The organism is Bradyrhizobium sp. UFLA06-24 (assembly GCF_054967145.1).
In genome coordinates, this window is record NZ_JADFUE010000030.1 from 1 (window position 1) to 57,443 (window position 57,443).

The following is a 57,443-nucleotide window of genomic DNA, read 5'->3' on the forward strand; positions in this document are numbered from 1 at the left end:
CATCAACGGACCGGATCCCCCCCGTTACCGTAAGGGGAACAAAGATGTCGCGCGCTGCGCGGGCGACGATATCATGCAGGTTATTTCGGCCGTAGAGGCTTGCCACCACATCGACATAAAGCAGTTCATCCGCGCCCTGCTCGTAGTAGCGCCGAGCGAACACCTGAGGATCGCCGACCACGCGCAGGCCCTCCAAATGCACGCCCTTGATCAGATTGGGTCCCTTGATGTCGAGGCGCGGAATCAGCCTGATGCGCTTCATGCCGTTTCAGCCGCCGTGCTTTCCTGTTCGAGCCAGACCGGCTGCTTGAGCTCCCATCCATTACTGACTTTGCGCCAGAGATGATCCGACCGCCAGGAGTCTAGGATTTCATGAAATTCCTCACTGCTAATCCCACTATAGTCGAGAAAGTCGTGAAAGTGTTTCTGCGGGAACTCGCCGTCGTAGCGCTTGACAAGTGCAACACCCTCCTCCCGAGTGATCTTGCCGTCGCGAATTTCATGAGCGGCGTCCGATGTTGTGCGGCCAATGCCGAACTTGACGTAGGCAAGATAGTAGTGAAAGCCGTCAATGCGATCATCCAGGCTCGCATACTTCGAATAGGTTCCCTCCGAGCGCTCGGTGTTCGGCTCGAAGCCGGTGTGCTCGCGGCAATAGTAGAAGTTCTCTTGCGGATCCCAGAACTTGTAGTACCCGAAGAAATGTATTTCGGTGTGGTTATTCATGATCGACTCATAGTCGGGCGACATGAACGGCTTAAGATCAGCTGCGGTGACACCGTGCGTGGTCCAGAACTCAGGCGGTAGGCCCGAGAAATAATGTTTGTCGTGATCGGCGATTTCTCGCGTCGGTCGAAAGGCGTTCTTCATATCGCCACCGTACTCGACCTCACCGTTCTCGCCGTACATAATCAGCGGAATCCGATGCTTGACGGCGATCTGAAGAGGGAAGTTGGTCTGCCCGTAGATGAACGGCTGGAACGGATCCCCAAGGTGCCGGAACGCGAGCCGCGTCAGCTTTCGTGTTGTCTGCCCATTCGGCGTGCCTAATATGTTATCGAAACCAGCGCGGATGAAGGCGTCGAGATTTCTCCGTCCGATCTCCGTTGGCAGCAACGGGGCCCAGGTCACGGTGAGCGGGTTCATGCCATACTTGTATTTGAGCTGGTGGGCAACAAAACTTCCGTCCTTTCCGCCGCTGCAGGGAACGATGACGTCGAACTCACCGTCGCTGCGACGAAACCGATTGCAAAGATCGATAAGCTCGCGCTCGCGCTCCGCCCAATCGATCTTTTCGCGCTTGAACCTAGCAAAGTTGCAGGCCGAGCAGACCCCATGTTCGTCGAAACTGATGCGCGGCCGCTGGTTTGAAACGGTGCAAAGCTTGCAAAACCGCACCTTGGGCGACAGATTGTACTTGGTTAGGACATCTTGCTTTTGCATCTTGATCTACCTCGATCCGGCATCACGGGACGTTGCGAGCATTTTCCGCGATCCGTAGCACCCGTTCGAAATCTTCGGCGGTATCGATATCGAGCGAGCGATCGGCTGGCATTGGATATCCAACAGTTGCGGATGAAAGGAACGTCTGACTCTTAAGAAACCAGCTGCAATCGGCGACATAGACAGCTCCATTCAAGGACCATGCCGTCGGCAGGTCTTGTCGCCGCAACGGCATGTCGCCAGGCGGCTCGGCGAACCGCGCGAGCCGGCCGCTGTCATCCAGGCGAAATATCCAATACGGATGAATCTCCGCTTCGCAGATCGTTACGCAAGCGGGCGCGCGGCTTGATACCAGCCGCTCGATGGCCCCATCAATATCGGCTACGGTGCGGAGCGGCGACGTTGGCTGCAGCAGGACCACAATATCGTACCCCGGCAGACGATTTAGCGCATCCACAACCACGTCGATTGAGCTCGCTTCATCGCTCGCCAGCTCATCGTCCCGACGAAACGGCACCTCGCAGCCGGCGCTCGCCGCGATTCGCATGATCGCGGGGTCGTCAGATGACAATACCAATCGATCGATATAGCGCGATTGTCGCGCGGCATCGATGCTCCATTGCAGCAGCGGACGTCCACCCACAGTGAGAATATTCTTGCCAGGCAGCCCCTTCGAACCGCCCCTCGCGGGGATCAGGCCAAGCACTCTCCGGTGCTCGATCATCTGAATATCTCCGCAAAATCGAGATTGGCACGTTCGTAATCGGCCATCCGTCCGATATCGAGCCAGTACCCGTCGATATGGTGGCAGCGCGTCCGCAGATTGCGCTGCATAACAAGCTCGAACAGCGCAGGCATGTCGACCGGCTGCTCCTTGGGAATGAGTTTCAGCACCTCGGGCGACAGCACATAAATGCCAGCACTTACGACGAAGCGCTGGATCGGCTTCTCGTCGATCGCTTCGATGCCGCCCTCGCCTTCTCTCACAACACCGAATGGAACTTGCATCTCATAGTTCCGAACGGCCATCGTGGCATGCGCCTTCGCCTCTACATGGCGATCGAGCATGTTGCCGTAATCTTCCTTCGTCAGCAGATCGGCGTTGGTGACGATCATGGGCAACGTTGGAGTATCAGCGAGCAGGCTGAGGGCCCCAGCCGTTCCCATGGGCTTCCGCTCGCGAAGATAGCTGATCTCGACATCGAAAGCCGAACCGTCACCGAAATGCTGCTCGATCTGCTCGGCCTTGTAATTTACCGCGAGATGAATCTTGCTGAAGCCTTGCATCGCAAGACTCATGACGATTGTCTCGAGTAGCGGCCGTGATCCGACCCTCAGCATGGGTTTCGGCGTATCCTGCGTCAGTTCCGCGAGCCGCACTCCGCGCCCGCCGGCCATGATGACGACTGGATTGTCGCGGAGCGGCGTTGCCAGCAGATCGTCAACGGTTTCAAGGCCGACGACCGTGCCTGCAGCGTCAACTACCGGCATCTGATACAGACCGAGCTTGCGCATCCGGGCAAGGATCACGTCCTGCCGCTCGCCGACATCGGCTGTCTTAGGGCCGACATGCATGGCGGAGGTTACGGGTTCAGTGAGCGTTAGGCCTCGTAGCAACCCGCGGCGAATGTCGCCGTCGCTCAACGAACCCAGCAGGCGTCGAGTCTCATCGACCACTAGCACCATCCTGGTCCCAGCTTTATCGATCATCTCAAGAGCATCGTGCAATGGCGCGCTCGGAGCAATCAATACGCGTTCCCAGCTCTTCATGATCGACTTTCCACGCGGCGTGCCGGCGCACCGAGCAAGGTCCCATTGCCTTCGAAATGCCGGACCACTACAGCACCCGCCCCAACCAGCGTATTCGGACCAAGTCGAACGCCTTGCTTAACGACAGCTCCGGCTCCGATATGGCTTCCCGAACCAATCTCGACCTCGCCGCACACAACCGCGCCTGGTGCGATATGAGCAAAGCAGCCGATGTCGCAGTGATGCTCTATCACCGCGCGGGTGTTGACGATCACGCCGGCGTGGACGACGGCGCCGATCTGGATGACGCTGCCAGCAAGTAGTTGCGCGCCGCCCGAGATTGTGGCTCCTCGCGATACGATCGCCGATGGGTGGCGCACAGTCGCAAAGCGCCAACCGAGTTGCTCGATTCTCATTTGCACCTGTCGTCGCTGTTCGTTGCTGCCGACACCGCCTACTCCGTTCGCTACAACGACGCTCCCCGGGGAGTGGTTTGCGAGCACCTGCTCGTCGGCGCCCAAGATACCGAGACCGAGAGAGCTGTCGACGCACCGTCGCGAATCGCGGTCGGTGAAGCCAAGCACCTGGATACCCGATTCTAGCAACGCATCTGCGATCACTGAACCATGCCCGCCAGCTCCAATGATGATGACGGGTTGGTTCATGGCTCGATCTGTTCGTCGGGATCGTAGTCACGGGTGGCGCGACGTCCGATCAGGTTCCATGCCTCCATTGGCGAGAGGCCGTCGCCCGGTCGCTTCGCCGAAATCATCTCCGCCGCAAAGACCTCGCCTTGGGCGATCCGGCGGGCCGCGACCAAGCTTCGGCGAGCGACCGATCTGTTGCGCAGCTCAGCCGCGACCGGCCCTTTGATTGCACTGCCGAGAGCACGCTCGATATTACGGATGCCGGAGACCATTCGCTTGAGGTCGGCGGGCTCAAGCGAAGCCGCGTGATCCGGGCCCGGCAACGTACGATCCAGAGTGAAGTGCTTTTCGATTACTTTTGCTCCGCGCGCAACCGCCGCGAGCGAAACCTCTATGCCCATGGTGTGATCGGAATATCCGACCGGCAACCCAAAGGCGCAGGCCATCGTATCCATCGCACGCAAGTTCACAATATCGGGCTCGGCTGGATATTCCGTAACGCAATGCAAAAGAGTTACGTTACTGCGAAGCGCGTCTCGGCCCGCTGCGCTTAGATAGGCCAATTGGAAATCAGCCCTGCGGGTCGGGGGCCGATGCATGGTGAGTCCGAACGCTACAACTCCCAGAGCCTCTTCGATTTCGCCGAGGGTCGCCATTCCAGTTGACATGATCAGCTTGCGACGCAATCGCGCTGCACTCAGCAGCAGATCCGCACTTGTGAGATCGCCGGACGGGATCTTAATAGCCGGCACGTTGAACCCTTCGAGCATGAGGAGGCTCTCCACATCGAATGCGGTCGACATGAATGCGATTCCCTTTTGCCGGCAGCGCTCCACTATTCGCCGGTGATCATCGGCCGACAATTCGAGCTCGCGCAGCATTTCGAGCTGAGAATTCGATTCGCCCGTGTTGGTGCGTTGATAGTCTGCCTTGGCCGCCCTTGCGGTCGCGAGCTTGTCGGCTCTGAAGGTCTGGAACTTGACGGCATCTGCTCCGGCATCAGCTGCCACATCGACAAGCTGCAACGCACGATCGATCGCTCCATTGTGATTGACGCCAGCCTCCGCAATGATCCAGACAGATTCACTCAACGGACGGCCCCGTCATGTTAAAGGACTTTCGCAGCAGTTTGGCACGACCCGGCAGCGAGCGCAGCGCATCTAGAATGCGACTTGACGAGTGACCGTCCCCATAGGGATTGAGTGTGTCGCGGCAGTCGAGCGTGATTGCACGATTGATCGTTTGTCGAATCGCCTCCGGCTCCCCGGCACAATGGAGGACCGATGAGGCCGCGAGTCGGCCCTTCTGGCGATCCCCAATATCGACGGTTGCGATGCCAAGCGAAGGAGCTTCGTAAAGACCGCTCGACGAGTTGCCGACGACTGCCGTCGCATGTGCCATCAGGCTGAGATACGGCAATTGCCCTAGCGAGGTAAAGACCTTTGCCCGATAGCCATTGGCGGCGGCCCATGCATCCAACGCCAATGCCATCGCCCGTCCTCCCGCGTCGGCGTTCGGTCTGGTGAACCACAGCCGGATCGAAGGGTCGAGATCGTCCAGCGCCGCCAGCAAGGCGCGGAATTCGGCCGCTCCTTGGTCATCATGCAGCGTGACGGGATGAAAGGTGATTAGCAGATTTCGCTCACCAAGTTGCGCCTCGAGTACACCTTCGAGCGCCTCCCTATCGAGCAACGGTCGCCGCCGCAGATGGTCGAGCCCGGGGCTGCCGACATTGAAGATCCGTTCGGGAGCCTCACCGAGCTGACGCACACGACGGGCCGCGAGCTCGTTCGTGACAAAATGAACGTGGGCCATCTTGGTGATGGCGTGGCGCATCGACTCGTCGATCGCTCCCTCCGTCGTGTCCCCGCCGGCTATGTGCGCGATTGGAATGCCGAGGAAAAGGCAAGCCTGAGCGGCGGCCAAGATCTCGAAACGATCTCCGAGCATGACCACGATGTCCGGTTTGAGGAGTTCCAAGGCATCCGACATTCCGATCACCCCAAGGCCGACCGATTTCGCGATTGCCATGGGCGTGTCGCCGGACAGCAGCATGTCGACGCGCCGAGCGATCTCAAAGCCGTCTTTTTCGATCTCCCGCACCGTGTTTCCGAACTCCGGAGCCAGGTGCATGCCGGTTACAACAAGTTGCAAGTCGAAATCAGCGTCGGCACGAATGTCGCTCAGCAGCCAGAACAGCAGACCGTATTCGGCCCGGCTGCCCGTTATTACGCCAATGCGTCGGCTTATGCTCACGCGCCAAGCTTTGCGCTGGAGGGAAGATTGATCAGGCGCGCCTCCATCGCCTCGGCCAACGCGAGATCCATCCGCGGACAGGCTCGGAACATCGGTAACTTGTGCATGAGCGTCCAGAGCGGCCGGGAGCCGTAACCGCTCTCGTTAAGGGCGCCGAGCACATCATCGCGGCAGGGGCTGATTCGCTTGTCGAGCACGATCGCATTGAGCCAATAATTGCTTGACGTACCGGGTGGCTCTCGCAGGAACCGGACGCCCTCCACATCGGCGAACGCCTTTTCATAACACGCGGCGAGATTCCTTTTTTGCTGCAACATCGTGGGCAGCCGCTCGAACTGCGCACATCCTAGAGCCGCGTTGATGTTAGGCATCCGGTAGTTGTAGCCGATCTCATCATGTTCAAAATTCCATCGATGGGCAACGCGCGCCGTCGTAGTCAGGTGCTTGGCTCGCTTGCCAAGCACTGGATCGTTGGTAAGGATCGCCCCGCCGCCGCCTGTCGTCACGATCTTATTGCCATTGAAACTAAGCGCGGCTATCCGACCGAAGTTCCCGGTGTGGCGGCCGTCATAATAGGACCCAAGCGATTCAGCGGCATCCTCGATCAGCACAAGATTCCAACGCCGCGCGAGCTCGGTCAACCCCTCGATGTCCGCTGGATGGCCAAACACATGCATAACGACCAGCGCGCGAATCGGAGCACCGGTCAGCCGGTTCATACATACTCCGTCCCTCACATGCGCGATCACTCGCAAATGGGCTTCCAGCTTTTCCGCATCCACACCGAGCGAGACCTCCTCGCTGTCCACGAAATGCGGCGCGGCTTGCGCATAGGCGATCGCATTGGCGGTGGCGACAAAGGTCAAAGTCGGCACCAGCACTTCATCGCCAGCGACAACGCCCGCCAGCAGCAGGCAAATGTGCAGCGCGGATGTTCCGTTGGACGTCGCAATTGCATGACCACAGCCGGTGAAATCGGAAATTTGACCCTCAAAGCGATCGACATACGAACCTACGGACGAAACCCAACCCGTGTCGATACAGTCCTTGACGTAATTCCATTCCTGGCCGGCAAAGTCGGGCTCATGTAGTGCAATCGGCGCTTTGGCCTCGCCGAGCAGTCCGCGCACACTGGCGACGATGGTCGATTTCAGGTCATGGCTGGCTGCTAAGGGCTCACGGATCATCGCGTCGGCCATCGCTTTCTTACGTCAAATGTTGTAGATGCCGGTGCGGTAGTGACGCAGGTTTTTGGGATCGCAGAACCAGGGGATGGTCTCCGCAAGGCCACGCCGAAAGCCGTCATGGCCCGCATATTCCGGAATCCACCCCGTAACTTCGCGCGCGAGGCTATTGTCCGCCCACAGGCGTTCCACTTCGCTGTCGATCGGCCGCAGCCGCTGTTCGTCCAGCGTAAATTCGACGTCCCGCCCCATCTGCTCCGCGATGAGCTTGGCCGTATCGCCGATCGAAATTTCGAAGTTGCTTCCGATGTTGATGACCTCGCCGAGCGCGCGATCGCATTCGGCGACCGCGACAAAGCCGCGGACCGTATCCTGCACGTAATTAAAGTCGCGCGTTGGTTTGAGCGCCCCGAGCTTGATCTGCCGAGCGCCCGAAGCAATTTGGGTAACTATGGTTGGGATCACCGCGCGCGCCGACTGCCGTGGTCCATAGGTGTTGAAGGGGCGTATGATTGTAACCGGCGTTCCGAATGAGAGAAAGAAGCTGAGCGCCAAATGATCCGCACCGATTTTGGTCGCCGAATACGGCGACTGCCCCTGCAGTGGATGCTGCTCGGTGATAGGGACAAAACGAGCCGTGCCATAAACCTCGCTGGTGGAAGTGTGGACAACGCGTTCCACGCCGAGGTCGCGCGCAGCCTGCATCACGTTCAGGGTACCCTTCACGTTTGTGTCCACATACGCATCCGGCGAGTGATACGAATACGGGATCGCGATCAGCGCAGCGAGATGCAGAACAACATCGCAGCCGCGCATCGCAGTACGCACGCCGTTGGGATCGCGAATATCGCCCGCGAACACATCGATCTGCTCTTGGATCCCTCGGTCTAAATCGTCGATCCAGCCGCGTGAGTTGAAGCTGTTGTAGAGGACTAGCGCTCGAACCTCGGCACCAAGTGACACAAGTCGCTCCGTCAGGTGCGAGCCGATGAAGCCGTCTGCACCCGTGACAAGAACCTTCTTGCCTTCCAATTTCACCAGAACACCTTACAGTTTTATTTGGATTGTCGGACGATGAAAGTGCGCCTGCAGAGAACGATCAAGGTCGCGACCCCTGCCATTTTGGCAAGCTACCGCACTTCGGGTGAAACGGAGGCAATCCGCTATCACACGTTAGTTCATTCAGAGCGAAACCAAAGCGGAGATCAAACCGCTTCGATCACGCCGATATTCATTATCACCCGAACCTTGCGGCCGAGCAGATCGAGCAAAACAGCGACGCGCTCTCGGTCGCTCATGCCCTCGAATACACCGAGATGTTCGGAGAAAGCACCGCCGGCAACACGAATCTTGTCCCCGGGCTGAAAACTGGGACGATCCAGCTGGATTAAGCCACGATCATCCTGGCGAGCGCGCAAGCTTCCGATGACATCGCTCGCAAGCGGCACGGGCCGATCGCCCTGACGGATAAGCTCGACGACGCCGAGCGTGGAACGGATCACTCTCCATTGCTGGGCCATCAGGTCGAGGGCCACGAACAGATAGCGCGGGAAGAGCGGCGCAGCAACCAAATCAACCTTTCCGGCATGACTGCGGCGCTTGAGATATTGCGGTAGATAAACCTCGAAGCCCTGACGATTCAGATTCGCCACTGCCCGTCGCTCCGAATTCGGCTGCGTTTGAACGACAAACCATTGCTGTTTGGGCGCCGTCATCGCCGCTCGCTATTCTTCATTACGCCAAGAAGGCGCGGAACTAGTGTGCGCTGCTCACCATGGCGTGACCGAGCACGATCCCAGCTGCCATAGCTGTCATCGAGGTCCGTAATCGCCACCGCATCAAAACTCTTTGTCACCTCGTCGAAGGAGGCCACGACCGGAACTCCGAGGAAGCTTTCAGATTCCCTCTTCGCGTCAATTAGCGCCACGATCTCGATCTGGCACTCAATTGCGCAGATGACCGCTATTTCCGCCAAGTCCGAGCGCCCAACCAGAACCACTGAATTGAAACCGGCTGCCCGGCCGGCCTCGAACATCACGATACAGTCGGCCTTCGCCTCCCGAAAGAAACTGAATGAGGAAGCGAGATAGCTAACTGTCAGGCGAGACTTTTCAGCGAAGCCCTTAGGAGTGAGGTAGTAAGCGTAGCGCCTCGCAGGAACGTTCTGGACTTTGACCAGCCCCTTGCTGATACAACGTCTGAGGTAGGCGTTGACGAGACCTAATGCGACGCCAAGCTCTGCCGCTAATCGACGCTGGGATCGACCGCCATCCCGTTCAACAGATTTCAGGAGCTCAAGGATAATCCCGCTATCCACCTCCCGATCGTGCAGAGTCCCCGGCACCGTTGTCCTACCCACGATTCATATCCGCTCAATACCGCGTTCACGCCATGAACGTCAACCGATTTTTGTTCACGAGATGAACGCTAATAAAGTTCCGAGACAATCACAAACGCCGCCTGCCTCAATAGTGTGGTTCCAACAATTCGCAGGGCTTTGACCAGGTGCTACAAGGCATCGTTCGCTGACTTTAACGAGGCAAAATGGCAGACACTCATGCCAATATCGCGTATCGGCCTGAAATCGATGGACTTCGCGCGCTTGCGGTCTTTTCGGTCATTTTCTTCCACGCGCACTTGAAGTTCTACGGATTTGAACCCTTCGTCGGCGGCTATCTTGGAGTCGACATTTTTTTTGTAATCTCCGGCTACCTCATCGGCGGAATTATTTTCGACGGACTTGGCAGCCATTCGTTTTCGCTCGCGCGCTTCTATGAACGACGCGCGAGACGCATTCTCCCAGCGTTGCTCCTCGTAATCATGGCGAGCATCACGATCGGCCTGCTTGTGATGACTCCCGAGCCGCTGACCGACTTCGGCCGCAGCATCATTGCAGTGATCTTCTTTGTCGCAAATGATTATTTCTATTTCCGTGAGGACTACTTCGCCGAATCCAGCGACACCACACCCCTGCTGCATACATGGTCGCTCTCGGTCGAAGAACAATTCTATCTGCTGTTTCCCCTGATCGCGATGGCAATTTGGAAACGAGCGCCCCGCTTTCTCACGCCACTTCTGATCTTTGCGATCGCAATCTCATTCTGTTCGGCGATCTACAACAATCGTTCCGATCCTTCAGCAGCCTTTTATTTCTTCCATAATAGGGCATGGGAACTGCTGACGGGATGCCTTCTCGCGCGGTTGGAACGCCGCGATAATGCAATCTATATCGAATCGGCGGCCGCTCTGTTGCCTGCGGTTGGAATAGCTCTTGTCGCCATTGCGGTTTGTCTCGTTAAAGTACACGAGACCTCGGTTGGCTGGAACACAGCGCTAGCTGTTTGCGGCTCCGCTTTGATTATCCGGTTCGGCCGCGGCTGTGACCCCGTGTCCCGCTTCCTAGCAACGCGGCCGATGGTCGGCATGGGCCTAATTTCTTATTCCCTATATCTGTGGCACCAACCAGTATTCTCCTTCGCCCGGCTTTATCTCGTTAATGCACCCGACACGCCTACCATGCTTGGCCTCGTCTCGTCGTGCATCCTGCTCTCTTATCTGAGCTGGCGATTCGTGGAATTGCCCTTCCGTCATCGACAGACCATCAGCTTATCGATGCTCGTTCGTTGTCTTTCTTCTGCCTCCGCAGTACTGCTCATTTTCGTTGGATTTAACGAATTCACCGGCGGAATTCCACGACGCTTTCCGGCCGACCAACTCACGCTGCTTGCGCTAAAACCAGAGCGTGCGACGGCTGTGATCGACGGTAGAAACTGCCGGCGGCAGAGCATCGAAGATGCATGCATCATCGGACGGGCTGACAGCGAACCGACTTTTGCCGTGCTAGGCGATAGCCATGCAGAGACCTTGACAGGCCCTCTGAGCGACGCGATGAAGGACCTGTCACTTGCGGCTTTCGTTTATACTTATCCCGGTTGCCCCTTCATCGCAGGCGTCGAGCTTTCTGAAAGCAAAACCCCATGCGCTGCGTTTGAGGAAAGCGTCTTTATGGCGCTGCGCAGCCATCATATCATGAATGTTATAATCAACGATCGTAGCAATGCTTACATTGCTGGCACAACCTTCGACAATGGAGAAGGCGGAGTAGAACCCGGACCGCTAGCAGCAATCCGACCGGTAGGCTTCAAAGGAACCGACGCCGAACGTGCGACCGCTTCAGCGACTGCGTTGCGCACGACCTTGGTGCGTCTCTTAGAAATGGGCGTTACGGTATACTACGTGCTGCCTGTACCCGAGGTCGGGTGGCACGTGCCGCGCACCTTAGTCAAATTAATTTCCCAAAATCGGCTACCCTTAACGACAAGTTTGCCGAAGTATTGGGAACGAAATCGGCGCGTTCAGCAAATCGTGCAAGGCTTGGAGGGTACTCCACGATTTGTACCTATCTATCCAGATAAGGTCTTCTGCAGCCGCGAAACCGGCCGATGCTATACTCACAGCAAAGACGCCGTTTTCTACACTGATACCGATCATCTTAGTCGCGAGGGTGCAGAGAAACTGGTCTCTGTTATCGTTTCAGAAATCAAACGCCGCCTTAGTGAATCGCCAGCCTTGAGCAAAGACTAGTCTCATGCAGAGATTGGGTTAGATGTAATCTTATCGCTCCGCCGGCGCAGACGTGACGAAAGTGTAACCCTTTCGCGCGGGCGACAGCGAGCCCCGGCTCTCAAGCAGCCGTAAGAGTCGGGTTTCGCATACGGCGAGGCATCTCCGTGTGGTGGCTGGCGATCCAAAACTCTGTTCTCGCTTTGGATCGGGATCATCGCCTGCGCAGAACCTCAATAACCCGCTGCCGCGCCGTTCGCGTTGCGCAGGAGGCGAAGACGCAACTTGCGACGTTCTGATCGATGCCGGCGCCGGTACGACCTCCAGAGCGGGCACGGTATCTCCCCCTCAGACAGTACTAGCGCGGCTTACTCAAGATAAGAGCTTGGTAGGAAGACAACTAGCGTGCTGTAGTTGCGCTACCCGATCATAGTAGATGAAAGTCGCTAAGATGATGCATCAGCTGACTAGCGAAGTCTTGTGGGGAGGTGTGAGCAGCATCAAGAAACACCGTAGGCGCCGGAGGTGAGACACTGAAGTGAACCGGCGCACTCCAAAAGCTTCCATCGTTCGCAACTGCCCAGATATCATGCGAGGAGTTGACAGACCCAATCGTTACCTGCGCAAACTGCGCGGGCGTCAGATTCACGGGCGACGGGGCCGACAACGGAGTGCCGCTGAGTAGCAGCGCATTCGAGCCGTCGCTGGACACGTCCTGAATGCGCCATGTCGCGGCCGGCAAATTGGCCGGATCACTGTAGGCGAAGTGGGTTGAAAGTGGCACAGGAGACCAGTTCGACGTCTCCTGCAAATTCGAAGCCACCAGCACCGGAGGACCGACGGCTGCGGGTGCAAAGGGAGAAACAGTGAAATGGACAGGCGAGCTCCAATAAGTCCCGTCATTCGCGACCGCCCAAATGTCGTGCGAGGAACTAACTGAGCTAATGGTAATCTGATTGAACTGAGCGGGCGTCAGATTCACAGGCGACGAGGCCGACAAGGGAGAGCCGTTCAGTAGCAGCGCATTCGAGCCGTCGCTGGACACGTCCTGAATGCGCCATGTCGCCGCCGGCAAATTGGCCGGATCACTGTAGGCGAAGTGGGTTGAAAGTGGCACAGGAGACCAGTTCGAGGTCTCCTGCAAATTCGAAGCCACCAGCACCGGAGGACCGACGGCTGCGGGTGCAAAGGGGGAAACAGTGAAATGGACAGGCGAGCTCCAATAAGTCCCGTCATTCGCGACCGCCCAAATGTCGTGCGAGGAAGTAACTGAGCTAATGGTAATCTGATTGAACTGAGCGGGCGTCAGATTCACAGGCGACGAGGCCGACAAGGGAGAGCCGTTCAGTAGCAGCGCATTCGAGCCGTCGCTGGACACGTCCTGGATCCGCCATGTCTCGACCGGCAAATTGGCGGGATCACTGTAGGCGAAGTGGGTTGAAAGTGGCACAGGAGACCAGTTCAAGGTCTCCTGCAAATTCGAAGCCACGACCACCGGAGGGCCGACGGCTGCGGATGCAAAGGGATAAACAGTGAAATGGACGGGCGAGCTCCAATAAGTCCCATCACTAGCAACCGCCCAGATGTCGTGCGAGGAACTAACTGAGCTAATGGTAATCTGATTGAACTGAGCGGGCGTCAGATTCACCGGCGACGAGGCCGACAACGGAGTGCCGTTGAGTAGCAGCGCATTTGAGCCGTCGCTGGATACGTCCTGGATACGCCATGTCGCGGCCGGCAAATTGGCGGGATCGCGGTACGCGAAGTGAGTTGAAAGTGGCACAGGAGACCAATTCGATGTTTCCTGTAAGTTCGAAGCCACTACCACGGGAGGGCCCGAAGCAGGCGCACTCAAGTGGAACCCCAATGCATTCAGCTGAGCTTTGTCTACGGAAGAAAGAGCCTGGGACGTGCCGCTCGTATAGTATTCGTTGAAGGGATCGGTGGGCCCTTGCACACCACTGTTGAGGAAGTCGCTTGGATCGGAACTCTGGCCGTAGTCGGCGAGCTTGGTATTGCCCCCGTCTAGCGAGAAGTAAGCGGCGGGCGCGGTCTGGGCGCCTGAAAATAGGCGTACGCCCGGGCTCGTGAAACGGTAGAAATCGAAGACGTCCGGGGCCGATCCGTAGGGCACGCGACCTAGTGCATGCGTGAGCTCGTGGAGCGCGACACCAACCAGCAGGTTTGAATTGATGTCAGTCGAAAAATTTGCGCTGGCATCGTCCGTCGTGGTGTCGTTGGCCCCGATGGCACCCCAGAGCTTAAGCTGAGCGTTCCAGACCGCAACGTTCGTCTGTCCCTGAATAGTCGAACCGATGGGCAGGCTATTAAACGTGGCGTCCCCGGCGCTGGCGTTGTTGATCAGTTCCGAGCGGACCCAAGAATAGTTCTCGTAGGACCCGGAATCTGGGCCGGCCGCAGCCCCGCCCCCGGTTCCGCTATAGTCGATCTTAATGTTAACGGTGATCTTGTCTGTGATGTTGGCGGCAAGGATAGCGATCGCTTGTTGCAGACCGTTCTTGAAGCTGGTCGGCGCAGCCTGCGCCGCGGCGTCGAGGACTAGATTGATCGTGATGCCGCCTGAGCTGACGGACATTACCGAGCCGAACGTCGAGCCGCCGGTCGAGGTCCCTCCCGAAGCCGCCGATATGTAACTCCCTTGGATGTTGTTACCTGCGACCGTGTAGAATGGGTCGTCGGAGAGCAGGTCTTCCTGGGTAGATCTCGATCTCATCGTCTTGGTCTCAACTTCAGGCTCGCCATACCGGCTCTGCATAATCACCCATCGGGCCCAGCGATTCGCCCCCGGCCAGGACTAGCTCAGACTATTGTGCGCCGTCATGTTAATTTGTCGTTTCAGGCAAGGCTTAAAGAAGGCCTGCCCCGGGAACCCTCGGCTTAGATATCCCGCTCCGTTGGAAGGTTTCGGAGGGAAACCAGCCAACCTCCCGGCATGCCGATTGCAACAGCCAGTCGCTGCGTCCACTGCCCCGACACAGGGAAGTCGATCAGCCCGTGGACCAAGGCAAGTACGGGAATTGCAGGATTCGAATACTGCGATGACAATTCCGCTCACCCGGCTCTCGTATTTGCTGGCTCAATTGGAGCGAATGGCGAGGACTGCGCATAAGTGCCGGCACCGAGCACCACGCCCGCTGCGCGAAAGTCTCCATTTCACTGCTCGCTCAATCCTCGAACAAGACTGTCCCGCGGGGCGGCAGAAACTGTTGCGCAGAAGGTGGTGAACCCGCTCGCCCTTCGCGCCGAGCAAAGATGATTCCCGCTCGGCGGGCGCTCCGCAGCCCGTCCGCTCACGACAGACTTGCCGCAGGTCCATCCGTCACTATGGTAGGCCCGCAATCTGTTCCCGGAGCCAGCCAAGATGCCCTTTCCGCATGCCTCGGAAGCCCTGTCGCGCTTCACCGTGCTCGATCTGACCCGCGTCCGCTCCGGGCCCACCTGCGTGCGGCAGCTCGCGGATTGGGGGGCGACCGTGATCAAGGTCGACGCGCTGACCGAGGATTCTGGCGGCGAGCAGCCAGGCGGCCCGCGGCGGGGGTCCGACTTCCAGAATTTGCACCGCAACAAGCGGGCCATGACACTGAACTTGAAGGACGAGCGCGGGCTCGCCGTGTTCAAGCGCCTCGCCGCCAAGGCCGACGTCGTCGTCGAGAATTTCCGCCCCGAAGTGAAGAAGAAGCTCGGCATCGATTACGAGAGCCTCGCCGCGATCAACCCGCGCATCGTCTATGGCAGCATTTCCGGCTTCGGCCAGGACGGCCCTTATCACAAGCGACCGGGTTTCGATCAGATCGCGCAAGGAATGGGCGGGCTGATGTCGATCACCGGCGCGCCGGGTCAAGGTCCGATGCGGGTCGGGATCCCCGTCGCCGACCTCACCGCCGGCCTGTTCTGTGCCATGGGCATCCTCACCGCGCTGCTCGAGCGCGAGGTCTCCGGCAAGGGCCAGTGGGTGCAGACCTCGCTGCTGCAGGCTCAGATCTTCATGCTCGACTTCCAGGCCGCGCGCTGGCTGATGGAAAAGGAAGTCGCCAAGCAGGCCGGCAACAACCACCCGACCAGCATCCCGACCGGCGTGTTCAAGACCTCGGACGGTTATATCAACATCGCAACGACGGGCGGACGGATCTGGGAGCGCTGCGCGCACGCCGTCGGCGCCCCCGAACTCGTCACCAATCCTGACTACGCGACGGCGCCGGCGCGCTCCAGGAACCGCGACGCGCTCAACGCCGAGATTGAGAAGCGTACGGTGACGAAATCGACCGAAACCTGGGTCCGCGAGCTCAACGAGGCCGGCGTGCCCTGCGGGCCGATCTATGCCATCGACCAGATGTTCGAGGACGCGCAGGTCAAGCATCTGGGTATCGCGCAGAACGTGCCCAACGACGAGGGCCGGCACATCCGCCTGGTCGGCCAGCCCGTGACGCTGTCGCGCACGCCGAGCAGGATGGTGGCGCGCCCGCCCGAATTCGGCGAGCAGACCGACGAGGTGCTGAAGGAGTTCGGCTTCAGTGCCGACGAGATCGCAACGCTCCGGGATGCCAAGGTGGTGTGAGTGCCGCGCTTGATGTCGCCTACGATAGCCCGGCGCGAACCGGGTCTCGCCTCCTGTTGGACGCGTTGCCTTGATTTCAGTATTGCGTACCCACGGGGCCTACCTAACGCGGCGTCGTTCTCGTCCGCTGCGTCCAGCCGAGGCGCCCCAGCACCCCGTCGATGACAGGCCAGAACAGCAGCACGATCGCCAACGTCGTGATCGAACCGACCAGGCCATTCGACCAGAACACCTTGAGGTCGCCACTGGCGCCGATCATCGACAGGCGAAAGGCGTCCTCGGCGCGGTTGCCGAGCACGAGCGCAAGGGTGAACGGCGCCAGCGGGATGCCAATTTTCTTGAAGACGTAGCCGACGACACCGAAGCCTAGCATCAGCCAGATGTCGAACATCGCGTTCTGGATGGCATAGGCGCCGATCGCGCAGGACACCACGATCATCGGCGCCACCGCCGCGAACGGCACGCGGAGGATCGAGGCGAAGATCGGCACCGTCGTCAGCACCAGCACGAGGCCGACGACGTTGCCGAGATACATCGAGGCGATCAGCCCCCAGACGAAGTCCTTGTGCTCGACGAATAGCAGCGGGCCGGGATTGAGCCCCCACACCATCAACCCGCCGAGCAGGATCGCCGCGGTGCCGGAGCCGGGAATGCCGAGCGCCAGCATCGGCAGCAGCGCCGAGGTGCCGGAGGCATGCGCCGCCGTCTCAGGCGCGAACACGCCTTCGATCCGGCCCTTGCCGAAGCTCTCCGAATCCTTGGCAAAGCGCTTGGCGAGATTGTAGCCCATGAAGGACGCCGCGATCGCCCCGCCGGGGGTGATGCCGAGCCAGCAGCCGATGAAGGAGGAGCGCAGCAGCGTCACCCAGTATCTCGGCAGGTCCTTCCACACGCTCAGCACCACGCGCAGCGAGATGCTGGCGGCGTGGCCGCGTAGCGCCAGCCGCTCCTCCATCGTCAGCAGGATCTCGCTGATGCCGAACAGCCCAATCACCGCAACCAGGAAGTTGATCCCGCGCAGGAGCTCGGCGGAGCCGAAGGTCATGCGCAGCTGGCCCGACACCGTGTCCATGCCGATGCCGGCAAGCAGCAGGCCGAGCGACATCGAGACGACCGTCTTGTGCTTGGCTTCGCGTCCCAATCCGACGAAGGAGCAGAAGGTGAGCAGGTACACCGCAAAGAACTCGGGCGGCCCGAACCTCAAGGCGAAGGACGAGATCATCGGAGCAAGGAAAGTGATGAGCAGCACCGCGACCAGCGAGCCAATGAAGGATGACGTGAACGCCGCCGTCAGCGCCTCCGCCGCCCGGCCCTGTTGCGCCATCGGGTAGCCGTCGAAAGTGGTTGCGACCGACCAGGCTTCACCGGGGATGTTGAACAAGATCGAGGTGATGGCGCCGCCAAACAGCGCGCCCCAATAAATGCAGGACAGCATCACGATGGCGGAGGTGGGATCCATCGTGAAAGTGAGTGGCAACAGGATCGCCACGCCATTGGGCCCGCCGAGCCCGGGCAGAACGCCGACGAAGATGCCGAGCACCAGCCCGACCATCATCAGCACCAGCGTCTTCCACGTCAGCAGGACGCCGAAGCCGTGCAGCAGGAGACCGAAAGCTTCCATCGCGGCCCCACCTAGTACCCGAAGGCCGCTTCGAGCGGTCCCTTCGGCATGATGACGTCGAAGGCGATGTCGAAGGTGACGAACATGACCCCCGTGAACACCAGCGCGGTGAGCAGCGACTTCCACAGCTCGATCTTGCCGATCGCCCGCATGAAGCCCGCGATCAGCAGGAAGCTCGCGACGTACAGGCCGAGGAACTGCGTCACCAGGCAGAACAGCAGCGTCGGCAGGAATACCGCCATTACCCGGCGCGCCTGCGCCAGTGTCACGAAGGTCTCGCTTGCCCCGCGACGTGCGAGGAGAGCTGCGATCAGACCGTAGAGGCTGGCGCCGCCCAGGACGAGCGAGAGATAGAACGGGAAATAACCGGGCTCCGGCCCAGTCGAATCCCAGGAGGCGCCGGTGCGCCAATTGTCGAACCCGAGGATTGCGGCGAGCGCGAGCAGCAGCAGGCAGGCGATGACTTCGACCGTGCTGGTGCTTGCGACGGCGGGGGAGTCGTCTTCGGGCGCGGTCGGATCGTCGACGACGATTTCAAGATCGGTTTGGGACATTGGGTTTCAACAAACGCTTTGGCCAATTCCCCTCTCCCCGCTTACGAGGAGAGGGTTAGGTTGAGAGGGAGGCTCCACGAGGGCGGCGAGAACTGGACTCGCCGAGAGTCCCCCTCACCCGGATTGCTGCGCAATCCGGCCTCTCCCCGCAAGCGGGGCGAGGTGAAAGCAAGCAGCTACTTCGCGACGAAGCCGGCTTCCGTCATCAGCGACTTGTTGACAGCGTCGTCTTCCTCGAGAAATTGCACCATGTCCTTGCCGGTGAGGAAGATCGGCTTCAACGCCTGCTTTTCCATATAGTCCTTGTATTCGGCGGTCTGCGTCACCTTGTGGAACAGCTCGACATAGAACGCCTGCTGTTCCGGCGTGACCTTGCCGGGAAGGAACATCGCCCGCAGCATCAGATACTGGACGTCGACGCCCTCCTCCTTGCAGGTCGGGATGTCGGCCCAGGACTGGGTGTCCGTCACCTTGGTGGTGTAGGAGATGCGCTCCTTGTCGAACACACAGAGCGGACGCACCTGGCCGGCGCGCCACACTTCGAGGTTCTCGGACGGATTGTTGACGTTGGATTCGGTGTGGTTGCCGACGAGCTGGGTCGCGGCCTCCCCGCCGGACTTATAGGGCAGATAGGAGAATTTCGCGCCGGTCTTCTGCTCGAGGAACACGGTCAGCACGTGGTCTTCTCGCTTGGAGCCGGTACCGCCCATCTTGAACGGCGAGCTTGCGGCCTTTGCAGCCGCGATGAATTCCTTCACCGTCTTCGGGCCGGCGCTATTGTCCCACAGCACGAACTGGTCGAGCGCGATCACCGAGACCGGCGTCAGTTCGCGCCAGTTGAACGGGATCTTGGCCGACAGCGGCAGCATGTAGATCAGCGAATAGGCGATCAGCACCTTGTTCGGATCGCCCTCGCTGGACTTCATGTACATCAACGCTTCCGCACCCGAGGCGCCGCCCTTGAGCGAGACCACCATCGGCTGCTTCATCAGATTGTTCTTCTGGATCGCGGCCTGCATCATCCGCGCCATCTGGTCGGAGGCGCCGCCGGCGCCCGCCGCCACGACGATCTCGACCGGTTTGGTGGGTTCCCAGCCGGCAAAGGCGGGCGCGCTCAACAACAAGGCCGTCGCAGCTCCGACGGCTTTCAACGGAATTCGCACGAATTTCGCCCCCTGGTTTTTATTGGCTTTGTGATGCCGGGAATTTTATCGCTGCATTGTGCGGACTAAAGCTGGCGAGTTCAAGCCGGCGAACATTCCGCCGCATATGACTTTCGGCTGACGGAGCGCGCGCTAACGGCCCTTCCAGTTCGGCGAGCGCTTGTTGAGAAAGGCATCCATGCCCTCGCGGAAATCCTCGCTCATATAGGCCTTGAGGATCAGGTCCTCGCCCTCTTCGCGCGACAGCGTGCGGCGGATACGGCGCACCGCCTCCTTGGTCGCCTCCAGCGTCAGCGGCGCGTGGCTGGCGACGAGCTTTGCGGTCTCGTCCGCGCGGCTTTGCAGCGTCTCGACATCGGGCACGATCTCGGTGAGCAGGCCGAGCGCAAGCGCTTCCGGCGCCTCGACCAAGCGCGCCCTGAAGATCAGGTCCTTGGTGCGGGCAGGACCGACCAGCGAGACGACACGACTGATGTTCGACATCGATAGGCAATTGCCGAGCGTGCGCGCGATCGGGAAACCCATGCGCGTCATCTCGGTGCCGATGCGAAGATCGCAGCAGGCGGCGATGCCGGCGCCGCCGCCGGTGCAGGCCCCCGCAATCGCGGCGATGACAGGCACGCGGCACTGCTCGAGCGTGCCAAGCACGCGGTCGATCCGCGCCTCGTAGTCGAGCGCGTCCTGCGCGGTCTTGAAAGCACGGAATTGAGAGATGTCGGTGCCGGAGGCAAACGCTTTGTCGCCGGCGCCCGTCAGGATCAGCGCCTTGATCGAGCGGTCGACGTTGATCTCCTGGCAGATCTCCGCCATGCGGTCATACATGGCGAAGGTCATGGCGTTGCGCGCCTGCGGGCGGTTGAAGGTGATCCGCGCGATGCCGTCCGTGACGGAGTAGAGCAGGTCTTCGTTGGCAGTCGGTGCGTTCATCGCGCGCTCACTTCTTCTTGCAGTTTTGATAGTTCAGGCCACCTGCGTCATCGGCACCGCGTCGCGTCCCTTCAGAACGTCCATGGCTGCCAGCACGCCGCCGCTCCGGTGCGGAATCTTAGCAAGATCCAGGCCCATCTCGACGCCTGCGAGCGTGCCCATCAGCATTAGGTCGTTGAAATGGCCGATATGACCGATGCGAAACACCTTGCCCTTGACCTTGTTGAGGCCGGTGCCGAGCGACATGTCGAAGTTTTCGAGGACCACCTTGCGGAAGGCGTCGGCATCAAAGCCATCAGGCACGCGCACGCCAGTCAGCGCCGGCGAATGCGCGGCAGGATCAAGGCACTGCGTCTCCAGGCCCCAGACCTTGGCCGCCGCTCGCGTCGCCGCGCTGTGGCGCTTGTGGCGGGACCAGACGTTCTCCAGCCCTTCCTCCTCCAGCATCTTCACGGCCTCGCGCAGCCCGTAGAGCAGATTGGTTGCGGGCGTGTAGGGGAAGGTGCCGAGCTTGTTGAAGGAAATGACCTCCTGCCAGTCCCAATAGGAACGCATGCCGGGATTGGTCTTGGCAACGGCGAGCGCCTTCTCGGAGACGGCGTTGAAGCCGAGGCCCGGCGGCAGCATCAGGCCCTTCTGCGAGCCCGCGACCGAGACGTCGATGCCCCAGGCATCGTGCTCATATTCCATTGAGCCGAGGCCGGAGATGGTGTCGACCATCAACAGCGCCGGATGCTTGACGCGATCGAGGATCTTGCGCACCTCCAGGGGCGGCGTGACGCAACCTGTCGAGGTCTCGTTGTGCACGACGCAGACCGCCTTGATCGCGTGCTGCTTGTCGGCGCTAAGGCGCTTTTCGATCTCGGCGAGGTCGGCGCCGTGGCGCCAATCGCTCGGGATAAAGTCGACGTCGAGCTTGAACTTGTCGGCGATGCCGCGCCACAGCACGGCGAATTGCCCGGTCTCGCACATCAGGACCTTGTCGCCGGGCGAGAACACATTGACCATCGCCGCTTCCCAGGCGCCGGTGCCGGACGAGGGGAAGATGATCACGGGCTGCTTGGTACGGAACACCCGCTGCATCGAGGCCAGGACCGCGAAACCGAGCTCGGCGAACTCCGGACCGCGATGGTCCAGCGTCGGCATGTCCATCGCCCGCAGCACGCGGTCGGGGACGTTGGTCGGTCCTGGAATCTGTAGGAAATGCCTTCCAGTATGCACGGTCATGGGCGTCCTTCCCGGTCTTGAAGTCTGTCTTGAAGTCGATCTTGGCTTTGCGTCTGGCGGCCCGATCCACGGGTCGGCGAGCCGCTCGCATATCACTATTCGCCGGGCTTGTCCCTCGCCCCTGCGAGGTCGTCAATGCACAACAAGCAGGGCTCGTCTTGCCAAGGGCGGCGACCGTAGGCAAGACGGGCTGGCAAACAGGCGAGAGCGGATCATGGCGGCGGAAGTGGCCGGAAAATCACTGGAATCGGCCCCAAAGGACGGTCTGGAGGCGCGTCTGGCCCGTGAAATCACGGGCGACGTCCTGTTCGACGGCTTCAGCCGCGGCCGCTACGCCACCGACGCCTCGTTCTACCAGATCGTGCCATCGGGCGTGGTCGTGCCCAGGACCATGGACGAAGCCCTGCGTGCGCTGGCGATCGCCCGTGAGGAGGGCGTCAAGGTCACCCCGCGCGGCGGCGGCACCTCGCAATGCGGCCAGACCGTCAATGACGGCCTGGTGATCGACCTCTCGAAGCACCTCAACAAGGTCCTGGCCCTCGATGTCGCCGGCCGCACTTGCGTGGTCGAGCCCGGCATCGTGCTCGACGACCTCAACCGCCAGCTCAAAAAGCACGGCCTGTGGTTTCCGGTCGACGTCTCCACGGCGTCCCGCGCCACCATCGGCGGCATGGCCGGCAACAATTCCTGCGGGGGCCGCAGCCTGCGCTACGGCACCATGCGCGACAACACGCTGTCGATGGAGGCTTCGCTGGCGGATGGCACGCTCTGCCGCTTTGGTGAAGTGTCGCGCGATCTCTCCGACCTCGACGCCGGCGCGGCCATGCGCGCGCTGTTCCGCGACATGCTCAATCTCGGGATGCGCGAAGCCGACGAGATCACGGCGCGCTTCCCGAAAGTACAGCGCCGCGTCGGCGGCTACAATCTCGATGCGCTCACCCCGCGCAACGCGCGCAACAACATGGCGCATCTGCTGGTCGGCTCCGAAGGCACCCTCGCCTTCACCACCACGGTCGAGCTGAAGCTCTGGCCGGTGATCCGCAACAAGGCGCTCGGCGTTTGCCATTTCGGCAGTTTCTACGCGGCGATGGATGCGGCGCAGCATCTGGTGAAGCTCAAGCCGATCGCGGTCGAGCTGGTCGACCGCACCATGATCGCGCTCGGCCGCGAGATCGCGATGTTCAAGCCAACTATCTCGGCCGCGATCAAGGGCGACCCTGACGCTGTGCTGGTGGTCGAATTCGCCGAGGAGGACCAGGCCGATAATCTCGTACGCCTCAAGCAGCTCGGCGGACTGATGGGCGATCTCGGCTTCGGCTGGACCAACGAAACGCGCAAATGGGGCGGCGTGGTTGAGATCACCGAGCCCGCCTTGCAGAGCGGCATCGCCGATTTCCGCGCCGCCGGCCTCAATGTCATGATGTCGATGAAGCAGGAGGGCAAGCCGGTCTCCTTCGTCGAGGACTGCGCGGTGCCGCTGCCACATCTCGCCGACTACACGGCGCGCCTGAACGAGGTGTTCGCGAAACACGGCACCAGCGGCACGATGTACGCGCACGCCTCCGAAGGCTGTCTGCATGTGCGCCCCGTGCTGAACCTCAAGCTGGAGAAGGACGTCAAGGCGATGCGCGCCATCGCGGAAGAGGCCTTTGCCCTGGTGCGCGAATACAAGGGCTCTCATTCCGGCGAGCATGGCGACGGCCTGGTGCGCTCCGAATTCCACGAGACCATGTTCGGAGAGCGCCTCGTCGCCGACTTCCGTGAGGTGAAGCATCGCTTTGATCCTGAGGGCGTGCTCAATCCCGGCAAGATCGTCGACCCGCCCAAAATGGACGACCGCTCGCTGTTCCGCTTCAAGCCGGACTATCGCGTTGGCGAGCTGAAGACGAAACTCGACTGGTCGGCCTATCCCGGCGCCGGCGGCGGTTTTCAGGGCGCCGTCGAGATGTGCAACAACAACGGCGCCTGCCGCAAGCTCGAGGGCGGCGTGATGTGCCCGTCCTACCGCGCCACGCGCAATGAGAAGGACGTCACGCGTGGCCGCGCCAACACGCTGCGGCTTGCGATCTCAGGCCAGCTCGGCCCCGATGCGCTGTCTTCCGACGAAATGATGGAGACCCTCAAACTCTGCGTCTCCTGCAAGGCTTGCCGTCACGAGTGCCCGACCGGCGTCGACATGGCCAAGATGAAGATCGAAGTGCTCGCTGCGCGTGCTGCCACCCGCGGCCTGAGCTTGCGCGATCGGCTGGTCGGCTATCTCCCGCGTTACGCCGGCTTCGCCTCGCGCTTCGCCGCAATCGCGAATTTGCGTAACCACAGCCCCCTGCTACGAAAGCTGTTCGAGCGCTTTGCCGGCATCAGCGCGCGCCGGGCGCTGCCGGCCTTCCGCACCGACGTTTTCGTGCCGTCGGCTGAAGCGGTCGGGCCGATCACGGGCCGCGAGGTCGTGCTCTTCGCCGACACCTTCAATCGCATCTATGAGCGCGAGAATCTCGATGCCGCCCTGCGTGTGCTCACAGCCGGCGGCTATCGCGTGCATTTGCCCAAGCCCGCCAGCGGCAGCCGTCCGCTCTGCTGCGGTCGCACCTTCCTCTCTGCCGGCCTCGTCGAGGAAGCCCGGGCCGAGCTCGATCGGCTCGTCGCCACTTTCGCGCCCTTTGCCGCGCGCGGCGTGCCCATCGTCGGTCTCGAGCCGAGCTGTCTTCTCACGCTTCGCGACGAGCTCGCTTCCCTGCGCAAGGACAGCGAGGCAAAGGCCGTCGGTGCGCATGCCCTCACCTTCGAGGAATTCCTGGTGCGCGAGGCCGAGGCCGGCCGGCTGCAACTGCCCCTCGGCACCGTCGCCGACAAGGTCATGGTGCACGGCCATTGCCATCAAAAATCCTTCGGCGTCTTCAAGCCGGTCGAACAGGTGCTGCGGCTCGTCCCGGGCCTCAAAGTCGAAACCATCGAGTCGAGTTGCTGCGGCATGGCTGGCGCGTTCGGCTACGGCGCTGAGACCTATGACGCCTCGATCGAGATGGCCGAGCTCTCGCTGTTGCCCGCGGTCCGGCGCGCCGACCAGAATACGTTGATCGTCGCGGACGGCACCTCCTGCCGCCACCAGATCCACGACGGCGCAGCGCGCGAGGCGCTGCACGTCGCGCGCGTGCTGGCGATGAGCCTTGATCGCGCTGAAACCATTTCCACGTCTCCAGCTACAAAGGAACCTAGCCATGGCTGAACTCTCTCTCGCCGTCGCCCGAACAATCCTCGACGCCGCCTTCGCCAAATCCGCCGAGCTGAAGCTGAAGCCCCTGGTCGTGACCATCCTGGATGCGCGCGGGGTGCTCAAGATCGCCGCCGCCCAGGACGGCACCAGCCTGATGCGCGCCGAGATCGCGCATGGCAAAGCCTATGGCGCCCTCGCAATGGGCATGGGTTCACGTGCGCTGTACCAGCGCGCGCAGGAGCAGGCCTATTTCATCGACGCGGTGAACACCATCGCCAAGGGCGCGCTGGTGCCGGTCCCCGGCGGCGTACTGATCATGGACGGTACGACGCTGCTCGGAGCTGTCGGCGTCTCCGGCGACACCTCGGACAATGATGAGGCGTGCGCGGTGGCGGGTATTCAGGCAGCAGGACTGAAGGCCAACGCGGGGTAACAGCGCCACTCTACTAGGGTACTGCGCGCTCTGAATATCGTCGGGTGTTCGAGTCTCAGGAGTGCTACCGCCTTTACACCAAACCCGCGATATACCTCATCCAATCCTTCCCATAGCGACTGGTGAGTCCGTGAGGCGATGCAGATCTACCCGCGAAGGCGGAAAAGAGCACCGGCTGCAGATCAGGAAAAGCGGCCTCCGTCAGGGGTCTTGATCTTGCGACGGAAGGAGCGGCAATCGCTTTTGGCGTTGAAGAACGACCGCGGAAGACACCACATGAGCCCACCGCAGCTGAGTTGAAGCGCAAGGAAGACAATCTTCGGCGAGCTTAATACCGGGAAGGGCAAGCCGGGTAAGGGGGAGCCTTTGGTGCTCGCGAAAAACGTCGTCTCGAGTTTGTCGATACAATCCATCAACAGCTTCTCGAACGCACCCGGTTGAGCAGGTTCTCGCTCACCTGGACAGCTTCGCTGGACCAGAGGCAACCGCCTGGAACATCTCACGGGATGGATCCGCAGACGGATCCGGCAGATCGATGCACTCACCAGCGCGCATTTTTTTGACCTGCCGGCGAGATCAGAAAGACTGGAATTTGCCAAAGAATCTGCCAACTGCGAGGAGCAGTCGGCCTGGTATGGCTACTAACCCATGCTAGGCTTCAGTTCTGGTCGATCTTCCCGCGCCCTCGCCTCCCGATCGGCCGGCTCTGCTGAATAGCCCTTTTGTCTAAAACGGAAACAGCAGGATCGACATCTGAATTCAGGTGGCGGGTCTGAAATTGCCTGCGATCCGGTTGCGGAGGACCCCAATGTGTTCCACTTCGAGTTCTATCACATCACCCTCATTGAGGTACCGGTCGATCTCCATGCCCGTTCCGCCTCCGACTGTGCCGGAGCCGAAGAATTCACCCGGATGCAGCCATTCGTCCCGGGAGACATGGTGGATCATGTCCTCGAAGCTGTGCATCATGCCTGCGGACGTGGTTGAACACCACACTTCACCATTGATCCGCGAGACCATTTTCAGATTGTAGGGGTCGGCAATTTCGTCCGCAGTCACGATCCATGGTCCAATCGAATTGCCACCATTGAAATCCTTCGACTTGCCCGGGCCCGTCATCCCGCCGGCTTCCCGGACCTGCATGTCCCGAGCAGAAAAATCGTTGAAGATCGAATAACCGAAGATGTAACGGCGAGCGTCCTCACGCGGAATGTTCTGGCCTTTCGCTCCTAGAAAAATTCCGAATTCCAGCTCGTAGTCGAGGTAGTTGCACCCTTGTGGCCTGTGCACGAGCGCGCCGGGACCCACCACGCTGAACCTGTTGCCCTTATAGTAATTCGGCTGCGTCAGAAAGACTTCCGGAACCTCCGAGCAGTCTGCGGAAGGCGGCGGCAGTTTTCCCTGCAATCTTTCGGCAAGTGACCGCAAAGCGGCTGGGGCGGCGAGAACATGCCCGCGGAAAGAAACGAAGTCGCGAATACTCCGAGGTCTCGGCACCGGAGAGAGCAATTCGATCGAGGATATCTCCAGATCCAGCGCTGGATCGCCTGTTACGGACTCCTGCAACTGGCGCGCATGATCCAGCCCGCGAGCACCCGAATCGATCAGCGCCTGCATGTTCGAGAATTGCCCCGTCTGTAGGCCGACCCGCCTTGCTGCCTTCGCAAGATCGAGGATCCTGCGATCGGCGGAATGCACAAGCCCGACGCGCGGCTCTCCGCGCAGGTCGCAGAACGTCGCGAGCTTCATTTCAACTCCTTCGGCAATGAGACGGACTATCGCCCGCCTTTTCGGTCGGAAACCCGACCGCGGATCGAGAGCGCCGGACACCTGCGATCCAGGACGGTCTCACGTCTGTCCATCAATCAATGTCGCGAGGACCTCGCGAAGCGAAACATCCCCTTTCACCGATTCGCTCTCCTTTCCCTCGAATTCAATCCAGCCTTCATTAAAGCCGTCCAGCATCCGCATGCGCGGCAGCGGGTGTTTCATGCCTTGCGACCTGAACAGGTCCTCCCAGGCGTCGCGAGCCACCTCCTCGATCCGGACGGGACGACCAAGAAGTTCGCTAAAGGTCCTGGCGACTTCGTTTGGCGAAATTCGCCTGCCATACTCAAGCTCCACAATACGTCGCCCCGACCAGTCTTCCTGGATCAGCCTGGCAGCAACGCGCCCCACGTCAGCAGTGGCTATCATGGGAATGGACCTATCGGCAGGTTGCAGAAAGCTAGCAATTGAGCCGTTGCGGGCGTCAGCGACGTCCCAAGCGAAATTTTCCATGAACCAGCCCGGCCTCAGGAACGCAACCGGCATTGGCAGCTCTCCGAGCGCCTGCTCCATCAGGGTACGCTGAGTAAGCAGGTTCTCCGGTTTTGCCTGTGCTCCGATTGTCGAAAGGCAGACGACCCTGGCTGGCGCGGCTGCAACGAGAGCGGCCTTCACCGCATCGATAACAATCCTCGCCTCAGGAAATCCAGGTGCCGGATCAAACTCGGACGGCGGGAGGATGAACACGCCTTTTGCCCCCGCGAATGCGGCGGTGAGCTCCGATGCATCTTCCATGGTTGCAATGGCCACCTCACATCCCCTTTCACGCCAGGGCGAGCCCTTGCTTGCGTCGCGAATAACGGCCCGCACCTTGCATCCGTCAGCAAGCAGCGCCCTTGCCATTGCACCGCCGACTTTCCCGGTCACTCCTGTGATCGCGTACATTTCCATCATTCTCTTTTCGCGTTGCCTTGCCAGCGAATGAGCGGCTCGGCCGCCCCGGCATCACCGGACTGTTTCGTCTGGCCCTGGAGGTTTCTGCCCAGCCCCTTACGGAAGAGACCTTAGGCTGGTTTGTACTGATGCAGCGAGTGAGCTTGTGTCACGCGTTTGTTGCGGTCCAGTCACCACCTGCGTTGTTGATCCGCGGGCAACGAACTCTATGGTCTTAGTCTGGCACTCTCGGGAGATCTGCTTTGAAATTTGACGGTCGACTGGTCGCGAACGTCGGTGTGCTCGCGGCCATTGTTCAGGGCGGGAGCTTTAGCCGGGCCGCTGACGCGCTTGGTCTGACAAGATCCGGCGTGAGCCGCGCTGTCGCGCGGCTTGAGAACAGCGTCGGTGTACGTCTCCTGGACAGGACGACGCGTTCGGTCTCCCTCACCGACGAGGGAAGAAGGCTTTATGCCGAGATCGGGCCGCTGCTCTCCGGGATCGAAACAGCATTCACGAAGGCCGCGAGCTCCTCCGCAACTGTCCGCGGCCGACTGCGCGTGAATGCAGGCGCATTTTTCGCCACCACGATGTTTTCCCCCCATGTTGCCGAATTCCTGGAAAAATACCCGGAGATCTCACTCGAAATGGTGACGCGGGACCAGCTCGGCGATCTGATCGCCGAGGGATTTGACATTGCGGTCCGGTTTGGCATCCGCCGTCCTCGTCCCTCCTCTCCCGCAAGTTGCTGGAGACGCGCACGATCACCGTCGCCTCGCCGTCATACATCAGGCGGTTCGGACAGCCCGTGCACCCTTCCGACCTCTCCAGTCACGAGTGCATTCAGGTGCGGGATCCGTTGAGCGGCGAGCCTCTGCGGAACTGGGAGTATCGCCAGGGACGAAAGGTCGTGTCGGTCAGGACAAGCGGGCGCCTCGTCGTGACGGAGTTTGGACCTGTAATAGGAGCGTGCCTCTCAGGCGCGGGTGTCGCCCGCGTCAAGGCAATCGGCGTCAGGGATCTGCTCGACAGCGGCAAACTGGTCGACGTCCTTCCCCAATGGCCCGGACAATCGTTTCCGCTTTATGCGCTCTATCCAGCAGGTCCACATCAGGCCGCAAAAGTAAGGGCCTTTATCGGGTTTGTGGTGGAGAAGTTCTGTCGCGGTCCGGCATGATGTGTTGAGGATCCGCTTCGCCATTCACTGGGCACGCGCCAGTATGCTCCTGCCCAGTCACGAAGTCGCTCCGCTTACGATTGCCGCGGCTTCGGCAGCAGCCGATTGCATGTTCGACGACATCTGGCCCGTTACTGCGCTCTGCTCCTCGATCGCTGCTGCGGTTGAGGCCACATATTCATTGACGTCGCGAATGGCTCTCCTGACTGCATCGAGGGCTCCTTCGACATCGCTTGATATGTCGTTAAGGCATGCAATCTCCCCTCCAATCCGGTTCGTCGCCTGGCGCGCTTGGCTCGCGAGGTTCTTGACTTCGGATGCCACAACAGAGAAGCCGCGCCCGGCCTCACCCGCCCGCGCTGATTCGATCGTCGCGTTAAGCGCGAGAAGATTGATCTGACCCGTGATGTTGTTAATGAGATCGACAATACCGCTCATGGCCTGCGCCGCTTCTGAAAGTCGCCGGGCTTGCCCGACCGCCGCATCAACCTGCTCGACCGCTCCAGCTGCCGTTTGCCTTGACCTGACCATGGCCTGGGATATCTCGAGCACCGATCTGTTCAGATCCCCTGTCCCCCCGACCACCGACTCAAGCACCGCGCTTACGCGTTCATTGCCTTTCCGGGCGAGGACCTCGCTCGTAATGTCTGTCGCATACTGAACCACCTTGAAAGGCTTCCCGTTGAGGTCAAGGATGGGGTTGTACGACGCCTGAAGCCAGATGTTCCTGCCGTTCTTTCCGACAAGCCGGTACTCGCCCGCCTGATACTGTCCGCCAGCCAGCCTGGCCCAGAAGGCGCGTTGTTCCTCGGTATGTCCCTCCGACCGGTCCAGGAGCACGGCGTGCTCCCGACCGACGATCTCTTCCAGAGCGTACCCTGTGGCCTCAAGGAAATTGCGGTTCGCCGTGAGGATCGTACCCTGCATATCGAACTCGACCACGGCCTGCGACTTTCCGATGGCCTCGATCTGGCCGGCAAGATCGGCATATCGCAGCTTTTGACCCGTGATATCATGAGCAATCTTGACAACCCGAAAGGGCTTTCCGTTTTCATCAAGAAGGGGATTGTATGAAGCCAGGAGCCACACTTCCCTCCCGCCTTTTCCGTAATGTTTTGATTCCGCCGCCTGATATTCGCCCCGCCCCAGCCTGCACCAGAACTCTTCGTATGCAGACGAGGAGCTGTCCGCCGCGTCGAGAAACATGCTGTGGTGCTTTCCCCTGACTTCCTGCAGGGTGTACCCCATCGACATGAGGAACACGTCGTTCGCATTGAGGATCGTCCCGTCCATGCTGAACTCGACGACGCCCCTGACACGTCCGATCGAATCAGCCTGAGCCGCATAGTTGAGATTCTGCAGGCGCACAGAGGCATCAGTCAGTTCAATGGCGAATCCTGCATCTTGTCCCTGCGGGTCCCGCAACGTCGTTTCCACGATATCGAAGGTCAGCCCGCCTATTCTCCCGGTACACCGACGTGTCGTCTCATGCGCTCGGCATGTTCTGTCGGCCGGCCCGGGGACTCCGAGCAACAGGCCGATGTCACGACCTGTCAATCCCTCGACGCAAAACCCGGGAAGAGCGTTCCTGATATCGCTCTCGATGGACAGTAGCAGCGCCTTCGCCGCGCGGTTCATATAGATCACGCTGCGGCTCTGGTCGGTCATCAGGACATTCGCACTGAGTGCGTCCAGAGCGTTCAGCTTGATGGATTCGTCCCGGTCAGATCTGCGGCCGAACATTCCCGTATTTCCTGTCTTCCTGATCAATCTGGAGCCGGCGGCATGAAGGCCACACAACGGATGAGCGTGCGTCTTGACCGCCGGCACTGCCGCATCACCATCCCGCATCGGCAACGGTGGCAGGCTCCCCGGCCGCGGTCTTCAGGCCCGTGTTGCCATCGGCTGATCGCCAGCGCACTGCCCCAGGGGATACTGCGCGAAATACGCGATATCCTCAGCGCTCGGGATCCACGCGGAATTTCCCCGCCATTCCTTGATGCGGGTGATCTTCGGACCGCCATATCGCACCCTGAAGAGAACCGACCGGAGGCTTCCGTTGACAAACTCGTGGAGCTCCCCGGGGGGATGTACACAGAAGGATCCGGAAACAATCTCAACCGACCGGCCCGGGGTGTTCATCACACCCCCGCCATCGACGCAGAGATAGATCTCGCAGCACTCCGGATGTACGTGATGCGGACTGATTTGGCCCGGCTCCCAGCAGGCGATTGAGTAGTCGCCGCCATCCACCTCGCCAAGGATACGCTCGACGTGCTTCTTCGCGTCCCATCGTTCCTCTGCCGAAAGTCTAAAGCATTCCATAGCTCGGGCTCCTGTCCTGCCGAATTGCGTTCACGGGAAATGCGGGGATGACACCGGGATCTTCTGCCGGATCACTGGTGATGCTCCTGAAGGGCGAGCACCTTCGACTGCTCCCTGGTGTGGTCTTCCTCATTCAGGGACAGAGGCCGGTCGCGCGTTTCAGGGGCACGGATGAAACACAGTGCGAGAATTGCACCGCATGCAGCGAGGAAGAGAAACGCCGGCAGGATTGCGTCTTCGGTTGCCTTCGCTGACACCAGGTTGTCTGACCCCGCTATGAGGGCAAGGCAAAGCGGGCCGAGGATCTTGCCCAGCCCGTTGGCCCCCTGGGAAAGTCCCGAACCCCGGGCAGCCAGTCGGGTCGGAAACAGCTCCGGCATGTAGGGAGCGAGGGTGCAATATCCTCCGTCATAGAAGATGGCTCCGACGGCAAGGAACACAACGAACAACGGGACCGGACCAAGGAAGTCCCTGTGCATGAGCGCGGCCGCGCACAACGCGCAGGCAATGCCAATTCCGATCAGGCGTCCGGACCACACCCTGCCGACGATCGCGGGTATGATGGAAAACATGACGCGGCCGCAAAGTCCTGCAATCGACACGTACACGAAGTAGGTCGCGGCCTGTCCCACTCCAACATGGAGGATCATTGAGGTAATGGTCGGTCCCCAAAGGTAGACACCATAGCTGGCGGTACTGATCGTCAGGAAAATCAGGACGACAAACCAGAACCGCCCGGGCCGCTGGTAGAGTTCAGCAAGGGAAACCGACGGCTGCACGGCTGCGACCTCCTGGGTATCCGGCACACTCGACAGGGGAACTCCGAGTAGATCGGCAATCGCGGCGCGCGCATCTCCCGGTCGGCGCCTGGCGACAAGCCACCTTGGCGATTCCGGCATGAGGAGCGCGAACGGAATACAGAGAACAAGCGGCATCAGGCCCAGAGCTGCCAGGCCGCGCCAGCCAAGAGCGGCGATAAGGGCTGCTGTTGTCGACGCCGCGATCAATGTTCCTACTGACGGAAAGAGCAGCGGCCAGCCCATAAGCTTCACACGCATCGGGGCCGGCGTAAGTTCAGCCATGATGACTGCGATGGTAGCCCCTACTCCGCCCAGACCCGCGCCGACCATGACGCGCAGGATCGAGAGCAACAGCCAGTCGCCCTCAGGCACGAGCGAAATCGCTCCGGCACTGATTGCACAGACGACGGTAGCCTGCAGAAGAACGGGCTTTCGACCATACCGGTCAGCAAGAGCTCCGAACAGCAGGGCCCCTGCGATTGAACCAACACCTCCGCTCAGGAGCACCATCGCGGACTGGAAATAGGTCAGGTGCCACTGGGGCCCGAGCGATGCCAGCAGGAAACCGACGATATAAAAGTCGTAGAAGTCGAGACAGAACGCTGCGCAAACAGTGGCGAATATCGCGTAATAACGCCACCCAGGCCTTGCAGAGTCGTAGAACGCCAGCATGCTCCTTGTCGTCATCTCTCTTCCCCCTTTTTTGATCGTTCTGAATGGACAGCCCTGGTCAGCCGTCTTGTCCCGTTCAGTGCACGTTGCGCTGGATCCATTCATCCAGCAGCGCGGCAATCTGCAGATTGTTCTTCTCGAGCATCATCATGTGTCCATTGCCATGGAGACCTGCGTCCTCAAGACGGATAAAGTCAGTCTTCACTCCAGCCTGGCGCAACCACCTAACGGTGCAGTGATCGAAGACGGCGTGGTAGGATGCCTCCGCCGCAAGGACCAGTGTCGGTATTCCCTTCAGATTTGGCAGGTGACGCGCGGGCTCCTGCTGCAACCAGCAGGGAGCGAGATCCGGCGCGTCCGCAGCCTCCTGTCTGAGAATCGCAAGATCTTCCGGCTGTGCTGCCGGCGGCTCATAGGTGATCGGAATGCTGGTGAGGCCCCAACGGCGCGCCTTCCCGCTCCCGAAGATGACGTTCTCGATCGGAGGCCCTGCCGGTTCGATGGCGATGTTGCCCTTGACGAGCTCCGGTCGCCTGTCCGCGATCAGCCAGCCAAACGATCCTGCCTGCGAATGGGTGAGAAGAATTGCCGGCCCGATCCGGTCGAGCAGCGCCACGCCAGCCGCCTGATTGATGCGCTCCGTGTGCTCCGGGGACACAACCGTCTCGACCTGCGTGGCATAGAACGCGTCAAACACAGGATCACCCTTTGCGCCACTCCCCGGCCATTGAGAGTGTTTCCTCGCCTGAGGCCAGGCCCCCGATGTCGCAACACATGTGAAGAGACGCTCGACCTCTTCGGCTGTAAACATCCGGGTCGGGCCATCGCTCGGGTGCCAAGCAGAGCGCCCGCGCATGGCCTGCTCGACCAGGTACACAACGTAACCCCGTTCCACAAAGTACTCCGCCCACCCCTGCCGGCCATCGGGCGTCCCCATCCAGTTGGTCGCCGTCTGCGCGCTGCCGTGGAACAGCACGATTGGATATTTTCTCCTGCGGTTCTTTGGTGAAAGCACTTCCACATAGATCTGGCCGTGCATGACGCTCCTGCCGCCGACGCCACTGTAGTGCCCACCGATATAGAAGAAACCGCGCTCACCAGTTGCGGCCTGCCCGAAAGCCGGCAGAGGGCGTGCATCTGCCCCTGTCACCACGTGTCCGATCACGTCCGCAACGTCAGGAGACCGCTCCGCGCCATTGCCCCGTCCACACTTCCGTTCTGCGCCCATTTCAGCTCCAGATAACCGTCCGATAAACCGGCCCGTCAGTTTCGTCTTTCTCCATTAGTGGACGCCGCGGTCACAGCCGTTCTGAACGGTTTCATTCCGCGGTCCACCCGCCGTCGACCATGACGGAGGAGCCGGTCATCAATGCTGATGCATCGCACGCGAGGAAAACGACCGCCCCCATCACATCCTCAATCTTTCCAATGCGCCCGAGCTTGATCCGCGAAAGCACTTCCTCCCTGAAGTCACTGTCCTCAAGGAACGGCCTTGTCATGGGGGTGTCTATGAAGGTCGGACAGAGCGAGTTAACGCGTATGCCGAAAGCCGCAAGCTCGAGCGCCATGACCCGACTGAATCCTTCCATCGCCCACTTGCTGGCGCAGTACAGCGAACGACGCTGGCTACCGACATGCCCCATCTGGGATGAAACATTGATGATCGATCCCTGGAGCCCTTTCCCGAGCAGCCCCTTCGCGACCTCCTGGGCGACAAAGAACGAGGCCCTAACATTCAGGTTCATGATCGCGTCGAAGTCCTCGGGCGATACATCAACCATCGGCATTGGCCGGTTACTGCCGGCGTTATTGACGAGGATCTGGAAGGGCTCGCGCTCCTCCAGCGCGCTTCTCATCTGACCGATATCCGTCACATCGAGCGCTAGAGTATCGATAGACCACCCCTGTTGCCTGAGCGCAGAGGCAGCGGCGTTGAGCTCGCTCCGGTTTCTTGCGCAAAGAGTGACGTGGGCACCCGCTTCAGCGAGGGCCGTTGCTGCGCCAAGTCCAATTCCCCGGCTCGCTCCCGTCACGAGCGCACGACGGCCATCCAGCCGAAACGACGGTGTTACGGGAAGGTCACCCATCATCTTCTCGCCTGCTGCAGCCCGATCGCCCCGTGCTCTCGACATGATCTGCAACGGCTATTCAGCCGCGCTCGCAAACGGAACGTTCCGCCCCCCATAGCGGCGAACACGAATGTTTGCCTGCTCGGCATGTCCGGCAAAACCTTCAAGCATGCAGAGGCGGGAGCAGTACTCTCCGATGAGCGACGAGGCTCGATCCGTCGTCACGCGTTGATACGTCACGGTCTTGAGGAACTTGCCAACCCAGAGCCCCCCGGTATACCTCGCAGCCTTCATGGTCGGCAGCGTGTGGTTCGTGCCGATCACCTTGTCCCCGTAGGCAACATTGGTTCGCGGACCGAGAAACAGCGCTCCATAATTAGTCATGTTTTTCAGGAAATAGTCCGGGTCCTTCGTCATGACCTGAACATGCTCGGATGCAATGCGGTCTGCCTCGGCGACCATCTCGTCGACGTCATCGCAAACGATGATTTCTCCATAATGTTCCCATGCTTTCGCAGCTGTGGCCGCGGTGGGAAGCACCCGAAGCAGCCGCTCGATCTCGGACATTGTTTCAAGGGCAAGCGCCCGCGAGGTCGTCAGCAGGATTGCCGGGGAATTCGTCCCGTGCTCGGCCTGACCGAGAAGATCCGTCGCGCAGATTTCGCCATCGACGGTATCATCGGCGATTACCAAGGTTTCTGTCGGGCCGGCGAACAGATCAATCCCAACGCGCCCGAACAGCTGACGCTTGGCTTCAGCGACGAACGCATTTCCCGGGCCTACGAGCATGTCGACAGGTCCGATCGAGTCCGTACCAATCGCCATCGCGCCGATCGCCTGGACTCCGCCGAGGCAATAGATCTCGTGGGCCCCCGCCATATGCTGTGCGGCCACGATCGCCGCCGCGGGTTTGCCTTGATAAGGCGGCGCGCAGGTCACGATCCGTTTCACGCCAGCGACCCTGGCGGTAACAACCGACATGTGGGCAGACGCGAGAAGCGGATACTTGCCGCCAGGGACATAGCACCCGACCGAGTTCACCGGAATGTTCCTCTGTCCGAGAACGACGCCGGGGAGCGTTTCTACTTCGAGGTCACGCATTGATTCCCGCTGATGCCGAGCAAAGTTGCGAACCTGCTCCTGCGCAAAGCAGATGTCCTCAACGTCACGCCTGGATAATTTTCCAAGGCATTCCTCGATCTCGGCGTCGGTCAGCCTGTAGTCCTCGCGGTCCCAGTTATCGAACCTGATTGACAGTTCGCGAACCGCGTCATCTCCGCGCCGCTCGATCCCGGAGAGTATCTCCTCGACCACCGCGCGTACCCTGGCCTGGTCTTCCGACCGCTGGACTGCGTCCCGGCCGCGCTTCAAATACTCGATCATCTTCGCACCACCTGTGATTACTTGATCGCCTGAGGATTGATCGGGGAACCGGCACCCCCTGGCAGGTGAAGTGGCGGCGCGCAGAAGAAGAATTCATAGACGCCGTCCATCGCGCAATCTTCGGCGAGATCCTTCACATAGAAGATTTCGCCCATCGAAATGCCGAGGACCGGAATGACTACCCAGTGCCACGGCTGGTTGGCATCACTGGTCTCGTTCGGACGAACCTCGCATCCCCAGGTATCGGAGCAGATGGCTGCGACGTCCTTCTCGCGAAGCCAGTAGCAGGTTTCAAAGGCAAGCCCGGGAGCGTCGCCGCCCGCGTAACCACTCCAGTCCTTTTGCGCGAGGCAACGCTCCTGTTGACCCGTACGCACAATCACGAAGTCGCCGTTTCGAATTTCGACCTTCTGGGCGGCGGCGCAGGCATTGAGGTCGTCATTGGTGATGGCATATCCGTCGGAAAGCCAGCTCAGCCCCTTGTGCCTCGCGACATCGAGCAGGACTCCGCGCCCAACCATCCTGTTGCGGACATGTTCGATACCCAGTCGCCTGGCTCCGCGAACATCCACAAGTCCCGCATCGTAACCGTTGTACATCCTGTCGTTCAGGAAGACGTGGCACAGGGCATCCCACTGAGTGGATGCCTGGCAGGGCATGCTGATCGCGTCGTCCGCATAACGAAGATAAGGTGCTGGCTCATCCTGGTTGCCCGACTTGGCGTCGGTCCCGGTCGCCAGCATGGTGTGGATTGGATTCCACCGGCCTCCGAACAACCCGGACTGTATCGGCTCCTTGAGGGATAACCCGAGCGCAAACACCCTGCCCTTGCGGACGAGCCGCGCAGCGTCGACGACGTGCGCCGGAGTTACATTGTTCAATGTCCCGATCTGATCGTCGGCACCCCAGCGTCCCCAGTTCGAGAGACGTTTCGCGGCTTCATCGATGGCGGATCTGTCAACTTTCACTGTTGTTCTCTCCAGACTGCTATTGCGGGGACCGGCCGGAAATCACGGGCAGCAGAAGGAACGGCCGTGCTCCAGGCTTCGATACGATTGTCGTGATGCCGCTGTATTCCGGTCTGTTCCGGTCACCGGGATGCTCGTGCCAGTACGGACCGCTCCCGAACTGGTCGCGACCATAGGCCCGGCTCCGCTCCATGAGGCCATGGTCGTAGTCCCGTCCCTGAATCGTCAGGCCAAGCCGGTACCCGGGCGGGACAACAATCGAAGTTGGCCAGATCTCGATGTCGACGGGATAGACCTCGCCAGGCTTAAGCGGCTGGATCTCGTCGTGCGTATGCCAGGGCCGCCAGGGCTGACTTTTGTCGGGGTCCGTCTTCCGGTGAGACAGACGAAGCCAGCCTTGCGTCAACGGAGCCCGGGGCTCGAAAGCGGATGCAAAGAGTACTTCTTTTCCCTCAGGATCGAGCAGGTTCAGTGTTGCGAAAATATCTGCGTCTTTTGTTGAAGAAGACAAATAGAGCCTGAGAGACACTGGTCCGGTGATCTCTGTCTCTTCCGCAAATGGCCGGGACGTGAACCGGATCCCCTTCGAGCGAGCCTCGAATGAGACCTCCTTGATTCCCGACTCCTCCGGTCCGCCGAGCTTCGTGGTTGATAGCGAAAGCCGCACTTCGGTCCATCTGGTGCGGGCCAGGGGCCATTCACTCTCATGACGAACGACAAAGCGATCAATGTGCCGAACCTTCAATTGAACCGGCGGCTGTTTGTCCCACCCGTTATCGGCCCCTTTCAGGAAGTGATCGAAGAACCGCAGCTGGAGGTCCTGCCCGTACCTGGTGTAAAATTCGGTCCAGTGCTCGAGACCGTGGACTTCCAGCCACTTTTGTTGCGAGCCTGCCTGCAGGTATGCTTCGAAATTGCCGCGCGAGTGAAGCGCCATACCACCCCAGTTTGCGGCAGAAAGTACGGGGACGCGCACATCTGAAAGCCTGGCTGATCGTTCGCGGTAGAACTCATCGTCGAGTGGATGCTGGTTGACCACCTTTCCAATATCGATGGCCGAAGCGCTGCGCTGCTCCTCGCCAATGATTTCATCACCAGACACCCGGCGGCCATTATTGGGATTTACGGGCGAGTGAGGATTGCCGTATTGAACGGTATCGACCTGATACGGCTTCCATGAAGGCAGAAATTCCGAGACGATCCCTCCCGAATGCGTGTATTCGCGATAAAAGTCGGAAGCTCCCTCCCAGGGACAGATGGCGGCAAGGTGTGGAGGATTGAGGGCAGCGACCTGCCACTGGTTGCTCGCCAGGTATGAAATGCCGAGCATGCCAACCTTGCCCGTGCACCACGGCTGCCTTGCGGCCCATTCAATCGCCTCATAGAGATCGCGCGTCTCCCGGGACGAAAAGAAGCTGATCTTCCCGGGTGAGCAACCAGTGCCTCTCGTGTCGATGCGAACCAGAACGTAGCCGTGTTTGACCCACACTTCCGGATCAGCGAATTCCCACACCTGGTACTTGTTGGTCGATCCGGCAAGCGCATCGGCATGGTTGGTGGACAGCTCCTTCCACTGGTGAGAGTAGCCCACTGAAAAAGGAAGACCTTTGCCATACGGACCCGCGGCGAGAAGCACGGGATATTTTCCCTCATCGACCGGCAGGAAGATGTCGGCCACGACGACACTGCCATCCTCCATCGTGATTGCGACATCCCAGTCTATTTTCATTCCGTCGCTGACGACGGACATGACTTCTCGCATGTTTCCCACCCATTGAACTGCGGCACATTCAAACCGCACGACGGAACGCGCTTCGCGCCTCGTCAGCTCTCAATTGACGTCCTGATCCGCAAGAGTGATTGCACACCCGGCTCTTTTCCCTGCGGCCAGGTGACTTCGCGTGAGGTTCGCTCCGCCGGATCTGCGGGAGACCGTAGTAAGGACAGAGCGCAGTTCGCCAATGCTAATTCGGCATCAGGGTGATACCCGGGTGTGCAGCGCCCCTCATTCGCGGCGGACCCACGAGCAGTATTAGAGCCTCGCCATGGCGCTTCCCGACTATCTCACCGAGGAGGTTATCGCTAAGCTCGGTGTCCCGCGTGCGAACGAGGAGCGGAAGTCCCGTTCTGTTCCCGTTGCCCGACTCCATCCACGAGACTTCGCGAGCGACCGAGATGAATAGCCGGCAGCTTCGTTTCTTTCTCAAAGTGGCGCAGCTTGGAAGCGTAAGACGCGCGGCAGATGCCCTCTACATTGCCCAGCCCGCGCTCTCCCGCCAGATCCAGCAGCTCGAGGATGAACTCGGCACACGGCTCTTTCATCGCTCTGACAAGGGCGTCTCACTGACCGATGCCGGACGACTTCTGCGCGACAGGGCCATGCCGCTCGTGCGCCAGCTGGAACGGGTGCAGCAGGAAGTCCGGGACGAACACAATGAACCAGGTGGAGAACTTACGCTGGCGATTCCTCCGTCGATGGCGGACTTGCTCATCATTCCGGCAATGGCCCGGTTCAGGTCCCTGTATCCGGGGGTAACGCTTCGGGCCGTCGAATACATCAGCGGCTTCATCAATGCGTGGACCATGGTGCTGCAGGGAGACGCCGATGTTGGAATCGTGACCGATTACGAACCACGCACCGGGCTGGCGCGGGTCCCATTCATTCAGGAGCCGCTCTGTCTTGTCGGGCCTCGCGAGGCCGGGCTCGACCTGTCAAGGCCAGTCGACCTGAAGGAAGTGTCCGAGCTCCCTCTAGTATTGCCGAGCCGTCCCAACACATTCCGGCTGATCATCGAAACCGCAATCACCAGGAAGCGCCTTCCCCTGCACTTAACAGCCGAGATCAACACTCCCAAGCTCATCGTTGCGGCCGTAGAGGCTGGCCTCGGCTACGCCGTTACGGCGTATTGTGCGTGCCACACCAGATTAATGCAGAAGGAGATATCGGCAGCACCGATTCAGGGACAGCGGGTCAACTGGTCAATCATCCATTCGCGGGAGAGCCCGCTGTCACGCGCAGGCCAGCTCGTGGAGGATCACTTCATTTCCATCGCGAGGGAAAGTGTAAAATCCAGGCTGTGGCACGGCGCACGAATTCTGACCTCATCGACCAAGGGCCGATAGAGCCCCGAGCCGTAGGGCTCCCGCTGCCGCGGTTGGTTGCCTTGCCTTTCTCGCAACCTGTTGCCAGTCCGCTCAGCTGCCTGCAAAAGCAGCCGCAATGATGAATTCCGTACACGCTTCTGCTGACATAAAGTCAACTCAGAATAGAACAGCCGTTCTGTAGCATCGTCGCGCTTTTCAGGCGGGACCCTTTAGCGGGACCGGCGACCCACAGCAGACTGCCCCTAGCAAGGTCCTGGCTCCCAGCGCCTTCCATGCATCTTATCTTTCAACAGTTCGTCGATCTGCTGGAAGAAGCCAGGGATCCCGCCGGTTTCTATCGTACGCTGGTCGCTACAGCCACGGCGCTGGACCTGTCCAGCTTCGCCTACATAGCCATGCCAGACGAGCTTGATGCGACACCACGACTGATATCGACTTATCCCGAAAAGTGGACTTCACGCTATCTTCGCAGTCAATATCAGCGCCTCGACCCCGTCGTACTGGAAGCTCATGGAACGGCGGAGCCGTTCAGATGGGGAGCCGGTTCACCGGTCAGGTCTCTCTCGTTGCAGCAGCAACAGATACTCGACGAGGCATCCCACTTCGGAATCCGGTTCGGCTTCACGATACCTGTTCACGACGACCGAGGTCCTCTCGCAGCACTGACCTTCGCTTGCGACCAGCGAAATGCTGCGTTCGACAAATGCGTCAGCTCCCAGATCCGGGTCCTGCAGCTCATGGCGATCCACTTCCATGCGCATGCCCGGCGCAAGCTTGCCAGCAAACGAAAGACTGACATGCTGCTTCTGTCCCCGCGAGAGCGCCAATGCCTAGAGTGGGCCGCAGAAGGCAAGAGTGCGTGGGAGATCGGTTGCATTCTTGGCATCTCCCGTCACACAGTCGCATCTTACCTCGACAGCGCCAAAGGGAAACTCGGCGTCCGCACCATCGTGCAGGCCGCCGCCCGGCTGGCGGCTGAAAAACCTTGAAAGCACAATTAAGGCGTGCGCTCCCCCGCAGGTAGGGGGAGTGCAGCCCGTCAAGCATCGGGTGTTCATCGGGCATCGCAATTCCAGCAGGAGCCTCGATGATTCATCTGATCACAAAGCGGTCCTACGGAGCTTTTCCGGAAACCCTCGTCGCAATGCACCGGCTGCGTTATCGGATTTTCAAGCAGCGACTCGAGTGGGACGTCCACACCAGCGGGGATATGGAAATCGACCTCTTCGATGCCCTCCATCCCGCCTACCTCCTCCAGCTCGCAACTGATGGCCAGGTGAAGGGTTGCGTTCGATTGTTACCCTCCACTGGCCCGACGATGCTTCGGGAAACTTTCCCGGATCTGCTGGCGGGCCTGACCGCTCCGGTAAATCCGGCGATCTGGGAAAGCAGCAGGTTCGCTCTGGACGTAGGGTTGGATTGTCCCAAAGGAGAGCACGCTATTGCGCGGGCAACCTACGAACTGTTCGCCGGGATGGTCGAGTTCGGCATTTCTCGAGGACTTTCCGACATCGTCACGGTGACGGATGTCAGAATGGAACGACTGCTTCGCCTTGCCGGATGGCCTTTGCGGCGTCTCGGAGAACCCTGCAGGCTGGGGCACACTTTGGCCGTCGCAGGATATCTTGAGATCTCCGCCGGGATACTTACCGCTCTTCAGCAGTCGGGGGGATTCACTGGTCCTGTTCTTTGGGAGCCGGTTATTCACGCTGCCGCCTGAAGCGAAACGCGAGATAACCCCCGACGTCATCGCAGGTGCCACAAGGACGGGCCCCCATGCACGAGAATTGATCGATGGACCAGCAAGGTTGGGTGCGGGTGAACGTCCCGGATTTGCAGCAGCTCCGGTTTGCCGTCGTCGCTGCAGACTGTGGAAGTATGCGACAAGCGGCGGAGCTATTGTCCATCCGGCACTCGACACTAAGCCGGTCTATTCGCCAGTTCGAGCATCGGATCGGGATTACTGTATTTGAGCGCTCCAGCAGTGGACTGAAGCCAACCCTCTCGGGAGACCGCGCCTTGAGAATGGCGAGATTGATTCTCGAACAGGTAGATATGCTTGTTGCAACAGCCCGCTCGGCCGGTCAGGACGCAGCCGGCCGCCTCTCAATCGGCTTTTGCACGGACACATCTGCCGGCAATCTCAGAGCCACATTGTCTGAATTCAGAAGGCAACATCCCCGGATTGAACTGGCGACCGTCGAGCGGCGACAGGCGCAGCTCACAGCATCATTGCAGGGTGGCACACTCGACATTCTCATTGTTCCGGAAGAGGTCCCGCTGCCTGACCATTGTGTTCATCCGCTATGGAGTGAGCGCATCCTGCTTGCGCTCTCGGAAAAGCACACACTGGCTGCGCGTCCGGCGGTTCACTGGACCGACCTGCGGAATGAGCGGCTGCTGCTAAGCCGGCAAGACCCTGCCCGCAAGTTTGAAGAACTTATGATATCAAGACTGGTCTGCCCCGAGGATCGGCCGCTGATCGATCGCCACGATGTCAGTCGTGGTACGATCAAGAGTCTCATCAGCATGAAGCTGGGGATCGGACTGGTGCTAGAGTCCGACACTGGCGCCGCTTTTTCCGGTGTCGTGTATCGCGAATTGCGCGATGGTGCTGGACCCGCGCGCATCGACTTCTCGGCCCAATGGCGAAAAGACAATGACAATCCCGCCCTGAACAGCCTTGTAACCCTCCTGAGGGAACGCTACCCCTCAACCATGACTTGCGACTGAGCGGTTCGTCGCTGCCTTGCAAACGCGCGATCAGGGGCGGCGATACGCGCCAGCATCGGTGCGATCAGCTTCGCTCGGTCAATTCACTGCCCGGTTTCGCGTGAAGGCCTCTGCGCCGAACCACCTGCCGTCCGATCTGGCCTGGATGTCCGAGGCATCGTGGCGCATTGGCTGGATGATGGCGCTTCCGGTGCTCTTGGTTTCGGAGCCGGCACCGAGCTCCTTTTCCCCCGGCCAAGCCGCCCAAGTGATTGTCAACCTGACCTTCGGAGAGGGAGCCAATCTTGATCTTCCACCCGATCAGTTCCCTGACTTTGCTGGCCCTCGAATTCGACTTCAGCCATCCGTCGACGCTCCAGGACCGATGAAGACAAACAGAGTGAATAGGAAGCAGAACAGAATCGCCGCGCAACCGCCGTTGATCGCCGGAAACACGCTCCGCGGCGCATGAGCCACGAAGTAAGCGACTCTCACTCGCCCGAAAGCACAACGCGGTATACCGTCTGCCGAGGCCTATCAAAAGTAGCAAGCCTCCGCCAATCTCAAGAATCGCCGAAGCGTAGGCGGAAAGCCAAACAGCTTCTGCCTCGAGTGCTTCATGAAGGACACACTCGCCACAATTCGTACCGAAGCCAATATCTTTCCGAGCCTGATGCATTCGTCCAGAACCAGGTACCCGGATATCCGCGTGTTCCTGCAGAACATGGCATCGGCCAAGCGGAGCACGGCGCTCAGGGGGGCGAGCTCGATGTCGGAACCATCCGCACGCCACCGCGCCTCAAACCGCCTGCCGATATCGCGACCTCGCTGCTGCTCGCTGATCCGCTGGTCGTCGCCATCAACGCAAGCCACGAGCTGTTGTCCAAACGCGAGATCAGTTTCGGCGCGCTGCGCGGCGAGTGTTCATCTTCTGCCCGCGCGCCTACGGCGTCGGCATCTACGACTATTTCCTCAGGCTTTGTGCGAAACGGTCCTTCGTCCCGAACATTGTGCAGGACGCAAAGGAGGCCTCGACGATCATCGGCCTGGTCGCGACTGGACTGGGCGTCGCTGTCGTTCCCTCAAGCCTGCGCTATATCGGTATTCCGAGTGTCATCTATATGCCGCTTACGGACAGCGACGCCACCATAGACCTTCACATGATCTGCCGCGCTGGCGAGGCCAAGCTCGGTATCGCCAATCTTAATCAGATGGCACGAGCAAAGGCGCGCTCGTGGAATAAGTCTGGCCGGAAGTAGCGCAATGTCGCGCAGTTCCATTGCAGAATACCTGGAGAGCGCGAAGAGAAAGCCGCGTGTTCGCCGGGGCGCGCGCGACGACAGTAAAAATCCGGCTCTGAAGCCTTTCCTCAACCTGATGGCCGAGCGCTATCCCTCACCATCGCCTATTCTCGGTGAATGACCGGCTCGCCTTGCTTTTGCAAATCCGCGGTCCGTGGCCATGAAGCGGGCCAGCATGGGAGGAACCAGCTTAGCTGGATCAATCTGCTGCCCGCTTTCACGAGCAATGGCCTCTGCATACGCCACAAGATCCCGATACACTGATGCCGGAAGTTCTGCAGTGAGCTTGATTGGCTTGTCGTCGGGCAGCACTCGTATTCGAAGCTTTGGCATTCGCTATCTCCCGTATGGCGCAAGTATGAGATCGCGGTTGACGACGACGCGAACAGGGAAACCGGGTCGCACCGTCAGAGTGGGCTGGATGTTGAGGCTGCGGCGAACAACCTGCTGGCCGGTCTGGTTCAGTGAATCCGAGGCACCGCGTCGCAATGCCTGGATAATTGCGCTGTTGTTGCTGTTGGTGTCTGAACCAGCCCCCAGTTCGGTCCCAACCGCTAGAAATGTCGATAGTGCCGCGGCCTTGAACAATTCACCCCAATGATTGTCGACCTGGTCTTCGAGGCCTGCATACCCGGCAGCGTCAGCGCCAGGCTGCCGCTCGAGAACGATTGAACATCCGTTTGGCATGATCAGCCGGGTCCAGACGAGCAGGACACGGGACTGGCCGAAAATGACCTGGCTATCATAGATCCCGATCAGTCGCGCTCCCTGGGGCACAAGCAGAAACCGGCCAGTCGGCGTGTCAAAAATGTTCTCGGTCACCTGCGCCGTAATTTGGCCTGGCAGGTCCGATCTGATTCCGGTAATCAGGGCTCCCGGAATAACCGTCCCAGCCTGCACGACATATGGTGAAGCTGGCTTGGTGACGCGGTCAGGGCTGACTGTGCGACGGTCCACAGAGGCGTTCACGAAAGCAAGCTTGCGGTCCTGACCGTTCTGCGCATATCCGTCGTCATTGGCACCGGTCGGGCTTTGTGATGCGATGCGATCGCCCCCTGCAGCCGCGGGCTCACGCGCTTCTCTCCCAGTGGTCGAAGCAAACAGATGGCTGATGCGGGCTGCTTCGGTCTCTTGATCCCGGCGTTGCTGTTCCGGATCAGCGCCGATCGTCGGCGACTGGCCTTGGGCGGCAAGGATCGGCCGACCGAGGTCCCCGGGAAGTGGCGGACCCAGTTGGGGGATTGGCTGGCGTGGAACGCCAGCATAGTCCTTCGGCAGCGCCGTAATACCGTCAGCGACATTGTGATGGTCGGTATTGTAAAGCTCGTCGGCCGCCTGGTCTCGAGGGCGAGTCTTCTGCAGCGACCACAGCACGGCTCCGCTGATGACAAGCAGAGCGACCGCGCTCCCTCCTGCCAGTACTTTCCGCGACAAGCGTGTCACGCGCGGGTGCTCCGCTCTCAAGCGGAAGCTCCTGGATTGATCCTCGTGTGTGTCAGGCGGAGCAGCTTGCTCCAGATCGTTTCCATTTCGGGTGTTCATGACGATGGCCTCCCATCGGTCCGGACAATACGGACCTTCTGCTGGTGCTCGCCGCCAAGCCGCAGTTCGGCGGCTGCAAAGAGCCGATCCACGATCAGCACGTTGCCGTAGGCGCGGTAGTTGACCAATTCTGTCTTGCCATCCGGGCCAATGACGAAGAGCGGAGGCATCTCGCCCTGCACGATGCCTTGCGGGAATTCGACATATACCTTGCGGCCATCGTCATATGCGGCGAGCGGCCGCCAGGGAGGACTGTCCCCTTCGATGGCATAGCGGGAGATGCGCTGCGCCGGGTCCGGAAGAACGGGTTTCAGGGCAGCTGAGCGCGACCGTTCGCTTACCGTCTCAGGATAGTACCAGGCGACGGATGGCATGTAAGGCCGCTCGCGGGAGCGGAGCTCGATCAAGTAGGTGCGCCGGTCGGTGTTGACGACAAGATTGGTTTCGATCGATGCGCGGGTCGGCTTGACCAAGATATGGACGCGCCGTGTGTCGCCGCTCCCGCTCTCGGTATCGCCCACGACCCAGCGGACAGTATCTCCGGCCGCGATCGGCCCCGATCCCGTCAACTGCTCTCCTTCCTCGAGCGCGATATCCGTGATCTGCCCGGGTGCGGCGTAAATCTGGTAAAGCGCCCCGGGGCTGTAGGCGTAGATCTGGGCTGCGTTGAAATACCCTCGCTTGCGCGGTTCGACCCGGGCTGCGCTGTTTGCGGTCTCGACGCGGCTCACGGGTTCAGCGTCTTCCTTCCCTCCCGACTTGCCGCCGAAAGCCGGCTTCCAGAGGGGTGGAACGTGAAGCGGTCGCGATCTGTCGCCGAGAGCCACCGGCGTCGCCGGCAACGGAGGCACTTCAGCGTCATAGCTGATCTCCGGCGGAATGTAGGTCGCGCACCCGCCGAGCGCCGACGACGCAAGCAGGAGAGCAAACAAGAGTGTTCGCTTCGCGGTCAACAATTCGGACGGAGTCGGAGCGATCCTGCTGTACGGGACGGGATGCTTCGAATGAACGTCGGACGGCGTGTTGGTCACTTACTCAACTCCTTCGACCAGTTGATAGCGCGAACGAAGACTCCAAGAGGATTCTTGCGCAGGCGTTCGGCGTCGCGGGGCGTCTCGATGACGATGGTGAGAATGGCCGTCCAGCGCTCGGTCGAGCTCAACGAGCCGTTGTCGTAGGTGCGCTGGGTCCACGCGACCCGAAAGCTTTCCGAAGAGGCGCGAATGACGCTCGAGACATCGATAGAGATCTGGAGCTTGCCCAGCTTGGCGAAGGGGTCGTTGTTACGCGCGTAGTCGTTCAGCGCAGCCGCGCCACGATCCGTCGTAAAATCATAGGCCCGGAGCCAATTTTGCCGCAGAACGATGCCGTCGGCCGGCAGGCCTCTGACATCCTCGATAAAGCGCGCCAGATGGTAGGCGATCTGCGCATCAGTTGGTTGATAGTCGAAGTTGGCCGGCGCAATCCTTTGGGCCTGGCCGAGATGGTCGACTTCGACCACCCAGGGCGTGATCGAGCCTTGGCTCGATTGCCAAACCAAGCTACCTGCGAGACCGGCTGATAACATCAGGCAGCCGAACGCCATCAAGCGCCAGTTCTTGGCCTGCACGCGGGCCGATCCAATGCGTTCGTCCCAAACCTGCGCAGCCTTTTGGTAAGGCGTGGTCGGCTCGGGCATACGCCCGTAGTGTACGGAGGGTCGTTTGAACATCGATGGTGCCCCTGAGATTAAAGTGATCGGTTACAAGTCGTGCGGTATCCGGATTTCCGATGCGGTGAGCGCGACGAACGCGCATTGGCCGCGTGTCAGCCCTCTCCTTCAGACAAATCGACCGAAGAGCCGCTGCCGCCGTGATCGCCTGAGCGGACTGCGTGGCCGGCCGCCGCCGCACCGTGCCGAATGGTCTGGGCCCGCTTCAGGCGCCGCGCCCAATCTGGCTGCCCTTCAGCCGAAGTGCTCGCGGTCTGGTCTTTCGTCTGCTCACCTGCGCCGAACGCGGCCGCTGCGCGACGCAATGGACTCAGGGCAGCCGAGCTGCCGGCTTCCGCGACGCCAACGAGGCCACCGCTCCGATAAGCGGCGGTTGCTCCGCTCATGAGAGCGCCGCCACCGCGCGCGGCACCCGCGATCGCGCCGCCGGCAAGACCAGCACCTCCGGCCGCAACGCCTGCACCCGCCGCAACAATGCCTCCGGCAGCAAGTCCTGTTGCAATCGCGGCGCCGGCACCGAGCTGCGGCCCGCCGGAGACCAGGCCGTTTGCGATCCCGGGACCAAAAATGCCGAGGCCTAGCAATGAGAGCGCAGCAAGGACCAGCGTCATTGCGTCTTCTATCGTTGGCTGGTTGCCACCGAAGCCAGTGGTGAACTTCGAAAACAGGGTTGAGCCGACGCCGACAATGACAGCCAGGACCAGGACCTTGATCCCGGAGGATATGACATTGCCCAGGACCCGCTCTGCGGCGAATGCGGTCTTCCCAAACAACCCGAAGGGAATGAGCACGAAGCCGGCCAGCGTTGTGAGCTTGAACTCGATCAGGGTGACGAAGAGCTGGATCGCCAGAATGAAGAAGGCGAGCAGAACCACGACCCAGGCGAACAAAAGAACCACAATCTGGATGAAATTCTCGAAGAAGCTGATGTAGCCCATCAAGTTGGACATCGAGTCGAGCAACGGTCTGCCGGCGTCGAGTCCGACTTGAGCGATCTTGCCCGGTCTCAGGAAATCGGATGCGGACAGGCTTGCGCCTGACGCTTTCAGTCCAAGGCCGGCAAAGCTCTCGAAAACGATGCGCGCAAGGCTGTTCCAGTTTCCGATGAGGTAGGCCAAGACTCCCACGAAAAGCGTCTTCTTGACGAGGCGCGCGATGATGTCTTCGTCCGGACCCCAACTCCAGAACAACGCAGCGAGGGTAATGTCGATCGCCGCGAGGGTCGTTGCGAGATATCCGACATCGCTCCCGAGCAGCCCGAAGCCGTTATCGATATAGCGCGTGAACGTTTCCAGGAATTGGTCGATGATCCCCGTACCCATCATGGCTTGCTCGCTTCGGGGGTTGACGGCTGCGGTTGCGGATAGGCTTGCGGGATCCGGCTCTGATCCTTTGGAGCGGGCGCCAGCGCTGTGGCCGGATCTTCCTGGCCAAAAACCGCAGCATGGGTTGTCTTGCCAAAGAAGCGACGCCGGTTTTCGGCCCAGACCTGCCTACAATGGCGATAACCTGCCGTTTCCTCAGCAGTGACGCTGCGGCAACCTGCGAGGTCAGACCTGGTTGTATCTGTCCTCTGCTCCGCGGTCGACAGCCCGGGCGCCTCGTCACCGCCGCGAAGCTGAATCGTGCAGGCAGTGACGGCCAACACACCGAGTGTCGTAAGCAGTGACAATGCCTTGAATGCCTTTATCTTGGTCATCAGTGGAACATCTGCACATTGGAGGATAGATAGCCCTGCCCCGGTGTCAGGAATCGCCGAAGCTGCTCTCGTCCCTGATCCTGGGCGGAGGCGCGCTGAGCTGCTTCAAGGCTCTGCGCCCGGCCTTGCGCAGTCACGACAGCGGTAAGGTCGGCGAGTTGCTGCGCGTTCATCGCGAGAATCTGATTGCCGGCCTGAGTCGCCTGCAGGGCACCACTGGCACTCTGGCTCGAGGTTACGAGGGCGGACGTCTGGATGCGATTAGTGTCGAGGTTGCCAACGATGCCGGCCTGGACGCGAAGCGCGTCTTGCGTCGCGGCAAAGGAATTCTGCCAACGCGATTGAGCCTTGGAGATCAGCAACTGGTTCGACTGGCTGCTTGTGGCCGGAGCGTAGCTGGTCGAAAAAGCCCGATCGATCTGCTGCACGTCGTATGCGATGCCTTGGGCCTGGGCCAGCAGTTGCTGCGTGCGCTGGATCGAGGATTGCAATTGCTGCAGCGAAGAGTACGGCAGGTTTGCCAGATTCCTGGCCTCATTGATCAGCATTTGCGCCTCGTTCTGTAACGAGGTGATCTGGTTGTTGATCTGCTGGAGCTCCCGCGCGGCTGTCAGGACGTTCTGGACGTAGTTGTTGGGATCGAAGACGATCAGCGCCCGTGCAGGTACCGCGACGCCAAGCACCAGCGCGACAGTGCCAGCGGTCGCCAATTGGGCAAGACGCCTCATAGCTATTTCTCCAGATTTGCGAGATTAGGAATCAGGTCGGTGGCCCAGGCGACGCCACGGTGTTGGAGCCAGGCCGGTACGAAGCCGTTGGGCCCATGTTCGGCTAGGAGCTGCGCGATGGCAGCTTGGTCGGTCTTGGAAGAGGCTGCGGTGAAGGCGAGCGCAATCTCGCCAAGACCCAGTTCGAACATCCGGTTGCCCCGGCGGGACTGGCAGTAGTAGTCGCGCTTCGGCGTGGCTCGGCTCAGAAGCTCGATCTGGCGGTCGTTGAGTCCGAAGCGGCGGTAGATGGCGGTTATTTGCGGTTCGATCGCCCGTTCGTTCGGCAGCAACAGGCGCGTTGGGCAGCTTTCGATGATCGCTGGTGCTATCGTGGAGCCATCGATGTCAGAAAGCGACTGGGTGGCGAAGATGACGGATGCGTTCTTCTTCCGAAGTGTCTTCAGCCATTCTCGGAGCTGGCCGGCGAAATCCTCATCGTCGAGGGCAAGCCAGCCTTCATCGACAATAAGGAGCGTCGGCCGGCCGTCGAGGCGGTCCGCGATGCGATGGAACAAATACGCCAGCACGGCCGGTGCCGCACTCGTTCCGATCAAGCCTTCGGTCTCAAACGCCTGGACCGACGCCTCACCGAGACGTTCGAATTCGGCATCAAGAAAGCGCCCGGAAGGCCCGCCCAGGCAGTATGGTTGCAGGGCGCGCTTTAGGGAGTTCAATTGCAGCAGGACTGACAGGCCCGTGAGGGTGCGTTCCTCCCTCGGCGCCGAAGCGAGAGATGTCAGCGCCGACCACAGATGATCCTTGACCTCCGGGGTGATCTCGACCTTTTCCCGAGCAAGGATTGCGCAGATCCATTCCGTGGCCCATCCGCGTTCAGAAGGATCATCGATCCAGGCCAGCGGCTGCAGGGCGACGGGTTGTTCACCTCCGTCGGACCATGCGCCGCCGAGATCATGCCAATCACCGCCCATGGCGAGGGCGGCCGCCCGGATCGAACCACCGAAGTCAAACGCGAAGACCTGTGAGTTCGGATAACGGCGGAACTGTAGAGCCATCAGCGCGAGCAGCACTGACTTGCCAGCGCCCGTCGGTCCTACCACAAGGGCATGGCCGACGTCGCCGACGTGGAGGGAGAACCGGAACGGAGTCGATCCCTCGGTCTTGCCGAACAGAAGCGGCGGACCCTTGAAATGCAGATCCCTCGCTTCGCCCGCCCACACGGCCGACATCGGAACTATATGAGCGAGGTTGAGCGTTGAAACCGGCGGCTGCCGGACATTGGCGTAGACGTGCCCGGGCAGACTGCCGAGCCAGGCTTCGACGGCGTTCACCGTCTCGATCATGCAGGTGAAATCGCGACTCTGAATGACCTTCTCGACCAACCGCAGCTTTTCATCGGCAGCGTTGGGATCGCGGTCCCAGACGGTAATGGTCGCCGTGACAAAAGCTTGTCCGATCTGATCCGACCCCAGTTCCTGCAAAGCCGCGTCGGCATCGATCGCCTTGTTGTGCGCGTCGGTATCGAGCAGCGTCGACGCCTCGTTGGTCATGACCTCCTTGAGAATGGCGCCAATCGACTTTCGCTTGGCGAACCACTGCCGCCGAATCTTGGTCAGCAGCTTGGTTGCGTCGGTCTTGTCGAGCATGATTGCGCGCGTCGACCAACGATACGAGAATGCCAGGCGATTCAGATCGTCCAGGATCCCCGGGGTGGTCGCCCCCGGAAAGCCGGTAATCGTCAGGACCCGAATATTGGCTGAGCCCAACATCGGCTCTAGCCCGCCGGTCAACGGCTGATCTGCCAACAGCGCATCGATGTACATCGGAATTTCGGGCACGCGAACGCGGTGACGCTTGGTCGAGATCGTCGAGTGCAGGTAGGTCAGCGTATCCTGATCATCGAGCCAGGCGCATTCGGGCATAAACCCTTCAACGAGTTGAAGCACGCGGTTGGTTTGATCAACAAACCCGCGCAGCAACTCACGCGCGTCGGCCCCAACAGTGCGATCGCGTCCCTCATAGAGCAAACGCTCTGCCCTGGCGGCCCCTTCCTCTGTAGGTAGAAAGAGGAAGGTCAGAAAGTAGCTGGACTCATAATGGGCACCCGCCTCCTCGAACTGAGCCTTGCGTTCCGCGTCAACCAGCGCAGACGCAACGTCCGGAAAGGAGTTAGGCGGGTAAGTCCCCGCAAAATGACGCTGCGCCTCGACGAATACGGCCCAGCCGGATCCCAGGCGACGCAAGGCGTTATTCAGACGACCGGCGACCGCGACGAGTTCAGCCGGCACTGCGCTATCCAGGTCGGGTCCTCGGAACTTTGCTGTCCTCTGGAACGAGCCGTCCTTGTTCAAGATGATCCCTTCGTCGACAAGGGCTGCCCAGGGGAGGAAGTCGGCGAGGCGCGCGCTGGAATGGCGATATTCAGCAAGGTTCATCATGACAGAGGGCTCAGGTGTTGAGATGTGCGGGAATGCGTAGGTGTCGGCGCACCACATCGACGAAGGCGGGATCGCGCCTGGCGGCCCAGACCGCGGCCATGTGGCCGATGAACCAGAGGACAAGACCCACGATCCAAAGCCGCATTCCAAGTCCTAGCGCGGCTGCAAGCGTGCCGTTCACAATCGCGACCGACCGCGGCGCGCCGCCCATCAGGATTGGCTCAGTAAGCGCGCGGTGAACGGGCGCAACGAAGCCTGCGACCGGTTCATCCATCAGATCACCACGCCGCCGCCGAAGGAGAAGAACGACAGGAAGAAGCTCGACGCGGCAAACGCGATCGACAGACCGAACACGATCTGGATCAGCCTGCGGAAACCACCTGACGAGTCCCCGAACGCGAGCGTGAGTCCGGTCACGACGATGATGATGACGGCGATGATCTTAGCGACCGGACCTTCGACCGACTGCAAGATTTGATTGAGTGGCTGCTCCCACGGCATGTTCGAGCCGGCTGCCCATGCTGGAGCCGACGCCAAAAGAACGATCCCGATCATGGCCATTGAAGCGGCATCTCGAAGAAAACGAAATTGCTGACGCATGTCAGTCTCCTGCTGATGAAAGTTCGTAGTCGCCGGCGGCGCCAAGCCCCGAAACGAGGGCGAGCTCAGCGAGGCGACGGTCAGCGCCGCGGCCGGCAAGAACAGCGACGAGGTTGATGGTCTCGGCGATCAGGGCCCGCGGAACTGTGATGACGGCTTCCTGGATGAGTTGCTCGAGCCGCCGCAGCGCGCCAAGCGCGGTGCCCGCGTGAATGGTCCCGATGCCGCCGGGATGGCCGGTGCCCCAGGCTTTGAGCAGATCGAGTGCTTCGGCACCACGGACCTCGCCAATCGGGATGCGATCCGGTCGTAGGCGCAGCGAGGAGCGAACGAGATCCGATAGCGTGGCCACACCATCCTTGGTCCGGAGCGCTACAAGATTGGGCGCTTTGCACTGAAGTTCGCGCGTGTCTTCGATCAGCACGACCCGATCGGAGGTCTTCGCCACCTCGGCCAGAAGCGCATTCGTCAGGGTTGTCTTACCGGTTGATGTCCCACCGGCGACAAGGATGTTCTTCCGTGCGACGACTGCGTTTCGTAGGATCTTGGCGTGCTCCGCGGTCATGATCGCCTTGGCGGCGTAGTCGTCGAGCGTAAACACGGCGACGGCGGGTTTGCGGATCGCAAAGGCCGGTGCCGCAACGACCGGAGGCAACAGACCTTCGAAGCGCTCGCCGGTCCCGGGCAATTCGGCCGAGACCCGTGGCGAGCCCGCATGCACCTCCGCACCTACGTGGTGCGCTACCAGACGAACAATACGCTCGCCGTCCGCTGCGGAGAGAGTTTCGCCTGTGTCGATCAGGCCATTCGACAACCGGTCGACCCACAACCGCCCATCTGGATTTAGCATCACCTCGATGATCGCTTCGTCTTCGAGGTAGGCGGCAATCGCTGAGCCAAGCGCGCTGCGTAGCATTCGCGCGCCGCGCGAGCTCGCTTCTGATTGAATTGAATGGATTGCCACCGTTCGCCCCCACCGAATGAGGACGTCCAACGAACGTCCTCATGTGGGGATGATTAGAAAAGGTACCGATGGACTTGGCGCAACAAGCGACTTCAGTGATCGTAGACTAGCGCAGAAAAAGAAAGACTGAGAACTGGTATTTGGCGGCTACTCGACCGTACCGATCCACGGCGAGGTGTTGCTCACCACGCCGCATCGTCTTCCGCGGGCGGCAGAATGACCCAATCGTCATACGCGATTACCGACTCGACAGCGTCGAAAATATCGGCCGGCACGAAGAACGGAATTGGCCTCATCCGTGAAGCTATGTATCGGCCCCAAGGCAGCGCGAACCAGAGCAGCGCCGCGATCTGAAGCGCTACGTTGAGACCGAACGCGACTTGATAGGCTTGGACGGGCCTATGGCCATCATTCGCAGACCATTGCTCCAGGATCAGGCCAGTCCCGAATTGTGCCAAAAATGCCCAGCCGAAGTGCAGGACGTTGAGAGCGCCATTGGCACGACCAGCTAGCTCAGGCGGAAAGTAATCCGCTATCACCGCGAAGCTCGCCACAGTTGCCGTTCCGACAATGGCGACAACTGACCAGGGCACAATGGAGGGCAGAGGCGCTCGCAAGATCAAGGCTAGTTCAGATGCGACGAACAGAACTGCGACCACCGCTAATATCGTCTCCGCCCCGATTCCTCTCCGTTTGATGTAATGGACAGTCGTACCGAACAACCAGGCACCGCAGCTCAAGACGATCGAAAACGTAAGAAGGTGTCGGACCAGAGTTGCACGATCAAGCCCCTCGACGTCTGTCAACCACGGCGATGCCCACAATCCCTGCAGGGACCAGGACGATCCAACGCAAGTCGCCGACAATGGGGCCATTCGCCAGAACCGTCGATCGCCGAAAACGGAGCTAAGGGTCGCCGGGCTTTGCGCTATGGGTGGGACAATGTCTCGTTCGGGCACCACGACATAGATGAGAACGGCGGTCGCACCGGTAGCGGCCGCCAGGATATCAAAGAGCTGTCGCCACCCCGTCCAGGCGAGTAGGTGTTCGACCGGAGACGTAGCAGTCACCGCTCCCAATGACCCCAACATGATCATGTACCCGTTCAGCAAGGCGACGCGTTCTCTGGGGAACCAAAGAATGATGGACTTCAGCCCTGCAGTCAGCGCGGCTGCCACGCCAAGCCCGATCATTGCGCGCGCGATCACAAGTGAGAGAAAACCGGTCGATACCGCGAAAAGTCCGGCGCCCATTGCTGCGATCAAAAGCAGAGCACTCTGCACGCGACGTGGACCAAAGCGGTCCAACAATATGCCGACGGGAATCTGAGCCGCCGCGAAAATAAGGAAATAGACTGACGTAAGCAACCCTAGGTCGGCAATCCCAAGCCCGGTATCCGAGCTGAGATGACTGGCGATCAAAGCGTTGATCGTCCGAAACAGATATGAAAGATAATATCCAGCAGCAAACGGGAGAAAAACGCGCGCAATGAGATGCCATGTTCCGACAATTTGCATGCTAGCCCTCTTGCTGTCAGCTCGTGCGACTCGATAGCGCGACCAGCTTTCGTCAATTCGGCTAAATCGCTGCGGTCGTAGGCTGGCGTAGAAAAAGAAGGACCGGCGAAATGGTCTGTCTACATCGCTCGCTCAAGTGTCTTTGGCCGGCTCCTGACGTTCTACAATTTGCCGGAGGAAGCTTTCCCCTTTTGCAAACGACGTCCAAGCGCCTCGAGCAAACCTTCAAAACGCTCTCTGCCTTTTACCAGCGCCTCGTCGGTAATGGCGGTGTAATCTTCAACCAAAGCGAGAGAAAAGGCTCTCGGCCGTTAAGCCAGCGTCACGCTCAAGCCTCTGCATCTGACGCAAGAGCCGGTCGAGGCAATGAGTAAAGGCCGCCTCCCAATCTTTGATGTTGGCGGAGGACGCGCGACCCAGAGCCGAGTGCCACTCCGTCTGGCGATAGAAACGAAGTTGCAGCCGCTTCCCCTATCACAGACCGAGAGCGCTTCTTGCGATCGGCGAGGTCCGAAAGCTTTTAAAAGCCCTGACGAGAATTAGAGGCTCATCGGTCGCGCAAATTGCCCAGAGCTCCACACCGTCATTCGGGTCCATGGTCGCTAGAGGGGCGACACCGCGCGTCCGTTTGGCGTGTGAGCCAGGGCTGATGCCCCGTATCCCAGTCGACAACGGCCAATTCCTCTGCTGGCGTCGGCTCGGTCGTGGTAATCGCGACGCGATCTGGAGCTCTGGCACACGACTGAGGCTGTCCGCCACGGCTTGCTTTCCACTCCCCGCTGGTCGGAAGCGGCGGCCGCTTCAGCGGTTCGAGCGCTGACCACCCCCGTTTGCGACGATCGGCCGGCACCGCTGGATTGGCATTGGCAAAACCCACTCGATAAATCGCCGATGATCCTCGTCGTAACGCACTTTCTTTGCCGGATTGGCACGCGTGACCGCTACCACGACAGTCTCGTCCATCGGCGGAAGATTTTTGCAGGAGCCTCTGGTTTGGCAACACGTGGTGCGTGAGAATGAACGACCACCGCTGAGCCGGAGAATTAATCTCCGCCGCACGTCTTTAGGCGGCGGATTTCTTCTGTTTCGGAACGGCGCCGTAACAAACGTCCGTGCTCGGTTACCCATTTGGCGCGCGCAAGATGGCTCTCGTATGCGTTCCGCGCACGATCCGGCTCACGATCGGGATCAATGTGCAACGCGGCTCGAGCGACTTCTCGCCAGTCCGCTCCCTCGCCCTCAGCCTGCAAAAGGCGAATGTACGTTACAACGTGCTCCTCGTCGTAAGAGGTTAGCACAGGCCCGCCGGGAGCGAGGTCAGCCACGTTCGGATCGAGCGGCGGTATCTGCATGAGCTTACGGTCGCTGAGTGGTTAGAGGATCGTACTTTGTTAAGTATATCGAGGTGCAATATACTGAGCAAGCGGCATCTTTGCCCGCATGGATTTGCGTGAGACATTTGCCACTAACTTGCGTCG

At 60.3% G+C, this 57,443-nt stretch carries 52 protein-coding genes and 3 pseudogenes (1 of these 55 running past the window's edge); 12 read left to right on the plus strand and 43 right to left on the minus strand.

From position 1 onward, the window contains the following. The 11 genes from IF809_RS22925 to IF809_RS22975 all read right to left on the minus strand — a co-directional run. Nucleotides 1-262, minus strand: a 262-nt coding sequence (locus IF809_RS22925) for a HisA/HisF-related TIM barrel protein (protein WP_462838612.1), incomplete at its 3' end; no start/stop codon positions are given. Next, on the minus strand, nucleotides 259-1,443 hold the full coding sequence (locus IF809_RS22930) for an N-acetyl sugar amidotransferase (RefSeq protein WP_462838613.1): 1,185 nt from the start codon (nucleotides 1,441-1,443) through the stop codon (nucleotides 259-261). The genes IF809_RS22925 and IF809_RS22930, both read right to left, overlap by 4 nt. 22 nt (nucleotides 1,444-1,465) lie before the next feature. After that, complete coding sequence (locus IF809_RS22935; RefSeq protein ID WP_462838614.1) at nucleotides 1,466-2,167, minus strand: acylneuraminate cytidylyltransferase family protein; 702 nt, start codon at nucleotides 2,165-2,167, stop codon at nucleotides 1,466-1,468. Beyond that, nucleotides 2,164-3,213 (minus strand): nucleotidyltransferase family protein, encoded by a 1,050-nt coding sequence (locus IF809_RS22940; RefSeq protein WP_462838615.1) that lies wholly within the window; start codon nucleotides 3,211-3,213, stop codon nucleotides 2,164-2,166. Before IF809_RS22940 ends, IF809_RS22935 begins: the two co-directional genes overlap by 4 nt. Continuing rightward, a complete protein-coding gene (locus tag IF809_RS22945; protein WP_462838616.1) occupies nucleotides 3,210-3,857 on the minus strand; it encodes an acetyltransferase in 648 nt (215 codons plus the stop codon). The genes IF809_RS22940 and IF809_RS22945 overlap by 4 nt, the downstream gene beginning before the upstream one ends. Then, the gene (neuB, locus tag IF809_RS22950) at nucleotides 3,854-4,930 is read right to left on the minus strand and encodes an N-acetylneuraminate synthase (RefSeq protein WP_462838617.1); all 1,077 of its coding nucleotides are present in this window, start codon (nucleotides 4,928-4,930) and stop codon (nucleotides 3,854-3,856) included. Before neuB ends, IF809_RS22945 begins: the two co-directional genes overlap by 4 nt. Then, on the minus strand, nucleotides 4,923-6,095 hold the full coding sequence (gene neuC / locus IF809_RS22955; RefSeq protein WP_462838618.1) for a UDP-N-acetylglucosamine 2-epimerase: 1,173 nt from the start codon (nucleotides 6,093-6,095) through the stop codon (nucleotides 4,923-4,925). Before neuC ends, neuB begins: the two co-directional genes overlap by 8 nt. Next, nucleotides 6,092-7,294, minus strand: coding sequence for a LegC family aminotransferase (locus IF809_RS22960; RefSeq protein ID WP_462838619.1), 1,203 nt, complete (start codon nucleotides 7,292-7,294; stop codon nucleotides 6,092-6,094). The genes neuC and IF809_RS22960 overlap by 4 nt, the downstream gene beginning before the upstream one ends. Before the next feature lie 12 nt (nucleotides 7,295-7,306). Next, nucleotides 7,307-8,317, minus strand: a complete 1,011-nt coding sequence (locus tag IF809_RS22965; RefSeq protein ID WP_462838620.1) for an NAD-dependent 4,6-dehydratase LegB — start codon at nucleotides 8,315-8,317, stop codon at nucleotides 7,307-7,309. Between the two features lie 167 nt (nucleotides 8,318-8,484). After that, nucleotides 8,485-8,994: a transcription termination/antitermination protein NusG gene (gene nusG / locus IF809_RS22970; RefSeq protein ID WP_462838621.1), complete on the minus strand. Its 510-nt coding sequence runs from the start codon at nucleotides 8,992-8,994 to the stop codon at nucleotides 8,485-8,487. Further along, nucleotides 8,991-9,638, minus strand: a complete 648-nt coding sequence (locus IF809_RS22975; protein WP_462838622.1) for a winged helix-turn-helix transcriptional regulator — start codon at nucleotides 9,636-9,638, stop codon at nucleotides 8,991-8,993. Before IF809_RS22975 ends, nusG begins: the two co-directional genes overlap by 4 nt. 185 nt (nucleotides 9,639-9,823) lie before the next feature. On the opposite strand from IF809_RS22975, the gene IF809_RS22980 reads away from it, so the two are divergent. Then, a complete protein-coding gene (locus IF809_RS22980; RefSeq protein WP_462838623.1) occupies nucleotides 9,824-11,863 on the plus strand; it encodes an acyltransferase family protein in 2,040 nt (679 codons plus the stop codon). Between the two features lie 406 nt (nucleotides 11,864-12,269). Here IF809_RS22980 and IF809_RS22985 read toward each other — a convergent pair whose 3' ends face one another. Then, complete coding sequence (locus IF809_RS22985) at nucleotides 12,270-14,618, minus strand: NF038122 family metalloprotease (protein WP_462838624.1); 2,349 nt, start codon at nucleotides 14,616-14,618, stop codon at nucleotides 12,270-12,272. Nucleotides 14,619-15,224: 606 nt separating this feature from the next. Here IF809_RS22985 and IF809_RS22990 point away from each other — a divergent pair. After that, entirely contained in the window at nucleotides 15,225-16,418 is a 1,194-nt protein-coding gene (locus IF809_RS22990) for a CaiB/BaiF CoA transferase family protein (RefSeq protein ID WP_462838625.1), read from the plus strand. A gap of 103 nt (nucleotides 16,419-16,521) precedes the next feature. On the opposite strand, the gene IF809_RS22995 is transcribed toward IF809_RS22990, so the two are convergent. From IF809_RS22995 to IF809_RS23015, 5 genes are all read right to left on the minus strand, one after another. Continuing rightward, complete coding sequence (locus IF809_RS22995) at nucleotides 16,522-18,039, minus strand: tripartite tricarboxylate transporter permease (RefSeq protein ID WP_462838626.1); 1,518 nt, start codon at nucleotides 18,037-18,039, stop codon at nucleotides 16,522-16,524. Nucleotides 18,040-18,050: 11 nt separating this feature from the next. Next, nucleotides 18,051-18,593, minus strand: coding sequence for a tripartite tricarboxylate transporter TctB family protein (locus IF809_RS23000; protein WP_462838627.1), 543 nt, complete (start codon nucleotides 18,591-18,593; stop codon nucleotides 18,051-18,053). Between the two features lie 176 nt (nucleotides 18,594-18,769). After that, nucleotides 18,770-19,756: a Bug family tripartite tricarboxylate transporter substrate binding protein gene (locus IF809_RS23005; protein WP_092300290.1), complete on the minus strand. Its 987-nt coding sequence runs from the start codon at nucleotides 19,754-19,756 to the stop codon at nucleotides 18,770-18,772. Between the two features lie 132 nt (nucleotides 19,757-19,888). After that, entirely contained in the window at nucleotides 19,889-20,683 is a 795-nt protein-coding gene (locus IF809_RS23010; protein WP_462838628.1) for an enoyl-CoA hydratase/isomerase family protein, read from the minus strand. A 33-nt stretch (nucleotides 20,684-20,716) separates the two neighbouring features. Then, complete coding sequence (locus IF809_RS23015; RefSeq protein ID WP_462838629.1) at nucleotides 20,717-21,910, minus strand: pyridoxal-phosphate-dependent aminotransferase family protein; 1,194 nt, start codon at nucleotides 21,908-21,910, stop codon at nucleotides 20,717-20,719. Nucleotides 21,911-22,124: 214 nt separating this feature from the next. Here IF809_RS23015 and IF809_RS23020 point away from each other — a divergent pair, with 214 nt between their 5' ends. Continuing rightward, nucleotides 22,125-25,133 carry an FAD-binding and (Fe-S)-binding domain-containing protein gene (locus tag IF809_RS23020; protein WP_462838630.1) on the plus strand — a complete coding sequence of 1,003 codons (3,009 nt, stop codon included), beginning with the start codon at nucleotides 22,125-22,127 and terminating at the stop codon, nucleotides 25,131-25,133. Beyond that, entirely contained in the window at nucleotides 25,126-25,554 is a 429-nt protein-coding gene (locus IF809_RS23025; RefSeq protein ID WP_462838631.1) for a GlcG/HbpS family heme-binding protein, read from the plus strand. Before IF809_RS23020 ends, IF809_RS23025 begins: the two co-directional genes overlap by 8 nt. A 759-nt stretch (nucleotides 25,555-26,313) precedes the next feature. Here IF809_RS23025 and IF809_RS23030 read toward each other — a convergent pair. Together IF809_RS23030 and IF809_RS23035 are read right to left on the minus strand one after the other, a co-directional pair. Next, entirely contained in the window at nucleotides 26,314-27,303 is a 990-nt protein-coding gene (locus IF809_RS23030) for a fumarylacetoacetate hydrolase family protein (RefSeq protein WP_462838632.1), read from the minus strand. Between the two features lie 99 nt (nucleotides 27,304-27,402). Continuing rightward, nucleotides 27,403-28,266, minus strand: a complete 864-nt coding sequence (locus IF809_RS23035) for an NmrA family NAD(P)-binding protein (RefSeq protein WP_462838677.1) — start codon at nucleotides 28,264-28,266, stop codon at nucleotides 27,403-27,405. A gap of 287 nt (nucleotides 28,267-28,553) precedes the next feature. Between IF809_RS23035 and IF809_RS23040 the strand changes: the two are divergent. Beyond that, nucleotides 28,554-29,431 (plus strand): annotated as a pseudogene (locus tag IF809_RS23040) (LysR family transcriptional regulator). 57 nt (nucleotides 29,432-29,488) lie between these two features. Here the strand turns inward: IF809_RS23040 and IF809_RS23045 are convergent. From IF809_RS23045 to IF809_RS23080, 8 genes are all read right to left on the minus strand, one after another. Beyond that, entirely contained in the window at nucleotides 29,489-31,174 is a 1,686-nt protein-coding gene (locus IF809_RS23045) for a methyl-accepting chemotaxis protein (protein WP_462838633.1), read from the minus strand. A gap of 141 nt (nucleotides 31,175-31,315) precedes the next feature. Next, complete coding sequence (locus IF809_RS23050) at nucleotides 31,316-31,756, minus strand: cupin domain-containing protein (protein WP_462838634.1); 441 nt, start codon at nucleotides 31,754-31,756, stop codon at nucleotides 31,316-31,318. A 71-nt stretch (nucleotides 31,757-31,827) separates the two neighbouring features. Further along, nucleotides 31,828-33,228, minus strand: a complete 1,401-nt coding sequence (locus IF809_RS23055; RefSeq protein ID WP_462838635.1) for an MFS transporter — start codon at nucleotides 33,226-33,228, stop codon at nucleotides 31,828-31,830. A 76-nt stretch (nucleotides 33,229-33,304) separates the two neighbouring features. Continuing rightward, nucleotides 33,305-34,267 (minus strand): alpha/beta hydrolase, encoded by a 963-nt coding sequence (locus IF809_RS23060; RefSeq protein ID WP_462838636.1) that lies wholly within the window; start codon nucleotides 34,265-34,267, stop codon nucleotides 33,305-33,307. A gap of 280 nt (nucleotides 34,268-34,547) precedes the next feature. After that, nucleotides 34,548-35,315 (minus strand): SDR family NAD(P)-dependent oxidoreductase, encoded by a 768-nt coding sequence (locus IF809_RS23065; protein ID WP_462838678.1) that lies wholly within the window; start codon nucleotides 35,313-35,315, stop codon nucleotides 34,548-34,550. A 57-nt stretch (nucleotides 35,316-35,372) separates the two neighbouring features. Continuing rightward, nucleotides 35,373-36,680: a histidinol dehydrogenase gene (gene hisD, locus IF809_RS23070; protein ID WP_462838637.1), complete on the minus strand. Its 1,308-nt coding sequence runs from the start codon at nucleotides 36,678-36,680 to the stop codon at nucleotides 35,373-35,375. A gap of 17 nt (nucleotides 36,681-36,697) precedes the next feature. Next, nucleotides 36,698-37,648, minus strand: a complete 951-nt coding sequence (locus IF809_RS23075; RefSeq protein WP_462838638.1) for a cyclase family protein — start codon at nucleotides 37,646-37,648, stop codon at nucleotides 36,698-36,700. Between the two features lie 19 nt (nucleotides 37,649-37,667). Next, a complete protein-coding gene (locus IF809_RS23080; protein ID WP_462838639.1) occupies nucleotides 37,668-39,398 on the minus strand; it encodes a CocE/NonD family hydrolase in 1,731 nt (576 codons plus the stop codon). Nucleotides 39,399-39,823: 425 nt separating this feature from the next. Here IF809_RS23080 and IF809_RS23085 point away from each other — a divergent pair, with 425 nt between their 5' ends. The 4 genes from IF809_RS23085 to IF809_RS23100 all read left to right on the plus strand — a co-directional run bounded on the left by IF809_RS23085 (nucleotide 39,824) and on the right by IF809_RS23100 (nucleotide 43,486). Next, nucleotides 39,824-40,771, plus strand: coding sequence for a LysR family transcriptional regulator (locus tag IF809_RS23085; protein WP_462838640.1), 948 nt, complete (start codon nucleotides 39,824-39,826; stop codon nucleotides 40,769-40,771). Between the two features lie 254 nt (nucleotides 40,772-41,025). Further along, on the plus strand, nucleotides 41,026-41,742 hold the full coding sequence (locus tag IF809_RS23090) for a LuxR family transcriptional regulator (protein WP_462838641.1): 717 nt from the start codon (nucleotides 41,026-41,028) through the stop codon (nucleotides 41,740-41,742). A gap of 98 nt (nucleotides 41,743-41,840) precedes the next feature. After that, nucleotides 41,841-42,473, plus strand: a complete 633-nt coding sequence (locus tag IF809_RS23095) for an acyl-homoserine-lactone synthase (RefSeq protein WP_462838642.1) — start codon at nucleotides 41,841-41,843, stop codon at nucleotides 42,471-42,473. Between the two features lie 74 nt (nucleotides 42,474-42,547). After that, nucleotides 42,548-43,486 carry a LysR family transcriptional regulator gene (locus IF809_RS23100; RefSeq protein WP_462838643.1) on the plus strand — a complete coding sequence of 313 codons (939 nt, stop codon included), beginning with the start codon at nucleotides 42,548-42,550 and terminating at the stop codon, nucleotides 43,484-43,486. On the opposite strand, the gene IF809_RS23105 is transcribed toward IF809_RS23100, so the two are convergent. Next, nucleotides 43,459-43,569 (minus strand): DUF2274 domain-containing protein, encoded by a 111-nt coding sequence (locus tag IF809_RS23105; RefSeq protein WP_462838679.1) that lies wholly within the window; start codon nucleotides 43,567-43,569, stop codon nucleotides 43,459-43,461. The two genes, IF809_RS23100 and IF809_RS23105, sit on opposite strands and share 28 nt — an antisense overlap. After that, a complete protein-coding gene (locus IF809_RS23110) occupies nucleotides 43,551-44,144 on the minus strand; it encodes a DoxX family membrane protein (protein ID WP_462838644.1) in 594 nt (197 codons plus the stop codon). Before IF809_RS23110 ends, IF809_RS23105 begins: the two co-directional genes overlap by 19 nt. Nucleotides 44,145-44,373: 229 nt before the next feature. Here IF809_RS23110 and IF809_RS23115 point away from each other — a divergent pair. Then, nucleotides 44,374-44,724 (plus strand): annotated as a pseudogene (locus tag IF809_RS23115) (LysR family substrate-binding domain-containing protein); the annotation flags it as partial. Between the two features lie 4 nt (nucleotides 44,725-44,728). Next, the gene (locus IF809_RS23120; protein ID WP_462838681.1) at nucleotides 44,729-44,887 is read left to right on the plus strand and encodes a hypothetical protein; all 159 of its coding nucleotides are present in this window, start codon (nucleotides 44,729-44,731) and stop codon (nucleotides 44,885-44,887) included. Here IF809_RS23120 and IF809_RS23125 read toward each other — a convergent pair. The 14 genes and pseudogenes from IF809_RS23125 to IF809_RS23190 all read right to left on the minus strand — a co-directional run bounded on the left by IF809_RS23125 (nucleotide 44,854) and on the right by IF809_RS23190 (nucleotide 57,317). Further along, entirely contained in the window at nucleotides 44,854-45,099 is a 246-nt protein-coding gene (locus tag IF809_RS23125; protein WP_462838645.1) for a DUF2274 domain-containing protein, read from the minus strand. The genes IF809_RS23120 and IF809_RS23125 overlap by 34 nt on opposite strands. 3 nt (nucleotides 45,100-45,102) lie before the next feature. Further along, nucleotides 45,103-46,308, minus strand: coding sequence for a TraB/TrbI/VirB10 family type IV secretion system protein (locus IF809_RS23130; protein WP_462838646.1), 1,206 nt, complete (start codon nucleotides 46,306-46,308; stop codon nucleotides 45,103-45,105). Next, the gene (gene trbG / locus IF809_RS23135; RefSeq protein ID WP_462838647.1) at nucleotides 46,305-47,339 is read right to left on the minus strand and encodes a P-type conjugative transfer protein TrbG; all 1,035 of its coding nucleotides are present in this window, start codon (nucleotides 47,337-47,339) and stop codon (nucleotides 46,305-46,307) included. Before trbG ends, IF809_RS23130 begins: the two co-directional genes overlap by 4 nt. Continuing rightward, complete coding sequence (trbF, locus tag IF809_RS23140) at nucleotides 47,336-48,019, minus strand: conjugal transfer protein TrbF (RefSeq protein ID WP_462838648.1); 684 nt, start codon at nucleotides 48,017-48,019, stop codon at nucleotides 47,336-47,338. Before trbF ends, trbG begins: the two co-directional genes overlap by 4 nt. Before the next feature lie 95 nt (nucleotides 48,020-48,114). Further along, nucleotides 48,115-49,344, minus strand: coding sequence for a P-type conjugative transfer protein TrbL (trbL, locus tag IF809_RS23145; RefSeq protein WP_462838649.1), 1,230 nt, complete (start codon nucleotides 49,342-49,344; stop codon nucleotides 48,115-48,117). After that, nucleotides 49,341-49,718 (minus strand): putative entry exclusion protein TrbK-alt, encoded by a 378-nt coding sequence (gene trbK-alt / locus IF809_RS23150; RefSeq protein ID WP_462838650.1) that lies wholly within the window; start codon nucleotides 49,716-49,718, stop codon nucleotides 49,341-49,343. Before trbK-alt ends, trbL begins: the two co-directional genes overlap by 4 nt. Next, complete coding sequence (gene trbJ / locus IF809_RS23155) at nucleotides 49,718-50,446, minus strand: P-type conjugative transfer protein TrbJ (protein WP_462838651.1); 729 nt, start codon at nucleotides 50,444-50,446, stop codon at nucleotides 49,718-49,720. The genes trbK-alt and trbJ overlap by 1 nt, the downstream gene beginning before the upstream one ends. 2 nt (nucleotides 50,447-50,448) lie before the next feature. After that, nucleotides 50,449-52,884, minus strand: a complete 2,436-nt coding sequence (gene trbE, locus IF809_RS23160; protein WP_462838652.1) for a conjugal transfer protein TrbE — start codon at nucleotides 52,882-52,884, stop codon at nucleotides 50,449-50,451. Between the two features lie 10 nt (nucleotides 52,885-52,894). Then, entirely contained in the window at nucleotides 52,895-53,158 is a 264-nt protein-coding gene (locus IF809_RS23165; protein WP_462838653.1) for a VirB3 family type IV secretion system protein, read from the minus strand. Beyond that, a complete protein-coding gene (locus IF809_RS23170; protein WP_462838680.1) occupies nucleotides 53,158-53,445 on the minus strand; it encodes a TrbC/VirB2 family type IV secretion system protein in 288 nt (95 codons plus the stop codon). The genes IF809_RS23165 and IF809_RS23170 overlap by 1 nt, the downstream gene beginning before the upstream one ends. A 40-nt stretch (nucleotides 53,446-53,485) precedes the next feature. Then, on the minus strand, nucleotides 53,486-54,400 hold the full coding sequence (trbB, locus tag IF809_RS23175; protein WP_462838654.1) for a P-type conjugative transfer ATPase TrbB: 915 nt from the start codon (nucleotides 54,398-54,400) through the stop codon (nucleotides 53,486-53,488). 230 nt (nucleotides 54,401-54,630) lie between these two features. Then, on the minus strand, nucleotides 54,631-55,965 hold the full coding sequence (locus IF809_RS23180) for an MFS transporter (protein ID WP_462838655.1): 1,335 nt from the start codon (nucleotides 55,963-55,965) through the stop codon (nucleotides 54,631-54,633). Nucleotides 55,966-56,097: 132 nt separating this feature from the next. Next, nucleotides 56,098-56,485, minus strand: a pseudogene (locus IF809_RS23185) (CopG family transcriptional regulator); the annotation flags it as partial. A 523-nt stretch (nucleotides 56,486-57,008) separates the two neighbouring features. After that, on the minus strand, nucleotides 57,009-57,317 hold the full coding sequence (locus IF809_RS23190; protein WP_462838656.1) for a DUF2285 domain-containing protein: 309 nt from the start codon (nucleotides 57,315-57,317) through the stop codon (nucleotides 57,009-57,011). 88 nt (nucleotides 57,318-57,405) lie between these two features. Between IF809_RS23190 and IF809_RS23195 the strand changes: the two genes are divergently transcribed. Further along, nucleotides 57,406-57,443: the beginning of a helix-turn-helix domain-containing protein gene (locus tag IF809_RS23195; RefSeq protein WP_462838657.1), read on the plus strand. The gene runs 193 nt beyond the window's last position; the window shows 38 of its 231 coding nt (coding positions 1-38); it begins with the start codon at nucleotides 57,406-57,408; its stop codon lies beyond the right edge, outside the window.

Bases quoted from the DNA above. Each gene is read 5' to 3' on its own strand.
- IF809_RS22930 (WP_462838613.1), bottom strand. From the start codon at position 1,443: ATGCAAAAGCAAGATGTCCTAACCAAGTACAATCTGTCGCCCAAGGTG.
- IF809_RS22935 (WP_462838614.1), bottom strand. From the start codon at position 2,167: ATGATCGAGCACCGGAGAGTGCTTGGCCTGATCCCCGCGAGGGGCGGT.
- IF809_RS22940 (WP_462838615.1), bottom strand. From the start codon at position 3,213: ATGAAGAGCTGGGAACGCGTATTGATTGCTCCGAGCGCGCCATTGCAC.
- IF809_RS22945 (WP_462838616.1), bottom strand. From the start codon at position 3,857: ATGAACCAACCCGTCATCATCATTGGAGCTGGCGGGCATGGTTCAGTG.
- IF809_RS22960 (WP_462838619.1), bottom strand. From the start codon at position 7,294: ATGGCCGACGCGATGATCCGTGAGCCCTTAGCAGCCAGCCATGACCTG.
- nusG (WP_462838621.1), bottom strand. From the start codon at position 8,994: ATGACGGCGCCCAAACAGCAATGGTTTGTCGTTCAAACGCAGCCGAAT.
- IF809_RS22980 (WP_462838623.1), top strand. From the start codon at position 9,824: ATGGCAGACACTCATGCCAATATCGCGTATCGGCCTGAAATCGATGGA.
- IF809_RS22985 (WP_462838624.1), bottom strand. From the start codon at position 14,618: ATGCAGAGCCGGTATGGCGAGCCTGAAGTTGAGACCAAGACGATGAGA.
- IF809_RS22990 (WP_462838625.1), top strand. From the start codon at position 15,225: ATGCCCTTTCCGCATGCCTCGGAAGCCCTGTCGCGCTTCACCGTGCTC.
- IF809_RS22995 (WP_462838626.1), bottom strand. From the start codon at position 18,039: ATGGAAGCTTTCGGTCTCCTGCTGCACGGCTTCGGCGTCCTGCTGACG.
- IF809_RS23000 (WP_462838627.1), bottom strand. From the start codon at position 18,593: ATGTCCCAAACCGATCTTGAAATCGTCGTCGACGATCCGACCGCGCCC.
- IF809_RS23010 (WP_462838628.1), bottom strand. From the start codon at position 20,683: ATGAACGCACCGACTGCCAACGAAGACCTGCTCTACTCCGTCACGGAC.
- IF809_RS23015 (WP_462838629.1), bottom strand. From the start codon at position 21,910: ATGACCGTGCATACTGGAAGGCATTTCCTACAGATTCCAGGACCGACC.
- IF809_RS23020 (WP_462838630.1), top strand. From the start codon at position 22,125: ATGGCGGCGGAAGTGGCCGGAAAATCACTGGAATCGGCCCCAAAGGAC.
- IF809_RS23025 (WP_462838631.1), top strand. From the start codon at position 25,126: ATGGCTGAACTCTCTCTCGCCGTCGCCCGAACAATCCTCGACGCCGCC.
- IF809_RS23030 (WP_462838632.1), bottom strand. From the start codon at position 27,303: ATGAAGCTCGCGACGTTCTGCGACCTGCGCGGAGAGCCGCGCGTCGGG.
- IF809_RS23035 (WP_462838677.1), bottom strand. From the start codon at position 28,266: ATGTACGCGATCACAGGAGTGACCGGGAAAGTCGGCGGTGCAATGGCA.
- IF809_RS23045 (WP_462838633.1), bottom strand. From the start codon at position 31,174: ATGTTCGGCCGCAGATCTGACCGGGACGAATCCATCAAGCTGAACGCT.
- IF809_RS23050 (WP_462838634.1), bottom strand. From the start codon at position 31,756: ATGGAATGCTTTAGACTTTCGGCAGAGGAACGATGGGACGCGAAGAAG.
- IF809_RS23055 (WP_462838635.1), bottom strand. From the start codon at position 33,228: ATGCTGGCGTTCTACGACTCTGCAAGGCCTGGGTGGCGTTATTACGCG.
- IF809_RS23060 (WP_462838636.1), bottom strand. From the start codon at position 34,267: ATGCACGGCCAGATCTATGTGGAAGTGCTTTCACCAAAGAACCGCAGG.
- IF809_RS23065 (WP_462838678.1), bottom strand. From the start codon at position 35,315: ATGGGTGACCTTCCCGTAACACCGTCGTTTCGGCTGGATGGCCGTCGT.
- hisD (WP_462838637.1), bottom strand. From the start codon at position 36,680: ATGATCGAGTATTTGAAGCGCGGCCGGGACGCAGTCCAGCGGTCGGAA.
- IF809_RS23080 (WP_462838639.1), bottom strand. From the start codon at position 39,398: ATGTCCGTCGTCAGCGACGGAATGAAAATAGACTGGGATGTCGCAATC.
- IF809_RS23085 (WP_462838640.1), top strand. From the start codon at position 39,824: ATGAATAGCCGGCAGCTTCGTTTCTTTCTCAAAGTGGCGCAGCTTGGA.
- IF809_RS23090 (WP_462838641.1), top strand. From the start codon at position 41,026: ATGCATCTTATCTTTCAACAGTTCGTCGATCTGCTGGAAGAAGCCAGG.
- IF809_RS23095 (WP_462838642.1), top strand. From the start codon at position 41,841: ATGATTCATCTGATCACAAAGCGGTCCTACGGAGCTTTTCCGGAAACC.
- IF809_RS23100 (WP_462838643.1), top strand. From the start codon at position 42,548: ATGGACCAGCAAGGTTGGGTGCGGGTGAACGTCCCGGATTTGCAGCAG.
- IF809_RS23110 (WP_462838644.1), bottom strand. From the start codon at position 44,144: ATGCATCAGGCTCGGAAAGATATTGGCTTCGGTACGAATTGTGGCGAG.
- IF809_RS23120 (WP_462838681.1), top strand. From the start codon at position 44,729: ATGTCGCGCAGTTCCATTGCAGAATACCTGGAGAGCGCGAAGAGAAAG.
- IF809_RS23125 (WP_462838645.1), bottom strand. From the start codon at position 45,099: ATGCCAAAGCTTCGAATACGAGTGCTGCCCGACGACAAGCCAATCAAG.
- IF809_RS23130 (WP_462838646.1), bottom strand. From the start codon at position 46,308: ATGAACACCCGAAATGGAAACGATCTGGAGCAAGCTGCTCCGCCTGAC.
- trbF (WP_462838648.1), bottom strand. From the start codon at position 48,019: ATGTTCAAACGACCCTCCGTACACTACGGGCGTATGCCCGAGCCGACC.
- trbL (WP_462838649.1), bottom strand. From the start codon at position 49,344: ATGATGGGTACGGGGATCATCGACCAATTCCTGGAAACGTTCACGCGC.
- trbK-alt (WP_462838650.1), bottom strand. From the start codon at position 49,718: ATGACCAAGATAAAGGCATTCAAGGCATTGTCACTGCTTACGACACTC.
- trbJ (WP_462838651.1), bottom strand. From the start codon at position 50,446: ATGAGGCGTCTTGCCCAATTGGCGACCGCTGGCACTGTCGCGCTGGTG.
- trbE (WP_462838652.1), bottom strand. From the start codon at position 52,884: ATGATGAACCTTGCTGAATATCGCCATTCCAGCGCGCGCCTCGCCGAC.
- IF809_RS23165 (WP_462838653.1), bottom strand. From the start codon at position 53,158: ATGGATGAACCGGTCGCAGGCTTCGTTGCGCCCGTTCACCGCGCGCTT.
- IF809_RS23170 (WP_462838680.1), bottom strand. From the start codon at position 53,445: ATGGCCATGATCGGGATCGTTCTTTTGGCGTCGGCTCCAGCATGGGCA.
- trbB (WP_462838654.1), bottom strand. From the start codon at position 54,400: ATGCTACGCAGCGCGCTTGGCTCAGCGATTGCCGCCTACCTCGAAGAC.
- IF809_RS23180 (WP_462838655.1), bottom strand. From the start codon at position 55,965: ATGCAAATTGTCGGAACATGGCATCTCATTGCGCGCGTTTTTCTCCCG.
- IF809_RS23190 (WP_462838656.1), bottom strand. From the start codon at position 57,317: ATGCAGATACCGCCGCTCGATCCGAACGTGGCTGACCTCGCTCCCGGC.